Source organism: Microbacterium sp. 2216-1 (genome assembly GCF_046507855.1).
Classification (GTDB): domain Bacteria; phylum Actinomycetota; class Actinomycetes; order Actinomycetales; family Microbacteriaceae; genus Microbacterium; species Microbacterium esteraromaticum_C.
This window is the reverse complement of sequence record NZ_JBKFTM010000001.1, coordinates 860,237-916,154: the sequence shown is the minus strand read 5'-3', so window position 1 is coordinate 916,154 and position 55,918 is coordinate 860,237. Positions and strand designations below refer to the sequence as shown.

Sequence of the window (55,918 nt, the reverse complement as noted above, 5' to 3'; positions counted from 1 at the left end):
GGCACGCCGTCGCGACCGTCCGACCGCGGCCGTGTCTGTCATGTCACATCCGCTCGGGCGCCGAGACGCCGAGCAGCTCCAGTCCGTTGCGCAGCACCTGGCCGGTGGCATCGTTCAACCACAGCCGCGTGCGGTGCACCGTCTCGAGCGGGTCGTCGCCCTTCGGGATCACACGGCAGTTGTCGTACCAGCGGTGGTACAGACCGGCGAGTTCTTCGAGGTAGCGGGCCACACGGTGCGGTTCGCGCACCTCAGCGGCGAACGCCACGATGCGCGGGAACTCCTGGAGGGCGCCCAGCAGCGCGCTCTCGGTCTCATGCGTCAGCAGCTCGGGCGCGAAATCGGACCGGTCGACGCCGGAGTCGGCGGCGTTGCGGGCGACGTTGTGCGTGCGCGCGTGCGCGTACTGCACGTAGAAGACCGGGTTGTCATTGGTGCGCTTCTGCAGCAGCTCGGGGTCGAGGTCGAGCGGCGAGTCGGCCGGCGAGCGCTCCAGCGAGTAGCGCAGGGCATCCGCCCCGAGCCAATCGAGCAGGTCGTCCATCTCGATGATGTTGCCGGCACGCTTGCTGAGCCGCGCTCCCCCGATCGACACCATCTGACCGATGAGCACCTCGATGTTCTTGTCGGGGTCCTCGCCCGCAGCGCCCGCAACGGCCTTGAGCCGGTTGACGTAGCCGTGGTGGTCGGCGCCGAGCAGGTAGATCTTGTTCTCGAAGTCTCGGTCGCCCTTGTTCAGGTAGTAAGCGGCGTCGGCGGCGAAGTAGGTGTACTCGCCGTTCGAGCGCCGGATGACGCGATCCTTGTCATCCGTGAAGTCGGTGGTGCGCACCCACACCGCGCCGTCCTCGTCGAAGACGTGCCCCTGCTCGCGCAGGCGGTCGATCGCGCGCTCGATCAGGCTGGGGCCGCCGTCCTCGGCAGCCGCGTGCAGTGTGCGCTCCGAGAACCAGACGTCGAAGGGCACGTTGAAGCGCTCGAGCGAGTGCTGGATCTCGGCCAACTGGTAGGTGTACGCCTGGTCGCGCGCGACGACGAGCTGTTCGTCGGCGGGCAGCTCCAGCAACCCCGGATGCGCGTCGAGCACTCGACGGGCCAGGTCTGCGATGTACTCCCCCGGGTATCCGCCCTCGGGGGTCGGCTCGCCCTTGGCTGCGGCCAGCACCGACTGGCCGAAGCGCTCCATCTGGGCGCCGGCGTCGTTGATGTAGTACTCCCGCACGGCGCGCGCACCACTGGCGAGCAGCAGTCGCACGATCGAGTCACCCAGCGCGGCCCACCGTGTGTGCGCGATGTGCAGCGGCCCGGTCGGATTGGCCGAGACGAACTCGACGTTCACCGAGACGCCCGACTGGGAATCATTGGTTCCGTATGCCGCGCCCGCGTCGACGATGGTCTTGGCGAGTGCGCCGGCGGCACCGGCCTCGAGCCGGATGTTGATGAATCCCGGCCCCGCGACGTCGACCGAGGCGATGCCATCGGTCTCGACCAGCCGGTCGGCGATCTGCTGCGCGAGTTCGCGGGGGTTCGCGCCGAGTCCCTTCGCCAGCCGCATGGCGATGTTGGTCGCCCAGTCGCCGTGGTCGCGGTTGCGGGGGCGGTCAAGGACGATGTCGGATGCCGTGAGCTCCAGCTCTTCGTCGGGTCGTCGCGCGGCCGCGATCGGGACGAGGACGGCGAGGACTGCGGCGGAGAGGGATTCTGGACTCATATCCGCTCTATTCTATGGCTCGCCGCAGCCTGCGAGGATCAGCGGAATGCAGTGAGGGTGTCGGTCAGACGCGTGAGCATGTCCTCATCCGGCCGACCGCCACCGGCCCGCACCGCGAGCATGGCCGCGCCCACGGCGCCGTCGCTCACCGAGCGCATCTGCACCTGCTCAGCGCGGTCTCCCAGCCGCGCGAGGAATGCGTTTCGCAACGGTCCGGGCTGTGCCAGGACACTCCCGCCGATCACGAGGGGGCCGGGGTCGGTGAGCACGGCGGCGAGTGTGTCGGCGAGGCTCTCGCCCGCGGCGGTCAGGATGCCGAGCGCGACGTCGTCGGGGTCATCGAACGCGAGCGGTGCGAGGCCGGCGAGATCGATCGGCGGATGCGAGTACAGCACGCCGATGATCTGCTCCAGCTCCGGCGACCGGCCATTGTGGCGGGTGGTTGTGCGCGCAAGCCCGTGACGGGCGAGCAGGTGCTCGGTCAGGCGGGTGCGGGGCCCCGTGCCGTCCAGGTCCTGCACGACGGCCCTGGCGATGGCCTGGCCGATCCAGAAGCCGCTGCCCCGATCACCCAGCAGCCAGCCCAGACCGTCGGCTGCTCCGTCTATCCGCCCATCCTGCACGCGGATCACGCAGGCTCCTGTGCCCGAGACGAGGGCGTAGCCGAACGTCGATGCTGTTCCGCTGAAGTACGCCGCGAGCAGATCGGCTTCGAACGAGAGCACGCCGCTGAATCCCCGTTCGATGAGCCGGTCCTTCAGCCACGCGTCACCTCCGGCGGCACGCATACCCGCCATCGCCGCCACCACGACCGTCACGTCGGCGAGTGTGCGTGCCGTAGGCGCGAGCGCGGCATCGATGGCCGCCAGCACGCCGTCGGCGGCGAGCGCGGGTCCGGCTGAAATGGGGTTGCCGCGCCCGCCGACGCCGTATCCGAGGCAGTTGCCGGAGGCGTCTGTAAGCAGCGCACGGGTGGAAGTCCCCCCGGCGTCGAGGCCGATGAGGAGCGGTTCGTGATTCATTTGTGATCTTGTCCTGTTTGACGTTTTCGTCGCCTGAGAATAGTTTTCATTCCTACAGGGATCCGGATCGACGACGAGCCGGGCCACTTCGGAAGAAGTTGGAGGCAATGGTGCCACGGACCAACGGCGACGGCAACGGCCGCGGGATGACGATCGCCCGCCGCATCGCGGCACGGCGACGTACGATGCCCGCAGCGATGAGCAAGATCGCCGACGTCGTCACCGAGCATCCGACGGCGCCGGTCGAGCTGACGATCACCGAACTGGCCGAGCGCGCGGGTACCTCCGCTGCGACGGTGACCCGATTCTGCCGCGCGCTCGGGTTCGACGGCTACACGCAGTTCCGCGTCGGCGTGGCGAGCGAGATCGGCCGCGGCGGAGCCGATCAGAGCTGGCAGGCCGATATCGGCCGGGAGTTCGGTGCACACGACGAGGTCGGCAAGATGCTGCAGACACTGGTCGCGTTGCATGTGCAGAGCCTCGAGACCACCGCCGAGCACCTCGATCTCGATGCCGTCCTGCGCGTCGGCGATGCGATCGCCGCGAGCGACCATGTCGATATCTACGGCGTCGGCGGCAGCGGAGTGATCGCCCGGGAGTTCCAGGCGCGGCTGTACCGCATCGGCGTCAGGGCACACAGCTGGTCGGATGTGCACGAAGGGCTCACCAGTGCCGTCATGCAGAACCAGGACTCGGTCGCCATCGGTATCTCCAGCACGGGACGCACGGAAGAGACCGTGCAGATGCTGTCGCAGGCACGAGCGGCCGGCGCGTTCACCGTCGCCATCACGCACGACGCCGAATCGTGGCTGGCCGGCCTCGCCGATGTCTCGCTGTCCACCACCGCGCCGACCCCGTATCTGCGACCGGATGACCTGTCGGTCAAGCACTCGCAGCTGCTCGTGCTCGATCTGCTCTACCTGCTGGTCGCGCAGCAGACGTTCGGCGTCGCCACCACACACCTCGCGGCGAGCGCGATGGCCGTATCCGGCCACCGCCGCGCCACCCGTACCGCCAAGACACCCGTGTTCCAGGAGGAGACCCGATGACCGCTACCCCGACCGACCTGCTGCGTGAGGCGACGACCCGTCTGGAACGCCTCGCGGCGGATGCCGAAGCGGGCGCTCTCGACGACGCCATCGCCCTGATGGTCGGCGCGCTCGATGCCGGCGGCATCCTGCACGCGTTCGGCACGGGGCACTCCGAGGCGTTCGCGATGGAGATCGCCGGGCGCGCCGGTGGATTGATCCCCACGAACAAGTTCAGCCTGCGCGACATCGTCATGTTCGGCGACCGGGACGTCGCCGTACTCGACGGTGAACCACCGCTGGAGCGCGAGCCCTGGGTGGTCGACGAGTTGATGGCGACCGTGACGGTGCAGCCGCACGATGTGTTCCTCATCGCTTCGAACTCCGGCGTGAACGGCTCGATCGTCGGCACAGCCCTGTGGGCCAAGGAGCACGGCCACCCGGTGATCGCCGTGACCAGCCTCGAGCACACTGCGCGGGTCGAGCCCAAGCATCCGAGCGGCAAGCGACTCAGCGAGATCGCTGACGTCGTGATCGACAACCTTGCCCCCTTCGGCGACGCCACCCTCGACGTCTCCGACGGCGTCAGCGCCGGCGCTATCTCGTCGATCACCGCCGCGTTCATCGCGCAGTTGCTCACGCTGGGCGTGGCCCGCACGATCGCCGCGCGCGGTGAGACACCCCCGATGTACATCTCCGCCAACATTCCCGGCGGCGATGAGCACAACTCCGCCCTCGTGGATCGCTATCGCGACCGCATTCGGCGGGGAGCCTGATCGGGATCCCGGTCGGCCCGAAACCCACACACCGATCAACACATAAACGGAAGGTATTGAGATGGAACTCAACGAAGCATCCATCAGCCGTCGCAACCTGCTGCGCGGCGCGGCCGCCGCAGCGGTGCTGCTGCCGTTCGGCGCGACCCTCGCGTCCTGCGCAGCCCCCGGCGGTGGCGGCGGAGGCGGAGACGAACCGGCTGGCGAGGTCACCTCCGACAACCCGTTCGGCGTCGCCGCCAACTCGACCGTCGACGCCGTGATCTTCGACGGCGGCTACGGCATCGACTACGTCCAGAACGCCGCGAGCATCATGGAGGGCAACGCCGGTCTTGACGGTGTCACCGTCAAGGTCTCCGCCTCGACCAAGATCGCCCAGGAGCTGCAGCCTCGGTTCGTCGGCGGCAACCCGCCGGACCTCATCGACAACTCCGGTGCGAACTCGATCGGCTTCAACACCATCCTCGACCAGCTCGAGGACCTGTCCGAGGTGCTCGAATCGAACAACCTCGAAGGCGAGAAGATCGCCGACACACTGTTCGACGGTGTCAAGGCCCCGGGGACGTTCGGCGACAAGTTCGCCGCACTCAACTACGTCTTCACGACGTACGCGGTGTGGTACTCGGGCAGCCTGTTCGAGGAGAACGGCTGGGAGCCGCCGAAGACGTGGAAGGACCTCAAGGCTCTCGGTGCCGCCGCGAAGGAGAAGGACAAGTACCTCTTCTTGTGGGGCAAGGAGGCCGCGACCTACTACCAGACGTTCGTCGTCGACTCGGCGGTCATCCAGGCGGGCGACGATGTGCGTCTGCCGCTGGAGAACCTCGAAGAGGGCTGCTGGTCGCACCCGGCACTGCAGGGCATCCTCACCGAGCTGCACAGCCTCATCGAGGCGGGCTACGTCAAGCCCGGCGGTGCCGGCACGCAGTTCACGCAGGCTCAGGCGCAGTGGAGCCTCGACCAGGAGGCGCTGCTGTACCCGTCCGGCTCGTGGATCGAGAACGAGATGAAGGACACCACGGCAGATAACTTCCAGATGATGGGCGTGCGCGAGATGCCGCTCGACGACAGCGCGACGACCCCGGCGGGCTACATGCGTGCCGAAGCCGGTGAGCCGTTCATCGTGCCCACCAACGCGAAGAACCCTGCCGGTGGCAAGGAGCTGCTGCGCACGATGCTGTCGAAGCAGGCGGCATCCGACTTCTCGAAGAACAAGCTCGCTCCCACGGTCGTCAAGGGCACCGTGCCCGATGACGGTTTCGGGTCGACGGCGCTGGTGTCGCAGGTCGAGATGATCGACGCCGCCGGTTCGGGCATGTTCACCATCAAGTCGTTCAACCTGTACGGCATGAACTCCGACCAGCTGCCGATCTGGAACTCGTTCCTCGACGGCAAGATGAGCGTCGCCGAGATCACCAAGCAGCTGCAGGATCTGACCGACCGGATCCGCAACGACAGCTCCATCGAGAAGATCGAGATCAAGTGACCTCGCAGACCGCCTCTGGTGGTCCCCAGCTGCAGACCGCTGCGGCGACTGCAGCACGCACGGGGCGGCGCAAGCCGCCCCGTGCGGGGGTCCCGCGCAAACTCACGCTCGACTACGTGTCGTTCCTGATCGTGTTCCTGGGTCTCCCGGTCGCGATCTTCCTGATCTTCGTGATCTCGCCGTTCGTCCAGGCCGTCTACTACTCGATGACCAACTGGACCGGGTTCTCGGCGACCATGGACTTCATCGGCGTTCAGAACTTCGTGCGGCTGTTTCAGGATCCGACGTTCCTGCAGGCGATGGGCAACAACGCCCTGCTCGCGATTGTCGTGCCGCTGATCACGATCGCCATCGCCCTGATATTCGCGAGCATGATCACCGTCGGTGGTCCGAGCCACGGACAGGTGCGCGGGCTGAAGGCCTCGAGCTTCTACCGGGTTGTGTCGTTCTTCCCGTACGTCATCCCCGCGATCGTCATCGCGATCCTGTGGAACATGATCTACACCCCCAGCGGTCTGCTCAACGGCCTGATCGGGCTGCTCGGCATCGATATGAACGAGTACGCCTGGCTCGGCGACGAGCGCACGGCCATGGGCGCGACGATCTTCGTGATCGTGTGGAGCATGGTCGGGTTCTACATGGTGCTGTTCGTCGCCGCGATCAAGGGCATCCCCTCAGAGACGCTCGAGGCGGCTCGCATCGACGGCGCAGGTCGATTCCGTACAGTGATCTCGATCCTGCTGCCGCAGATCCGCGACAACGTGCAGACCGCGTACATCTACTTGGGCATCCTCGCCCTCGACGCCTTCGTCTACATGGCCGGTCTGAACGCGACCGGCGGACCTGGCAACAGCACGCTGGTGATGAGCCAGTACCTGTTCCGCACCGCGTTCGAGAAGGGCCAGTTCGGACTGGCCAGCGCGATGGGTGTCGTGCTCGCCGTGCTTACCCTGCTGTTCGCCGCGCTCGTGATCGGCGTGTTCCGCCTGATCGGCGGCAAGGATGAAGGAGGTCGCGCATGAGCACCGACACGCGCGCCGCGATCACGATCGACCCGAAATCAACCTCGCGCAAGGGCCTGCGCACACCGAAGGACACGACGAGCGACAAGGTGGTCGGCGGTCTCTCGCATGGCGTCCTAGCGGTCTGGTCGATCGTGGTCATCCTGCCGATGCTGTGGACCCTGGTCGGCTCGTTCAAGACGACCAAAGAGATCTTCGCCTCGCCGTTCGGACTACCCGCCGACTGGAACTTCGACAACTACGTCAACGCGTGGGTGAAGAACAACTTCGGCGGCATGTTCCTGAACACCGTCATCGTCGTGGGCGTCGCCCTCGTCCTGGTGATGGTGCTCGGCGCCATGTGCGCCTATGTGCTGGCGCGCTTCGCGCTCCCCGGCAGCCGAGTGATCTACTACCTCATGCTCGCGGGCCTGACCTTCCCGGTCTTCCTCGCGATCGTGCCGTTGTTCTTCATCCTGCAGGGTATGGGGCTGCTGAACACTCTGCCGGGTCTGATCATCACGTACGTGGCGTTCGCCCTGCCGTTCACCGTGTTCTTCCTGTTCTCGTTCTTCAAGTCGCTGCCGTACGAGATCCAGGAAGCTGCCTACGTCGATGGCGCCGGCGAGTGGCGGACGTTCTTCCAGGTGATGCTCCCGATGGCCAAGCCCGGAATGGCCGCCATCGCGATCATGAACTTCCTGGGCCTGTGGAACCAGTTCCTGCTGCCGATCTCGCTGAACACGAACCAGGACAACTACGTGCTCTCGCAGGGTATGGCCAACTTCGCCTCGGCCGCCGGCTACCAGGTCGACTTCGGCGCGATGTTCGCCGCGGTGATCATCACGATCGTCCCCGTGCTCGTGGTGTACGTGCTCTTCCAGCGTCAGCTGCAGGGGTCCGTCTCGCAGGGCACGTCGAAGTAGCATCCGTGTTCGCCCGGATCGCCCCTGCCCGCTTCAGCGGCGCGGGGGCGATCCGTGTCTCTTCGTCCACCGCGCCCGAGCTCGCTCGACGCGCCGACTCGCCTACACTCGCCCCATGACCCTGCACCCGCCGACCCGACGGCGCCGCATGGTCATCGCACTCGTCGGCGCGTTCGCCGTCGTCCTCGCGGTGGTCATCGGCATCACACGCCCCTGGAACACACCGGCGGAGACCACGCCGATCGCCGCGGGGCAGGACGGTGCCGTGCCCGCTCCGCTGCACCTTGCCGAACGGCCCCGGGTGCTCGTGTTCGGCGACTCATGGACGTATGGCTCGGCGGCGACCGAGCCGACGCTCGGCTATGCGTACCTGCTCGCCGACCTGATCGGCGGCGAGACCGTGGTTGCAGGGGTTCCGGGCAGCGGCTACCAGCGCCCCGGCCGCAACGGCCCGGCGTACGGTGAGCGCGTGGCGGCCCTGGATGCCACGATCGCGCCCGACCTCGTGATCATGCAGGGATCGATCAACGATCGCCGCGAGGATGCCGCCGGTTACCGCGCCGCTGTCACCGCCGTGTGGGACCAGCTGGCCGCCGTGTTCCCAGACGTACCGGTTGTCGTGCTCGGCCCCGCACCGCATGAGCTTCCCGTCGGCGCATCGACGGCGCGGATCGACCGGGACCTCGCGGATCTCGCCGCCGCGCGCAACTGGTGGTACATCTCGCCGGTGCAGCACGAGTGGATCACCGACCGGAACTACCTGGACGTGATCGATGTCGGCCCCGGACGCAAGCACCCCTCGAACGCCGGCCACGAGTACCTCGCCGAAAAGGTCGCCGAGGCTCTGGCAGAGTTCGCGGATGCGCCGGTGACGGCCGCGGACGGCCCCGAGGAATCGCCTGTCGAGTAGCGACCATCGGTCGAGGCCGGAGACGAAGAAGACCGCCCGGGAATCCGGACGGTCTCTTTGTGTGTGCCCCCGACAGGAGTCGAACCTGCGACCTACGGTACCGGAAACCGGCGCTCTATCCACTGAGCTACGGAGGCGAACTCAACGAGCTTATCAGTTGCCGGGGCCGCCTCTGCGCACCCTCGGCGCGCCCGGGTCGGCTCCGATCAACTGGCCTGGCTCGGTCAGCTGACCTGCAGAGTGGTGATGCACGTGGGCGCCTCGGCACCCCGTGTGGTGATCTCGACGCTACCGGCTTTGCCCTCGGTGGTAACCGCCACGGTCGCGTCGACGTCGCGGGGCAGCCAGTAGCCGATGAATCCGTTGTCGTAGGTCTCGGCCTGCTCGTCGACGTAGACCTCACCGGTGTCGGCGTCGGTGATGGTGATCTGAATATCGGTCTGCTGCATCTCGCCCACGCAGGAGTTGGGTGCGTGGAACGTGCAGTCGTGGGTTTGGGTGGCGAAAGGGGCGAAGGCGATGTAGACCTCGTCGTCGGGCATCGGCAGCAGCACGTCCTGGCCGGACTCGTCCACAAGAACCAGCTCGTCGGGGCGGATCGACGCCTGCAGTGTCTGCGGCCGATCGGTCAGCGCGGTGGTGTCGAGCTTCTCGATGACCTGCTTGGCGTCGAGTCCGTCGAGACCGTGCGCGCTCAACACATCGCTCTGCGAGGCGACGGAGCCGGCTGGTTCAGCAGCGGGCGAGCATCCGGTGATCAACAGGGTGAGGGCGAAGACGCCGGCGGCGAGCGCCGTGAGACGGGTACGCATGGCGCCACGGTAGTCACGACGTCTATGAACGCCCTGGTGCGCGGATCGGCTCAGACCAGAAACATCGGCAGCATGCCGGGGTTGTGCGCGTGCACCAGCACGGCGAAGACGACCGCGTCGAACAGCAGATGCACCGTGACCACGTACGCCAGGGAATGCGTGCGCAGGAAGATCCACCCCTGCAGAAGCGCGAACGGGATCGTCAGCAGCGGTCCCCACTCCCGGTACCCCAGTTCCCACAGGAACGACACGAACACGACGGCCTGCAGGATGTTCGCAGGCACAACGGGCATGTGCCGGCGCAGCAACGCGAAGACCGTGCAGATGAAGAACAGCTCATCCCAGATCCCTACCGCTCCGACGCCGACGAAGAGACGCGCGATGAGGTCGGGAGTGTCGACGACCGGCCAGTTCTGGTAGACCCCGCTGGTGATGAAGTAGAACGGCAGGATCAGCCAGCCCAGAGCCAGCACCCCGAAGAGCCAGATCCATTGCCAGCGCGCCCACCGCTGCCCCGTGCGCCACGGGAACGAGATCGCCCGGTCGCGGTACACGAACCGCGAGATCAGGTACGGCACCAGCACGGCACCGCCCAGCGCCAGCGTGAAGCGCAGCATCGCGAGGTCGTCGAGCTTCGCCTCGAGCGAGATGGCGTGCACGATCACCATGCCCACGGCGATGAGCGACAGGTCGCGTGTCAGCGAGGGGTCGGATGCCAGCATCCGACGTCTCTCGACGACCGCGGCCATCCCGATTCCGGCGACGAGCAGCAGCCATCCCTGCCACGTCCAGCCCAGCACGAAGAACGCCGGTGCCGCCGCGCACACCAGCGCGGCGGCGAGGACGCTGCGCCAGGCGGTGACCGTCACGCGCGCGGTACCCGACGGTACGTGAGGTCGCGGATGTCGCGCCCCTTCGCGATGCCCTTGCGTTCGAACGCGGTCATCACGCGACCGTCGAAGCGGTCGGCCCACTCCCCCTCGAACGCGCGCTCGAACTGCGGTGCCTCATCGAGCACCTCGCGCATCTGCAGGGCGTAGTCCTCCCAGTCGGTGGCCAGGCGCAGCAACCCGTCGTCAGCGATCGCCCGCGCGGCGATCTCGGGGAAGCCCGGCCGGATCATCCGCCGCTTGGTGTGGCGCTTCTTGTGCCAGGGGTCCGAGAAGAAGATCCAGACCTCGGATGCTGCCGCCTCGGGCAGGTACGTCGAGAGCACCTCAGGGGCGTTCGCCTCGGCCAGGCGCAGGTTGCGCGCACCGGCCTTGTCGGCATCGAGCATGGTGCGGGCGAGTCCGGCGCGGAAGACCTCGACGGCGAGGAAGTCGTCGTCGGGTCGTGAGGATGCCGCCGAGACGATCGCGTGGCCCTGCCCGGAACCGATCTCGACGATCAGCGGTGCGGTGCGTCCGTATGCGGATGCCACGTCCAGCCGCGCCTGCGGGTGCACGGATGTGAAGGCGACGTCGCGCGGCACATCGAGCAGGTAGAACGGGGCGAGCTCGGCGAATGCCCGCTCCTGCCCCTCCGACATCCGGCCGCTGCGGCGCACGAACGAGACCGGTTCGTCGCGGAAGGTGCGTGGTTCTGGCATCCCTCCAGGGTACCGGCGCGGGTGTTCAGCCACGGGCGTGCGGCTCGGTGACGAAGTCGATGAGCTCTTCGACCCGCCCCAACAGGGCGGGCTCCAGGTCTCGGAAGGTAGTCACCCGCGACAGGATGCGCTTCCAGGCGTGCGCGATGTCTGTCTGGTCGTCGGCGGGCCAGCCGAATGCCCGGCAGATGCCGGTCTTCCAGTCGGTTCCGCGCGGGATCTGCGGCCACGCACGGATACCCATCGCCGCCGGTGTCACGCACTGCCAGACGTCGATGAACGGATGACCGACGATCTTCAGGTGGGCCCCGTGCGGGCCCCGCATGATCTGATCGACGATCCGGGTCTCCTTCGAGCCGGCGACGAGATGGTCGACCAGCACCCCATACCGGCGCGTCGCCGTCGGCGGCGCCTCGGCCAGCAACTCATCGAGGCGATCGAGCCCCTGCAGGTACTCCACGACCACGCCCTCGACGCGCAGATCGGCACCCCAGACCTTCTCGACCAGTTCCGCATCGTGGCGACCCTCGACCAGGATGCGGCTCGGCAGCGCTGTGCGTGCCCGGTCGTCAGCGGGTGCGTACGACCCCGACGCGGTGCGCCGCGGGCCCGACGGGGCGCGTGCGGGCACGACCAGGCGCACCGGACGCCCCTCAATGAGAAAGCCGCCACCGAGCGGGAAGCTGCGCCGGCGCCCCTTCCAGTCCTCGAGTTCGACCAGCCCCGCCTCGACGCGGGTGATCGCCCCGCAGTATCCGTCGTCGGCGACCTCGACGACGAGATCCCTCTGCGCTGCGACGTCGGTCGTCGTGGGTACACCCCGCTTGCGCCATCCGTCGGCGAGGACGTCGGTGCCGTATCTGTCGTCCATGCCTTCCAGCGTATGCGTCTGCGCCGACAGCGAACGCCGCACGCGCGGATGCTGTCGCGCGTCGGTCGCAGTGCATAGACTCGACGCATGGGGGCTCGGCAGCCGAGTGGAGGGAACACTATGCGAACACGGTGGCTGCTCTCTGCCGCCCTGCTGCTCAGCGCGGCGCTGACTGCCATCACCGGCTCAGCGGCCTCGGCCACCGCTCCGGTGACGCTCGATGCGGGCTACGTCACCGATACCGCCGGGGTGCTCTCGCCCGCGCAGGAGGATGCCGCCGAACAACGCCTGCAGGAGCTGACTGAGAACTCCTCGGCCGATCTGTTCGTGGTGTTCGTCGACGAGTTCTCGTCGCCCGCCGATCGCATCGCCTGGGCCGACACGGTCGCCGAGCAGAACAACCTCGGCCCCGAGCAGTATCTGCTCGCCGTGGCCGTCGAGCAGCGGGCGTACTACATCTCGGCAGCTACCGGCGGCCCACTCAGCGACAGCAGATTGAGCGCCATCGAGGACAGCATCCAACCCCTTCTCGCTCAGAACGACTGGAGCGGCGCGATCGCCCTCGCCGCCGACGAGATCCAGGGCGACGGCGGTGCAGGACTGCTGCGCGTCATGCTGGTGCTGGTGGCGGTCGCCGCCGTCATCATCGTGATCTGGCTGATCGTGCGCGCGATCCGGCGCCGCAGACGCGCGGCCGCGATCCGCGCCCGCGGAGCCATGCCCGCCACCCCCGACCCGAACGATCCGTTCTCGACGCTCACCGATGAGCAGGTGCAGACTCAGGCGGGATCGGCGCTGGTGCAGGCGGACGACGCGATCACCTCGAGCCGCGAGGAACTGGGCTTCGCCATCGCGCAGTTCGGCGACCAGGCGACCGAGGGATTCGCACAGGTCGTCCAGACGGCACGCGAGAAGCTCTCCGAGGCCTTCGGCCTGCGCCAGAAGCTCGACGACGAGATCGAGGACTCCATCCACGACCGGCGCGCGTGGAACATCCGCATCATCGAACTGTGTGACGAGATCGACGACCTGCTCGAGGACAACACCGAGGCGTTCGAAGCGCTGCGCGCGCTGCAGCAGAACGCACCGGCCGAGCTCGAACGCGTACGTGCCGAGCGCGCCGCGCTCACGCCGTTGCTGGCACACGTCGGCCCGGCGCTGACGGCACTGCACGGCGAGTATGACGCGGATGCCCTCTCGACCGTCACGGACAACCCCGAACAAGCGCACGAGCGGGCGATGCTCGCCGACCACGCCATCGAATCCGCCGCAGCGTCGATCGCCGCCGGACAGACCGGCCCGGCAGCATTCGGCATCCGCACCGCCGAGCAGGCCGTCGCGCAGGCGACTCAGCTCGTCACGGCCGTCTCGACGCTCGGTGACGAGCTGCACGCTCTCGAGACGCAGGCCCAGGCGCTCGTCTCTGAGCTGCAGGCCGATGTGACCGCCGCACAGGCCCTGCCCGACCCGGACGGGCAGATCGCCGCCACCGTGAACTCCGTGCGCTCCCGGCTCGCCGAGGCCGCCGCGAATCTCAGCGGACAGTCGCGCAGCCCGCAGCGGATGCTGAGTGCGCTGACCGCCGCCAACACGCAGATCGACGCCGCGATCGCCCGGGGGCACGAGACACTCGCACAAGCCCAGCGCCAGAAGGCGCTGCTGTCGCAGACTCTGGCTCAGGCAAGCTCCGAGGTGCGCGCCGCGCGCACCTTCATCGACACCCGTCGCGGTGGCATCGGCTCCACGGCCCGCACGCGCCTGTCGCAGGCCGAGGCGGCGCTGGACCAGGCGATCGCGGTGCAGCCCTCCGACGAACGCACCGCGCTCTCCGAAGCTGAACGCGCCCTTTCGCTCGCCCGCCAGGCTTCACAGCACGCTCGCAGCGACGTCGACGCGTACGCCCGCCGCGGCGCTCAGGACGGCTGGGCGAGCTGGGGCGGTGACCCCTTCGGCGGCGGCTCCGGTCGCAGCTCGGGCTCCGGAATCGCGGGGGACATCGTCGGCGGCATCATCGGCGGGCTGATCGCCGGCGCAAGCTCCTCACGACGTTCCTCCGGTGGTTCGCGCTCCCGCGGCTTCCGCTCGGGCGGCGGCGGTTTCCGCAGCTCAGGCTTCGGCGGCGGGCGGTCAGGAGGCCGCAGTGGCCGCTCCGGAGGAGGCCGATTCTGACCCCCGCTCATTCCGACTCGACTTCATGATCCCGTCCCCTGAAAGGAACAACCCATGACCAAGCAGTCCATCTTCGGGCGCATCTCGACCCTCGTCCGCGCAAACATCAACTCGCTCCTCGACTCCGCCGAGGACCCGCAGAAGATGATCGACCAGCTCGTGCGCGACTACACGAACAACATCGCCGAGGCAGAGTCGGCCATCGCCGAGACCATCGGCAACCTGCGCCTGCTCGAGCGCGACCACCAGGAGGACGTGCAGTCCGCCAAGGACTGGGGCAACAAGGCCATCGCAGCCAGCCGCAAGGCCGATGAGCTGCGCGGCGGCGGCCACACCGCCGACGCCGACAAGTTCGACAACCTCGCCAAGATCGCCCTGCAGCGTCAGATCGGTGCCGAGCGTGAGGCCCGTGCCGCCGAGCCGCAGATCGCGACGCAGACCGAGATCGTCGACAAGCTCAAGGACGGTCTCAACGGCATGAAGACCAAGCTGGGCGAACTGAAGACCAAGCGCAGCGAGCTGCTCGCCCGCGCCAAGGTCGCCGAGGCGCAGACCAAGGTGCAGGACGCCATCGGCTCGATCAACGTGCTCGACCCCACCAGCGAACTGGGCCGTTTCGAAGACAAGATCCGCCGCCAGGAGGCCCTGGCACAGGGCAAGGCCGAGCTCGCGGCCTCGTCGCTGGATGCACAGTTCGAGAGCCTGGAAGACCTCGGTGAGCTGACCGAGGTCGAGGCGCGGCTCGCCGCGCTGAAGGTCGGCGGCAAGCCGCAGGGCGCCCTCGAATCCGAGTGATTCCCCGGGGCGGATGCCGGTGGCATCCGCCCCATCTCTCCCCCGGAGAACGTCATGACCCGTTTTCTCATCACCCCGCAGTGGCAGGGATCGCCGTCGGCCCGCGCCATGCTGCTGATCGACGGCGCAACAGCGATCTCGGGTGACCTGCCACGCAAGGACACCATCACCCTCGACGTGCCGATGGAGGCCGGTGAGGCGCTCGGTACCGGTGTTCATCGCCTCAGCTCACTGTTGCGCGTGCGCGAACTGCTGCGCGAGACGATGTCGCACTCCGACGAGACGACCATCGTCGTCGGCGGCGACTGCAGCGTCAGCGCCTTCGCGCTGTCAGCGATCGACACCTCCGATCTGGCGGTGCTCTGGTGCGACGCCCACCCGGACCTGCACGACCCCGGCTCCTCCCCCTCCGGGGCGTTCTCAGGCATGGCGCTGCGTGCCGTCCTCGGCGACGGAGAAGGTCAGCTGGCGCTATCGCCCGGCATTCCGCGCGAACGCGTCGTGATGCTCGGCACGCGCATCATCGACGCCGCGGAGCAGCCCGAACTCGATCGGCTGACGCGGTTCTCCCCCACCGACTTCGACGCAGATTCCGTCGCCGAAGCGGTGCGCTCGACGGGGGCGTCGCGCGTCTGGGTGCACATCGACGTCGACGTGCTCGACCCCTCGACGATCTCCGGCGTGTCGGATGCCGCTCCGTTCGGCACCACGACCGCCGCACTGGTCACGGCGATCCGCCAGGTACGCGAGCACGTGCCGCTGGCGGGTGCCACGATCGCCGGCTTCGCTCCGCGCGGCCCCGAGGACGCTGTGCAGGACATGGGGTCGATCCTGCGGCTGATCGGCGCCGTGGCGTGAGCGACGACTGGCGTTCGGAAGCCGAACGCGTTCTGCAGCGCGGGCGACGCCTCGATCGCCGCATCCCCTCGTTCCTGTTGCGTTCCCCGATCAGTCGCTTCGGCTATTGGTGGGGCACCGCCGTCGGCTGGACCTGGGGCACCCTGTGGAGCACCGGCCGTGTCGAGCGACGAGAGGGCCTCTGGGTGTTCCGCGGGATGCCGAAGTGGACATTCATGCGCGGTGGCGTCTGCGTCGGCGGATGCTTCCTGACCGGCGATGCCTCGCCGTCCGATGCGGTGTTGCGACACGAGGCCGTTCACAAGCAGCAGTGGCTGCGCTACGGCTTCCTCACCCCGGTGATGTACCTGTTCGCCGGGAGGGATCCGCTACGCAACCGCTTCGAGATCGAGGCCGGTCTGGAAGACGGCGGCTATGTGCGCCGCCGACGCAATCAGCGCACGCTCAGGCCGTAGCGCTCCGGAGCGGTGATCGCCGTAGCATCCACAGTGAGTGTCTCTGTCAGGTGTTCGATGATGTCGGCCGTGCTCAAGAACCCGCCGAGCAGGGTCACCTCGGTGCGCAGCGCCTCGGGGCCGGCATCGCAGAGCATCTCATCGGCCCACGCGATGGCTGCCCTGGTGAGCGCCTCGCCGGTGGCGCATCGGCGAGCGGAGCCGATCGCTCCAACGGGGCGTGCCCGCGGCAACCAGGTGACAGTCATGCGCGGCGGCGCCGTGACGATGCTGACGTCGCCCGCTTCAGGCACCTCGATGAACACGCGGCCGACCGCACACAGCGGAAGAGTGGCCAGGACCGCCTCGAGTTCGGCGAGCGCGTTCTCGTCGGCCGTGATGAGGTGCTGCACCTGCGGGCGACGGGACGCCCGGCGCGCAGCGCGGGTGCCGGCGGCGGTCTCGACAGTGCTCATGATGCACTCAGTCTACACCCGATGTAGGCATGCCTTACCTACATAGCGCGTCACTCGACGAGGAAGGCCCGCAGCGCGTCGAGCTCGGCGCCCGACATCCCCACCGCGCGCAGGTACTCCGCCGCTGATCCGTAGCGCTCATCGATATCGGCAAGCAGCGCCGCCATCACCGGCGCCGGAGACTCGGTGGCGAGTTGGATCGCATTCCGCGAATCGGGCAGGCGCGTGCGAAAGTACTCCACCACCGCACGTGTGCGCGCCTCGGGCAGTTGCGAGGCCGTGAGCGCATAGTCGGCAACTACGGCACCCCGATCCGCTCCCACGGCGCTCAAGGCCAGTGCCACGGTCACACCGGTGCGGTCTTTGCCCACCGTGCAGTGCACCAGCGTCGGCACACCCTGCGCGATCAGACGTATCGCCTGAGCGAGCCGATCAGCAGACTCATCGACCAGGTGGCGGTACATGCCGGACAAGTCGATGTCCTCGGTGAAGAAGGAAGCGGTCGATCCCAGAAAGAGCGGAATCCGGGTCGTCGGCACCGACGCCAGCGCCGAGGGTTCGGCCCGGACCTCGTCGTCGGCACGCAGATCGACGACGCGCTGCACGCGCCCGGCAAGCAAGGCGCTGCCCGCGGGGGTGAGGCCGGCCAGCTGCCCCGAGCGCAATAGGCGGCCGGCGCGCACCCGACCGGCACCGACGGGAATACCGCCGACGTCGCGGAGGTTGCTGACCCCGGGAACCCGGATGATCGTCATCGGCACGTTCCGGGGCGTCGCGACTGACTCATGGCCCCAGCCTAGGCCAACGGATCCGAGCAGTTCCCCACGGCGGAAATGCAGATAGCCAAGCAGGCAGAGTCAATTATCAGCATTACGATAGTTGTTTCGCGATGTGACGTTACGAATTGATCCCGCATTTCCTGCTGACCCCCGACGGATAGGACAATATCGTCGTGACAACACACGCCGACGAGTTCCGCTACCTGCCCGGCCAGGCCGAGATGCTCGGCGTCGGCCTGCCCGCAGCACGACGCATCGCGCACACGCTACCGGACGGACGCACCCTGAGCGCGCTCGCCTACGGCGACGGCCCCGCCGACGTAACCCTGTTGCACGGCGCCGGCCTGAACGCCCACACGTGGGACACCGTCAATCTTCTGCTCGGGCGCCCCGCCCTGGCGATCGACCTCGCCGGGCACGGCGACTCCTCGTGGCGCGAGGATCTGGATTACTCACCCGGCTCGCTCGCCGACGACGTCGCACATGCCTTGCGTGCCCGCACCACCGTCCCCCAGGTGCTCATCGGGCACTCGCTCGGCGGACTCGCGGCCGCGGTAGTCGCCGCCCGGCACCCCGAGTTGGTCCGTGAACTCATTCTCGTCGACGTGGTTCCCGGCCTCGACACCGATGCCGCTCCCGCTGTGCTGCGCGACTTCTACACCGTGACCGAGTTCGATTCCCGCGACGACGCGGTCGCCCGGGCCCGGTCGTTCGGTTTCGGCGGAACGATCCAGGACACCGAGCGCGGCGTCTTCTTCAACACCCGCGTGCGCGCCGATGGCCGCGTCGAGTGGAAGCACCACTTCGCACAGATCATCGGACACGCCTTCGACGCACTCAACGCCGAGCGACGGGCATCCGACGATCCCTGGCAAGATCTCGTCGCCGTCCCGGCACCGGTGTCGCTCGTTCGCGGTACCCGGGGATTCCTGCGCGACGCCGACGTCACCGAGTTCTCCCGCAGACTCCCTGCGGCAACCGTCGTCACCGTCGACGCCGGCCATAACGTTCAGGAGACGTCGCCGGCATCCCTCGCCGATCTCGCCTCCGCCGCCCTCACCCGAACGCACCGCTGACCCGAGCGACGCGACACAGCACCCCTCCGAGAGGACCTACCCTTGTTTTCCTTCACCCGCGCACGTCAATCCGGACGCGTCGCCGCGATCGCCCTGATCGCCACCGGCGCGCTCGTGCTCAGCGCCTGCAGCAGCAACGCCCCCGAAGCGACGCCGACGGCCACCGGCGCACCCGACCCGGATGCGACCCTCAGCGTCGGCCTCGTGCTCGAACCCACCAACCTCGACATCCGGCACACCAGCGGCGCCGCCCTCGAGCAGATCCTGGTCGACAACATCTACGAGGGCCTCGTGACCCGCACTCAGGACAACGAGATCGTCGAGCGCCTTGCCAGCGCATACGAGATCTCGCCCGATGGCCTCACCTACACCTTCACGCTGAACGACGACATCACGTTCCACGACGGCAGCGAGCTCACCTCAGCCGACGTGGTCGCCTCGTACAAGGCCGTCCAGTCCGACGCGGCAGTGCAGGGCAATGCGCAGTTCGCCGGTGTGGACTCGATCGATGCCCCGGACGCGACGACGGTGGTCATCACTCTCACCGAGCCCGACCAGAACTTCCTGTTCACTCTCACCGGCCCCGCAGGACTGGTGTTCGCGAAGGGCGACAAGACTGACCTGAAGACCGCTGAGAACGGCACGGGTCCCTTCGTGCTCGACCGCTGGACCAAGGGCAGCTCGATCAGCTTCGACCGCTTCGACGAGTACTGGGGAGAGCAGGCCACCGTCGCCGAGGTGGTCTTCCACTACATCCCTGACTTCACCGCCGGCGTGAACGCGGCGCTGGACGGCACGCTCGACGTGCTCACGGCAGTCGACCCGAATCTGGTGCCGCAGCTCGAAGAGACCGGTGAGTTCGTCGTCACCACCGGACGCACCACCGACAAGGCCACTCTCGCCTTCAACAACGCCCAAGCCCCGCTGGACGATGTGAAGGTGCGAGAAGCGCTCCGCCTGGCGATCGACCACGACGCGCTCGTTCAAGCCGTTGGGGCCGGGCAGACGATGTTCGGGCCGATCCCCGAACTCGATCCCGGCTACGAGGACCTGTCCGACGTCGCGCCGTACGATCCGTCGCGTGCACGAGAGCTGCTGGCTGAGGCCGGCCACGAAGAGCTCGACCTCACCCTGACGATCCCGTCGTTCTACGGCACGACCGCCGCTCAGGTGCTGATCTCGGACTTCGCGAAGGTCGGTGTATCGCTCGAGGTCAAGCGCGTCGAGTTCGCCACCTGGCTCGAGGACGTCTACACCAACCACGACTACGAGCTGAGCTTTGTGCTGCACGTCGAGCCGCGCGATTTCGGCAACTGGGCCAACCCCGACTACTACTTCGGCTACGACAACGCCGAGGTGCAAGACCTGTACACGCAGGCACTGACCGAGACCGACGCCGAGCGTTCCGCCGAGCTCCTGGCCGAGGCCGCTCGCCTCGTCTCCGAAGATCACGCCGCTGACTGGCTGTACAACGGCGCCACCCTGACGGCGCTGCTGCCCGGCGTCTCGGGCTTCCCCGAGGACTCGATCAACTCGCGTATCGACCTCGCCGGCGTCACGAAGACCGCAGACTGACCTGTGCTCCGTTACACGCTCACACGAGGAGCCCTGCTGGTCGCAGGGCTCCTCGTGTCGAGCGTGATCATCTTCCTGACGCTGCGTGTCCTCCCCGGCGACGTCGCCCAGCTCATCGCCGGCACACAGGCATCCGCAGAGACGGTCGAGGCGCTGCGGCAGTCGCTCGGTCTGGACCGGCCACTCATCGTGCAGTACCTGGAATGGATCGGCGGCGTTCTGCGCGGTGACCTCGGCACCTCGCAGCTCAGTGGCGCCTCGGTCTCGGCGGAACTGCTCGAGAAGGCACAGGTCACCGTGCCGCTCGGGCTGATGGCGCTGACGATCGCCCTGCTCATCGCTGTACCGTTCGGCATCGTCTCGGCCATGCTGCGCGGCCGCGCCGGTGGCACGGCGATGAGCGTCAGCGCGCAGGCCGTCGCGGCCGTCCCGGTGATCTGGGCCGGCATGATGCTCGTCGTCGTCTTCGCCCACTGGCTCGGGTGGCTGCCCGCGCAGGGCTTTCCCCGCACCGGCTGGGCGACGCCCGGCAAGGCCTTCGAGGCGCTGCTGCTGCCGGCGTTGACGATCGGCCTCGTCGAGGGCGCCATGCTGATGCGCTTCGTGCGCAGCGCCACCCTGCAGGCGGCGGGCCAGGACTTCGTGCGCACCGCAGCAGCCAAGGGACTCACCCGGCGCCGCGCCCTGGTGCAGCACGGCATCCCCGCTGTCGGCCTGTCGATCGTGACGGTGCTCGGCCTGCAGATCGCGGGGATCATCGTCGGCTCGGTCGTGATCGAGCAGCTGTTCACCCTGCCGGGCATCGGTCGGATGCTGGTTGCCGACGTCGGCACCCGTGATCTCGTCAAGGTGCAGAGCGAGTTGCTGGTACTCACCGGGTTCGTGCTGATCATCGGGTTCATCGTCGACCTGGTGCATCACGCCATCGACCCGCGACAGAGAGAGGCCGCTTGATGCCCCGCTGGATGCGCGTGCTGCTGTCGTCGGCGACCGGCTGGTTCGGCATGGTCGTGGTGCTGACCGTCGCGCTGACCGCCCTGGTGTCGCTGGTGTGGACGCCTTTCGACCCGATGCTCACGGATGTCAAGGGGCGCTGGGCGCCCCCGGGGTGGCCCCATCTGCTCGGCACCGATGCGACGGGCCGCGACATCCTCAGCCTGCTGATGGCAGGAGCACGCACCACCGTCTTCGTCGCCGTGGGCGCCGGCATCGTGGCCACCGCGGTCGGCATGCTGCTGGCGGCGCTGGGCGCACTCACGGCACGCTGGATGCGCGAGACCGTCGCGGTCCTGGTCGACATCTTGATCGCCTTCCCTGTGCTGATGATCGCCATGATGATCTCGGCGGTCTGGGGCGGTTCACTGTGGGTGGTCGTGATCTCGGTCGGCATCGGGTTCGGCGTGAGCATCGCGCGCGTCACCCGCCCCGAGCTGCGCCGTGTGCAGAAGAGCGACTTCGTGCTGGCCGGACGCGCCAGCGGATTGACGGCCGGGCAGAACCTCGTGCGTCACCTGCTGCCGAACGTGGCCCCCGTGTTCATCGTGCAGCTGTCGTGGTCGATGGCGGTGGCCGTTCTCGCCGAGGCCGGTCTGTCGTACCTCGGGTTCGGCGCCTCGCTGGCCGATGCCTCGTGGGGCACGCTGCTGGCCGAGCTGCAGCGCTACATCGGCGTGCATCCGCTTTCGGTGGTGTGGCCGGGCCTGGCGATCACGATCACCGTTCTCGGCCTGAACCTGCTCGGCGACGCGCTGCGCGAGGCCACCGATCCGACGCTGTCGCGCCGCGCGGCGCAGGTGCATGTGCCGGAGGTGGTGGCATGAGTCTGCAGGTGGAGGACCTGGTCGTCGAGATCGGCGGGCGGCGCGTGCTCGACGGTGTCTCGTTCGAGGTGAGCGACGGTCAGCGTCTTGGCCTGATCGGCGAGTCCGGTTCCGGCAAGTCGGTGACGGCGCTCGCTGTGCTCGGGTTGCTGCCGGAGGGCGCGGTCGCGCGCGGCAGCGTCCGCTGGAACGGCATCGAGTTGCTGGGCATGCGCGATCGCGAACTGGCTGAGCTACGCGGCGACGAGATCGGGATGGTCTTTCAGGAACCGCGCACCGCCCTCAACCCGATCCGCACCGTCGGCCGTCAGATCGCTGAGGCCATCCGCATCCACGAACGCGTGCCGCGGAGGCAAGCGCGCGAGAGGGCGATCGCCGAGGCCGCCCGCGTGCACCTTCCCGACCCCGAGACCGTCGTCGACCGCTACCCGCACCAACTGTCGGGTGGCCAGCGCCAGCGCGTCGCGATCGCCATGGCGCTGGCCTGCCGGCCACGTCTGCTCATCGCCGATGAACCGACCACCGCACTGGATGTCACGATCCAGGCCGAGATCCTTCGGCTGCTGCTCTCGCTGGTCTCGGAAGAGGGCATGTCGCTGGTCTTCATCACCCACGACCTTGCCGTCCTCTCGCAGGTGGCCACGCATGGCGTCGTTCTCGATGCGGGCACGGTTATCGAGTCCGCACCGATCGGCACTCTGCTGTCAGCACCGCAGGCACCGGTCACCCAAGCGTTGCTGCGCGATGCGACCGCCACCCTGTGGCGTCCCGAGGGAGGCGCATCGTGACGCTCATCCGCGCCGAGGGCCTGAGCAGGCGCTTCCCCGTGCCGAAGCGGCACGTGTTCGAGAAGCAGCGCGAGTCGACGGCGCTCGAGCCCACCGACCTCGAGATCGCCGAGGGCGAATCACTCGGCCTGATCGGAGAGTCGGGTTCGGGTAAGTCGACACTGATACGGCTGCTGCTGGGCCTTGACCGTCCGTCCGGCGGTCGCGTGATCGTCGACGGACGCGATGTGGATGCCACGGCGCGCGCCCGTTCGCTGCACTGGTTGCGGCGCCAGACCGGGCTCGTGTTCCAGGACCCGTATGCGTCGCTGGACCCGCGCATGACCGCGGGGCAGATCATCGCGGAGCCATTGTGGGCGCTCGATGTCCCCGGCGACCATCGTGCGCGCGTGCGCGATGTGCTCGTGCAGGTCGGCCTGGACGCCGACATGGCCGATCGTCATCCGCACGAGTTCTCGGGCGGCCAGCGACAGCGCATCGCCATCGCGAGGGCGATCGCCCACCGCCCGCGCATCCTCGTCGCTGATGAGCCGATGTCGGCGCTCGATGTGACCGTCCGCGCCCAGGTGCTCGCGCTCTTCCAGCAGTTGCGCGCCGAGCAGGGACTCACTCTGATTGTCGTGTCGCATGACATCGGTCTCGTGCAGAACCTCAGCGACACCGTCGCGGTGATGAAGGACGGCCGCATCGTCGAGCGGGGCACCACCGCCGCCGTGCTGCAGCATCCGCGCGAGGACTACACGCGCCAACTGCTCGCTGCGATCCCGTCCATCCGCCGTCCCTGAGGCGGCCGGTGCGTGCTCAGTGCTCGCCCGCCACCCGCCAGTCGATCTCGGCGGCGCCGTGCTGCTCGAGCAGGGCGTTGGTGCGCGAGAAGGGCCGCGACCCGAAGAACCCGCGCCGCGCCGACAGCGGTGAGGGGTGCGCGGACTCGATCGTCGGAACATCGCCGAGCTTCGGTTTCAGGCCTGAGGCGTCCTTTCCCCACAGGATCGCGACGAGTGGTTCACGGCGCGCGACGAGCGCACGGATCGCCAACTCGGTCACCTTCTCCCATCCCCACCCGCGGTGGGATGCGGGGGCGCCGGGCCGCACGGTGAGCACGCGGTTCAGCAGCAGCACGCCCTGGTCGCTCCACGCGGTGAGATCACCGTGGGGTGCAGGAGGGATGCCCAGATCGCTCTCGCGTTCGCGATAGATGTTCACCAGACTGCGCGGCAACGGCCGTACCTCGCGGTCGACGGCGAACGACAACCCGATGGCGTGTCCCGGTGTCGGATACGGGTCCTGGCCGGTGATCAACACGCGCACGTCGTCGAACGGGCGCTGGAACGCGCGCAGGACGTACTCGTCGGCGGGTAGGTGTCCGATCCCCACGGCCTGCTCGGAACGCAGCCGGTCGCCGAGTGCGTTCAGCAGGGGTTGCGCCGGCGCGAGCGCGCGCGCCCAGCCCGGGTCGATCAGGCCCGCATCGGCCAGCTCTCCGAGGGACCGCACCATCAGTCGACGTCGGTGCGCACGTGCAGCGGGCCACGGGCGAGCAGGTGCTGCGCGGACTGCGCCACCGGACGCATCGTGACCAGGTCGAGATTGACCCGGCGCGGTGCGCTGAGTGCGTACGCGATCACGTCGGCGACGTCCTCGGCCAGCAGCGGCTCCTCCACGCCCGCGTAGACGGCCTCGGCCGCGACGCTGTCGCCGCCGAGTCGGTTGAGCGTGAACTCCTCGGTGTGCACCATGCCCGGTGCCACCTCGACGACCCGGATCGGCTCCCCGTTGAGCTCCTGGCGCAGCACCTTCACAAGCATCGCCTCCGCGGCCTTCGCCGCGTTGTAACCCGCACCACCGGGGTACGCCGTCTGAGCGGCCGTCGATGTCACGAAGACCGTGTCGGCGTGGCCATCGTCGGCCGCCGCGCGTCGCAGCAGGGGCAGGATGCCCGAAACCAGCCGCTGCGTCGCAAGCACGTTGGCGTCATACATCCACTGCCAGTCGGCGACCGAGCCCGCCTCAACGCTGTCGGTGCCACGGGCGCCACCGGCCACCTGCACCAGCGCGTGCACGGGACCGGTCTTCGCCAGCTCGTCGATCAGGGCATCCACCGCGCGCTGATCGGTGAGATCGCAGGCGATTCCGGTCGCACCGGTCTCGGCGGCGAGCACCGCGAGCCGCTCCTCTCGCCGGGCTACCCCGACAACGTCCCAACCGCGGGCGCGCAACGCACGCACCGTCGCCTCTCCGATACCCGTGCTCGCTCCGGTCACCACGGCTCGTCTGTTCACCATGCCTCCACCGTACGTCCTTTGCCACGGGCATCCGACTCCGGCGTGTTACGTAACATTTCTGGGCGCTTGTTGACGCGTGCGCCGCATCCGTACTCTCACTACAAGGCATCCGCCGCTCGACCCCTACCCGCACCCTGACCTCGGGAGAACCTCATGTCCGCAACTGAGAACTGGCGCTTCGAGACCAAGCAGATCCACGCCGGCGCCGCACCCGACCCGGTCACCAAGGCGCGCGCCACGCCGATCTACCAGACCACCTCCTACGTGTTCGACAACGCCGACCACGCAGCGAACCTGTTCGCCCTGGCAGAGTTCGGCAACATCTACACCCGCATCCAGAACCCGACCCAGGACGTGCTCGAGCAGCGCCTCGCCGCACTCGAAGGGGGCACCGGCGCCCTCGTCCTCGCCAGCGGCCAGGCTGCAGCGACCTTCGCCGTGCTCAACGTCGCTCAGGCCGGCGACCACATCGTCTCGTCGTCGTCGATCTACGGCGGCACCTACAACCTGTTCAAGTACACGCTCGCCAAGCTGGGCGTCGAGGTCACGTTCGTCGAGAACCAGGACGACGCGGAAGAGTGGCGCGCGGCGGTGCGCCCGAACACCAAGCTGTTCTTCGCCGAGACGATCGGCAACCCGCAGATCAACGTGCTCGACATCCGTACCGTCGCCGACGTCGCCCACGAGAACGGTGTTCCGCTGATCGTCGACAACACGATCGCCACCCCCTACCTGATCCGTCCGTTCGAGCACGGTGCCGACATCGTCATCCACTCCGTCACGAAGTTCCTCGGCGGACACGGCACCACCATCGGCGGCGCGATCATCGACGGCGGCAGCTTCGAGTGGTCCAAGAACGTCGAGAAGTTCCCGGGCCTGACCGAGCCCGACCCCTCGTACCACGGCGCCAGCTACACGACCGCGGTCGGTGACGGCCTGGCGTACATCATCAAGGCGCGCGTGCAGCTGCTGCGCGACCTCGGCTCGGCGATCGCACCGCAGAGCGCGTGGAACCTGCTGCAGGGCGTCGAGACGCTGTCGCTGCGCATCGAGCGACACGTGCAGAACGCCCAGCTGATCGCCGAGTGGCTCGACGACCACGACGACGTCGCCTCGGTGAACTACTCGGGACTGCCCTCGTCGCCCTGGTACGCGAAGGCCAACCAGTACGCTCCGAAGGGTGTCGGCGCAGTGCTGTCGTTCGAGCTCAAGGGCGGCGTCGAGGCCGGACGCGAGTTCGTCAACAGCCTGTCGCTGTTCAGCCACCTCGCCAACATCGGCGACGTGCGTTCGCTGGTCATCCACCCGGCGTCCACCACCCACTCGCAGCTGTCGCCCGAGGCGCAGCTCGCCAGCGGAGTCACGCCCGGCCTGGTGCGTCTGTCGGTGGGTCTGGAGAACATCGACGACCTCAAGGCCGACCTGGACCACGCACTCGCCGCTGCGCGTCGCGTAACCGAGGCTGCTCGCGCCTGACATCGGCACCTCCTCCGGCGGGCCCCACCTCTCCTGGTGGGGCCCGCCGTCGTCTTTCACGGCCGCGCTGTGTAACCTGCCGGCACGACCCGCACGCGCAGGCGAGAATGGAAGCATGGACTGGCAGACGACCTCCGAGGACACGGTGCCGTCGGCTCCCGTGACCGAAGCCGACGTGCGTCTGCTGCGCGCACGCCCGCCCGCCACCGGCGCCTGGCGCGACGGCGATCCGGTTGGCGACCGCCGGTTCACCGTGTTGAGCGACCTGCGCACCGAGAACGGTGACCATCTGCCGGTCGCGCGCATCGCCTGGGAGTCCTGGGGGCAGCTGAACGCGGCCCGCGACAACGCGGTCCTGATCCTGCACGCCCTGACCGGCGACAGCCACGTGCGCGGTAACGCCGGCCCCGGGCATCCGACTGCGGGCTGGTGGCAGGACATCGTCGGCCCAGGAGCGGCGATCGACACCGACCGGTGGTTCGTGATCGCTCCGAACATGCTGGGCGGATGCCAGGGTTCGACGGGCCCGGCGAGCATCGCCCCCGACGGACGCGAGTGGGCGTCCCGCTTTCCGTACCTGACCATCCGCGATCAGGTCAGCGCGCAGATCCGCCTCGCAGACGAACTGGGCATCGACCGCTGGGCCGCCGTGATCGGTGGCTCGATGGGCGGCATGCACGCCCTGGAGTGGGCAGTCATGCAGCCCGAGCGCGTCGAACGCCTCGCCGTGCTGTCCTCTCCCCCGGTGACGACGGCCGATCAGTTGGCGCTGAACTTCGTGCAGCTGGAGACCGTGCGGATGGACCCGCGTTTCGCCGGCGGCGAGTACTACGACGCCGGTCTCGGAGACGGCCCGCACCGCGGGCTCGCACTTGCCCGCCGCATGGCGCTGCTGAACTACCGCAGCCCGATCGAGCTGAACCAGCGCTTCCAGCGCTCATGGCAGTCGGGGGTGTCGCCGTTGGGTCGCGGCGGCCGGTTCGCGGTCGAGTCGTACCTCGATTTCCACGGCAACAAGTTCACACGGCGCTTCGACGCGAACAGCTACATCACAGTCGTCGAGGCGATGAACTCGCACGACATCGGACGCGACCGGGGCGGCGTCGAGCAGGCGTTGCACACCATCACCGCCCGTTCCCTGGTGCTCGGTGTCGATACCGACCGGTTGTTCCCCGTGGACGGGCAACAGCGCATCGCGCGCAGCATCCCGAACCTGATCGACGACGAGGCGGTCGTACTCACCAGCGACTTCGGGCACGACGGCTTCCTGATCGAGACCGACCTCGTCGGCGCGCACCTCGAGCGGCTCCTCGCGTCATAGCGGTGTGCGCGGCACGGATGCCGTCAGCTGCGCTCGTACACCCAGGGCAGCGCGTCCATCGTGAGCCGGTGCCGCGCTCCGACTGCGCCCGGGGCGTCCGGATAGTCCTCGTCGCCCGCCCACATCGCGCGTCGTCCGGTGGCGGTGCTGAGCATGCGTGTCTCGTACCGGGCGAGCTCACCGGCCGCGGCGAAGGCCGCATCGACGCTGGCGTGCGCAAGCAGCCCGCGCAGCGTCACCCAGGTCGGTGGGAACAGGGCGAGGCTGCCCGCGGCGTGGGCGTCAAAGGCACGTTGCGGGGTCATCCAGGCCGCATCGACGATCTCGCCGGGGTTGACGCGCACCTCGTCCCCGTGTTCGCGCGCCAGGAAGAACCAGGTGCGATAGCGCACCGGGGTCTCGGCCGGCGGCACCCACCGCGAGAGCGGCCGCAGCGAGTGCACCCGGATCGCCGCTTCCTCCTGCGTCTCACGCGTGGCTGCATGACGGGCGGCATCCGCTTCATCGCGTGCGCGATCGCGGTCGGCGGAGTCGACGCGCCCTCCGGGGAACACCCAGGCGTCGGCGAACGACCCCGAAGATGGACGGCGCAGCAGCAGCGTCTCCAGTCCGTCGACACCGTCGCGCAGCACGACTGCGGTGCCGGCGATGCGAATGCCGGCGGCAATACCGCCCTGCTCGGCGAAGTCCACCGGGCTACTCTACGTCGTCGCGACGCTGCGCGTCCGATCTTCTGGCGTGCGGCTCACCGTCGGAACCCGGTTCTCAACTGTGTTTCGTGCACTCATTTCCGAATTCCGGTAGCAGATAACAACATTTTCTGCCAGCTCCCGATGACTAATTCTCCACACGAACCGAGCACCGAGAACGCCGCGCAGGAAAGTCGATTCCTCGGGCCGCGAGTCGCGATTCACCTGTTCCATTCGGTAGAATACTGGTTGGCGTATCAGGTGCACACGGAAATCAATCCGTCATCTCCGCGCTGCAAGTCGAAGGAGATGCGCATGAGCGCGAGAATAGGTATGGTCGACGACCATCCCGCCGTGGTTCTCGGCGCGGCAGCCATAATCAATGCGCACCCACGCCTCAGGATGGTAAAAGCGGCTCGAACAGCCCAAGAACTCGTGGACAGCAGGAGTCCGTTCGATCTGATCCTGCTCGACCTCCAGCTCGCTGACGGTTCGACACCTGCTGAGAATGTGCTAAGACTCGGCGCACTCGGAGCGCCGATCCTTGCTTTCACCGGCGGAGAACGACCAGAACTCGTTCGAGCAGCCGCACGGGCCGGCGTCGCGGGCATGATCCGAAAGTCCGAGCATCCCGACGCTCTTGTCGCGACGCTACTCGCAGTTCTACAGGGCCGGCCCGTCGCCACCCCCGACTGGGCAGCCGCACTTGACGAGGACCGAGACTTCGTCCGCGCACAGCTCAGTCCGCGAGAGGCCGAGGTGCTGGCGCTCTATGCATCCGGCGAGACCGCGGAGCGCGTTGGCTCGGAACTGCACATCTCCCGGGAGACCGTGTTGGATCATATCCGCCGTATCCGCGCCAAGTACGCCTCCATCGATCGCCCGGCCCCCACCAAGGTTGATCTGTTCAGACGCGCCGTGGAGGACGGACTGGTCGGACAGCGGGAGTGATGGGGGTCGACAACGAAGCCACCGCACGTGCAGATCGGCAGACAGGGTGGCTGATCGCGCTGTGTGCGGTCGTGTTCCTCGCCACGCGAGCTTCGCTCGCCTGGTCCCAGGTCGACGAGTTCTCGCTCTGGTGGCTCGTTGCATCCGGCGTCGCCGCGGGCTCGTTCCTGACCATGGCGGTGTTCGGCCGCCAATTGCCGATGCCCATCCTGCGCGTGCTGTGGTTGTGGACGCCGCTGTTGCTGCTGGCGCTGCAGCTGCTCTCATATGCGGCCTACCAACACCCTGGGGGCGATGCCCTGCCCTGGGTATGGTCGCTCGAAGCGGCGGCCGGGAGCATGCTCGTGCTGGTGCTCAGAGCTCGCTACGCATTCGCCCTAGCCGTGTTCTCAGGTGTCAGCGTTGCCCTCTCCGCGTGGCTGTTCGCCGGTGCGGTTCCCTCAACGATCCTGGAGGTGACGCCTCCTCACGTCAGCAACATCGCGTTCGTCGCGATCTTCCTGGGCATCCGACAGCGCATCACCGCGCTCAACGAGAGCGAAACCCTCGCCCGCGAGGCGTCGGAGAGAAGCGCGCGTGCCGTTGCAGAGACTGCTCAGCGAGCCCGACTCGGACGGGTCGTACACGACGAAGTGCTCTCCGTGCTTCTCGCTGCCCGAATGTTCCACGGCGCGACGCCGGCCGCGCTTCGAATCGAAGCGACGCAGGCGCTGGCCGTTCTCGACAGCGCAGATCCCGCCCCGGGAAGCGCGGAGGTCCCGGCGGACGCCGCACTGGCACAGCTGCAGAGCCGTCTGCAGAGGATCGCCCCTCAGACCGGCTTCATCCTGCGGCATGACGACGGGCAGGTGTCCGTGCATGCGGTAACGCATATGGTCGCCGCCGTCGCAGAAGCGTTGAGGAACGCGGTGCGGCACGCCCGCGCGACGACCATCACAGTCCAGGCAACGGTCACTGGCGGGGGTATCCACGTCATCGTGACGGATGACGGAGTGGGTTTCGATGAGACAGTTCTGAACGATGCCGCCACGCGGGGGCGCTTGGGTGTGGCTGAGAGCATCCGCGGGCGGATGAGAGACATCGGCGCAGAGGCCAGCGTCCGCTCCACGCCCGGACGAGGAACGGAGATTCAGCTGAGGTGGGAACCATGACGAACCACTCACCCCGAACACGTCGGCCGCGTTCTCGCTACTACGCATCCGAAACGGCAAGGGAGACCGCGCGCGGAACCGGAGCCTCGGGACTCGCGAGCTCAGCGGCCCGGTGGACGATTGTCGTCGCGTGGTTCTGCATCGTGGCATCCGGAGTACTCGATGGCGCATTCACCCCTCTCAACGTCTGGGTACCGGTCGCCTACCTTGCCGCCTTCGCCGGCATCTTCGCCCTCACGGATGCCCGCGACAGTCCCCTCCTCGGCGCTCGCGCCCTAGCGGTGCCAGCGCTCTCTATCGTCTCGACACTCCTGATCCTGCTCGGAACCCAAGGCACCGAGGCCTATTGGCTGGTCAACTTCGCCAGCTATCTCACAGCGCTCCAGATTGCGCGCGGGAACACGGCCGCGGGACTGTCGGGGGCCGTGCTGCAGGCGGCCTGCGTGGGCGCCTGGGCCGTCGTGACGGAACAGTCGAGCACTGTCGTCGTATCGATGCTCACCATTCCCGCAACAGCGCTCATCCTCAGCGCGGTCTGGAGAACCGTCTTGCGCGGGATCGTGCAGCGCGAACGCTCTCACCGATCGGATAGCGCGGAAGCAGAGCGCGTTGCCACAGCGGCAGCTACCGCAGCGGAGAAGTACAGGCAGGAGTTCGAGTCGATCGGAACGCTGGTGAGACCGACGCTGCAACGGATCAGCGCCGGCGAGCCGATGACCGATGACCTTCGCACGGAAGTCGTGCTGCTCGAGGCGCGCGTTCGCGATCGGATCCGTGCGACTCGACTGCAGCACCCGCTCTTGGTCGCTGCAGCTTCCCGCGCGAGGAGTCGTGGCATCACTGTGACGATGCTCTCCGATGCCGCAGAACTGCGGATGATCGGCGATGAGGCAGCGAGGACACTCGCTGGGGAACTCGACGCCGCAGGGGCGGTGACAAGGGCGACGATCTCAACGACTCTGCGCGATCCCTCGCGAATCACCCTGGTCCTCGACGGGCCACTGAGCCACAGGCGGCTTCACGTGCGGGATATCTCAGGCGATGAACCTCGAAACGGGGGGCCAGCACTGTTCCCGCTACGACCGGGTCTTTAGCGTCTCTTCCGTGATCGCGGCGCGGTGGGACGTCGCAACGCCCACATCAGATAGACAGAGGTGAGCAGAACGCAAGCCGCAAGCGTTGGCGCCCACCACGGAAATCCGGGCACATCGGGGCTGGAGCCCGCCGCTGCGATGTCGCCGGCCGGCGTTGGCGTCACACGCTCTCCCGTGACCAGAATGCGTTGAGTGTTGATCCCGAGAGGTGTGCACGTAACGAGCGTGACAAGGTCCGCATCGGGAACGAGCCGGAGCGTCTCTGTGTCGGTCGGCTCCACGACCTGGGTCTCGCGAACTCGGTAGGTCAGTACATCGCCGTACACCTCGATCGTGAACGTGTCCCCCACAGCGACTCGATCGAGATTGGTGAACATCTCAGCATTCGCGAGACCACGATGCCCGGTGAGCACCGAATGGGTCGATGCGCCACCGACCGGCAGGCTGGTTCCCTGAAGATGCCCGATCCCTTTCAAAAGGGTTTCATCGCTGGTGCCATGGTAAATGGGTAGATCCGCCGAGATCTTCGGAATCTTTATTCTGGACATCAGTCCGCTGCTATTCGCAGAAAGTAACTGCTCGTAGTCAATCTTCGCGCTCGACTGGCCCTCCCCCGAAGGCACATTCGAGTTCGCTTCAAGAACTGCTTGCCCCGTGAGCCCCGCATTGTACAATCGCGCGAGACCAAGCTCCTCATCAATGCCCTCCGCGGGGAGCAACGTCACCTCATCGGACATTTGCGAAATCAACTGAGACTGCTGATACTGCGTGATCCACGCGGATGCTGTGGGATAGAGAACGGTCAGCACCCCGGCGAGGAACACGATCGCGACAACAACGGGAACGAAGACATCGACACGAGCGCGACGGCTCGGACTCGCGGTCACGGCCGGCGCGCCGGTGCCGGGAACAGTTGCTCCCGACACCGGCGCGCCTGCCAGGTCACTCTGCTGCGTCAAGACGTCAGTTGGTCTCGACGGCTGCCTGACGCCGACGGCTCATCGAGTACATCGCCAGCCCCGTCGCGATCAGCAGCAGCGCGCCGCCACCGATCATCAGCGAAGTGGTGCCCTCAGCACCGGTGAGCGGCAGCGTGAGCTGCGACTCCTGCGCGTTCGGCACCGACACCGACACCGGCTGGGTGAGCGAACCGGCGTTCACGACGACCTCGATAGGAGTGCTGTCGAGGATGTAGCCGGCCGGGGCGACGGTCTCAACAAGCCAGTACGTCTGGCTGCTGGTCGCCGTCTCGCCGGCCCAGAGGCCGGGGATCGAGACGGTGCCGTCAGCACCGGTCGTGAACTCGGTCGCGCCGTTGGCGACAATCGGGTTGGTGCCGGCGAGGGCGTCGGCTTCGGTCGCGTAGACGCTGAACGATGCTCCCGCGAGAGTCGCGTTCACATCGCCTGTGGCGTGCTTCAGGATCGCCACATCGCCCCAGTAGGTGTTGACCTCGTTGGTTTCGGTGCCCGACCCCGTGGTCGGCTCGTTGATGAACACGGTGGCCGTGTTGGGGATGTCTCCCAGCCCGTGGACGGTCGTGTCGAACTCGAGCGTGACGATGCCGCCGGGGGCAGCGGCCAGCGACGTCAGGGCAGCTGCATCAAGGCTGACGGCCAGAGTGCCGCCCCGGCCGTCAGCGTCGGCGCCGGTGAAGGACTCGGTGAAACCGATCGGGGTGCCGTCCAGGCTGACCTGGGCGGATGACGCAACGTAGGCCAGACGCGGGTCGAGCGTGTCGGTGATGTGGAACTCGGTGAAGGTCTCGCCCTCGGGGAGCGAAGGAACCTTGACGTCGACCGACCAGGTCACGATCGACCCCAGACCATACTCGTCCGGGTTCTGGACGCTCTTGGTTGCCTGAGTGAGCGAGTTCTTCGGGTAGACGTGCACGTCCGAGTTCCAGGTGCCCTCGCCCAGCGGGATCGGAACGGTCACCACGAAGGGTGCGGCTTCGAGCACGACGTTGGCCGGGTCGCCGTTCGGCAGCGTCGCACCGCTGGAATCGGTCTCGACCACGAGGTACGCACCGACGGGGAGCGTCTGGGTCGAGGTGGACCCGTCGACACCGGTGGTGAGCACGATGGGAGTTCCGAGCGTCGTCGCGAGGCTGGTGTCGGCGGCGTAATCCCGGGCGAGATCCCAACCGGCCTCGGTTGTGAGGTCGACATCGGTGATCGGGTACACCGTGAACTCAACGTTCCCCAGAGCGGTGAGTCCGGTGGTGTCGATCGTGCCACCATCGTTGTTCGCCGAGCCGACCGGCGAAGGCTGCTCGAACTTGTGAATCGTGAGCGATCCGTCGTCCGTGGGCATGTCGAACGGCTCTGCCGCCGATGCCGAGGAGGCGATCGACACCGCTCCGAGCAACGCCAGGGCCGAAGCCCCCAACGCCGCTGTCAGTCGCGAGAGGCGACCGCGCCGATGAGTAGTCAACATAGAGGATTCCCCATTTCTTTCTGTGTGATTTGTGTTCGGGTAGGAACGGAAGAAGTAACGATGAGAGGCGCTGCGGACGACATCCCGGTTCATGGCTGCACTCGTCTGCGCAGCACGAACCAGGCACCGCTCGCCGCGGCGATGAGCACGGCGGCTCCTCCGGCGATCAGGAACATGTCGCTGGCCGCACCGCCCGTGAGCGGGAGAACCACGCCGGTCTGCTGCTCGTTGACGATGTCATCGAGTGTGGTGACGCGCGTGCTGGAGAGCACCTGCACAGTGCGGGGGGTGTTGTCGAGCAGGTAGCCGAAAGGCGCCTTCGTCTCGATCAGCTGGTAGCTGCCCGGAGTCAGCCCGACGAGCAAGAAGGTTCCCCCCTCGGAGCTCTGATCTGCTCCTGTGCACGGCGCCTCAACGCAGTCGGAGATCGTGATGACCTCACCCGTGGGAAGTCCAGCGTCGTCGAGGGGCTGCAGGGTCCACTCCGACCCGGACAGCAATCCGCCGCTGTCGTTCGTCTTCGACCACTGCAACGCGCCGAGGATGTTCGTCGTGGCGCAGGACTCGTCCGCGTCGTTGGGCTCGGGGCACGGGTTCAGCGGTGTGACCGGAGTTGGGCCGTCCACCCCCCAGCGGTTGACCAGTTCCACGCCGTTCTCGTCTTCCGGTACCGTGTTTCCCTCAGCGATAGCGACGGTCACGGTGAAGTTGAACACCTGGCCGAGCGGCATCGTGGCGAGCTGCCACGTGACGACACCGCCGTCGTGTGTTCCCCCACCGGATGCGCTCACGAAGACCACGCCTTCGGGGAGCGTGTCGCGAAGGGTGATGTCAGAGATGTCTCGGCCACCATCGTTGACCGCGGTCACCGTGTAAGTGAGCTCGTCACCGACTCTCGCTTGTTCCTTGTCGACGATCTTGTCGATCGTTATGTGGGAGTAGTCCTTGTGTGCGACGCCCACTCGAGCTGCCTCTACCGCCGGGAGAACCTGACCGTTGTCTGCATTTGTCTGCGACGCCGCGAAGGTGTTCCAGGCAATATCAGAGTCGATGATCCCGCTCGGCGTGGTCATGTTGATCTCGATGCGGAACCCCGTGTTGAACGCGTAGGTCTGGATCGAGACGAACTTCAGCGCCGTGATCTGCTCCAAGAGGGCTGCCGAGGGGCTCGCCGGCATCAGCGTCCAGTCGTCCACGCATCCCGGATTCTGCGCATCTGGCAGCGCCTCAGGTCGGCATGGGTTGTCCGAGACGGAGTAGTAGGCGGTGACTCCAACGGGAAGCGGACCAAGACTCGCCAGCGTCGGCGTGAACGTGCTGCCACGCTGTTGGTCGATCGTCGTGGGGATCGTTCCGGCATCGCCGGGGGTTGGCAGCAGGTCGTACAGCACCACATCCGTCATCGCCGCGAGGCTCTTATTGGTCCAGTCGAGACGGAAGGTCGCCGTCCCCCCGGTGCCCTCGACGTATCCGATCGCCGGGAACGTCTTGAACGTGGTGTCGTTGCTCCCCCGCACCGACTTCACGACCTGCACCGCTTCTGACGTCGGTTCGGGGTTCACGACAAATGTGGTCGTTGAACGGCAGGTGAAGTCGGCACCGGTCGATCCGGACACTGCGGCCCCCTGCAGGCAGGTGCTCTGCGTTGCAGGGTCAGCCAGGTTCACCGAGACTGTGTTGCTGTAGCTCCCGGGAGACGGCGAGATCGACGGCACGGCGACGTCGAATCGCAGCCGATCCCCGAGACCGGAAGCCAGAAGTTCGTTGATCGTCTCCGCGGTCACCGTGACTGTCACGACGGTGCGGCCCGTACTGGGATCCACGGCGATCGTCGTCGTCGTTGCGATGTCCTCGACGTAACCAGCCGTGGCGTAGCGGTACACATCGGCGACGATCGGGCCATCGACGGTCCATCCCGCGGGCAGTGTGTCGGTAAACGTCAGATCGCCGGTCGTTTCCCCGGACAGGAAGACCTCAGAGGTGAACTTGAACGCCTTGTCTGTCGTTGAGTAGATCTTCTTCGCACCGATCTGCGGCCCTTCCTTGACATAGATCGTGCCGATGGACGTCAGCGACGCAGCATAGGGCGAAGACTCCTCAGGGACGAACGATTCGACAGTCCCCTGATTGCGGATCAGATCACCGGCGTTGCGGTCCTCGTCGACATACCCACCGATCAAGACCTGCGTTCTCGTGTTCGTCATGCCCTCGGCGCGCGGGATAGATATCTCGGCGACCTGTCCCACCACGTCGTCGGGCACACGGTACGTGCGAGAGATCGCGCCGTTCGCGGCCGTGCCGGAGGAGGCCTGGAGCGTCAACGCGACCACCGTGCCATCGACGAGACGGGCGTTGACCACCAGGCTGTCGGGAACGCCCACGCGGCTCACATCGGCCGGCGCGAGTACCGTAACGAGCGTCGGGTGAAACGCGGGATCCGTGCACAGTGTTCCGCCTGCGGGGTAGCTCATGTATGCGGCGCCTGAGACGTTGGTATTGCACGGCATGGGGTCCGTTAAGGTGAACTCGACGTCGGGCTGGCTCTGCTGAATCTCGAGCTGGTACATCGCTTCGATGCGGAACCTGAGGGCGTCGTTGTTCGAGTTCGGCAGGGGCGTGAGCTGATAGCTGCTCGACGGCTGTGCTGCCACGCCGAGACCCAGCCAGGGGCCGGGGTAGGTCGCAGATCGGTATCCGTTGAGGACGTAGTCCTTCTGATAGTCACCCACCGAGTTGAGCAGCGGCCCGATGCCGAACTTCGAGGTGGTCGCACCCGGGATGATGTCCACGACCGTGATCTCATCGCTGCCTGACGCAGTCACGGTGGCCCCGCTCAGAGAGGTACCTGTCGCCGTCGCCGTGTTTGCGATCACCGTCGCGTCTGGAACGTCGGCGCCGACTTCGGCGCTGATCGTGACCGGGACGGCGGTTCCGGTTCCTTTCGAGCACCGGTCGCCGAGCTGCGCTGCAGTGAGCGTGAACGTCACAGTCTGACCGGACACGACCGCGCCGCTCGGCGAGCTCGACACGTAGGTGAGCCCTGCGGGAAGCGTGTCCGACAGAACAAGCTGCGTGAGATCCTCAGCACCATGGCCCGAACCAGCACTGGGGCAGTCCCAGGCCAGGGAGTACACGACCACGTCTCCGGGACGGAAGTACCCGACATTCGCGGTCTTCGTGAGCTTGATCGACGTGGCGGCAGTGACGGTGGAAGCGACACCCGGCGCGCTCACCGTCGGAGTATCGTCGCTGAACGACATGGTGGGCGCGAGCGTCCAACTGGTGCCATCCAGAGTGGTCCGGTTCGGCGGCGTGATCGTGAATCCGATGACTCCGGACGTGCCCTGCACAAGGTCGTCGAGTCGAATGACCAGGTGTCCGCTGCTGTCCACCTCCCAATCCACGATCATCGGGTTCTCCCCGACCTGGATCGGTAGACCAGCCGCGTCCCCCAGAGGAATCGTGATCACCGGATCGGTGGCGCAGGGGTCGGCGTTGACGTTGCTGCACCCATACGTGATGCCGTAGTTGAACGCGATGCCGGACGCCTGCGGCGATGGCGAGAGCGCAGCGATGCTCAGGGTCGGCTGCGAGTTCGCATCGGCCACGGCACCGGTTGGCGCGAACAGTCCGATCCCGATGGCCACAATCGCGAGCATCGCCAGGAAAACGCGACGCGCACGCATCGCCGCGCGATGACGTATCGCCGCCATGACTCCCGATGGTGCTGGTGTCGATGCCAAGGGGTCCCCCAAACTTCTCGCGCAGAGCTGTGGTGACTCGGTGCGCGTATCACGCCGTCGCAACGGGCAGCAGCCCGAAACCCCCCACAGGAAATTAGACGGGAGGTTCGGGCGTTTCTGACGCTCAGGCGCGAAGAACCCCTACTTGTGGGGGATCGGAATGATCTCAATGACGTCGCGTACGGCCATCAGCGCGAACAGCGCACCCCTCGGAGTCGCGAACCTGAGCCCCCTCCTCACGTCGCGACCACACGACCGGGAGGGGCATGCCCCCGTCGCTCTACGACGCGACGGCGAGCACGGCCTCGGCGCGGGCGCGCTCGATGCGGTATGACAGCAACGCGATCAGCAGGCCTGCGGCAGCGAGCGCGGCGCCGACCCAGGATGGCGCGGTGAACCCCCAGCCGGCGGCGATGACAGCCCCGCCGAGGAAAGCGCCGAGGCTGTTGCCGACGTTCAGCGCCGAGTGGTTCAGAGCGGCGGCGATGGACTGGTTGTCACCCGCGACATCCATCAGGCGGGTCTGGATGGTCGGACTGAGCACCGACGAGACGACGCCGACCACCAGCACGAGCGCGCTCAGAGTGACGATCCAGGCCGAGACCAACGCGAGCACGACGAAGACGACCGTCATCGCGGCGAGTCCCCACAGCAGAGTGCGGCGCAGATCGATGTCGGCCAGGTGCCCGCCGATGAGGTTGCCGACGGTCATACCCACACCCATCAGCACGAGCACGATCGGCACGGTCCACTCGGCAGCGCCCGCGACCTCGGTGACGACGGGTGCGATGTAGCTGTACACGGCGAAGAACCCGCCGAAGCCGATGGCGCCGACCGCGAGCGCGAACCACACCTGCGTGCTGCGGAACACGCCGAGTTCCTCGCGCATCGTGCGCCCCGGTGAGCCGGGGTGCGCGGGGACGAATCGAGCAACGCACAGGGCTCCGACGGCGAAGACCAGCGTCACCACGGCGAAAGCGGTGCGCCAGCCCCACTGCTGGCCGAGGAAGGTGCCCAGCGGCACACCGATCACATTGGCGAGCGTGAGCCCGGTGAGGATGAACGCGACCCCCTTGGCGCGGTTGCCCGGGCCCATCACATCGGCCGCGACGAGCGCGCCGATGCCGAAGTACGCGCCGTGCGGCAGGCCGGCCAGCAGACGCGAGAGCGCGACCAGTTCGAAGGTGGGCAGCACCACGGTCAGGGCGTTGAACACGGTCAGTGCGATCGCGAGCACGATCATGACCCGGTGGCGCGGGAAGCGCGCGGCGAAGCCGGCGATGGTCGGGGCGCCGATGACGACACCCAGCGCGTACAGCGAGATCAGCCAGCCGGCGCGCCCGAGCGCCTCTTCGGGACTCTGCACCCACAGCGCGGGCAACAGGTCGGCGGCGATATCGGGTAGCAGCCCCATGACGACGAACTCGGTCATGCCGATGCCGAAACTGCCGATGGCGAGAGAGAGGAGCGCCATCTTCGCCGCACCCCTCGAAGTCTTCGAGGGATTCACTCGTCCATGCTAGCGATCTTCCGAGGAGTCGATCGCCGCCTCGAGCCGCTCGACCTTGGCATCGAGCTCACCCGAGTACCCCGGCCGGATGTCGGCCTTGAGCACGAGCGAGACGCGTGAACCGAACGGCGCGACCGCCTCGGTGGCGCGCTTGACGACATCCATCACCGTGTCCCAGTCCGGTCCCTCGATCTCGGTGAACATGCTGGTGGTGCGGTGCGGCAGGCCCGAGTCGCGCACGACCCGGACCGCCGCGGCGACGGCATCGTGCACCGAGGCGTCCTCTCGTCCGGTACCGGAGGGGGCGACGGAGAATGCGACGAGCATGGTTCCTCTTTCAGTCGAGTTGATCGCCCGTCAGACACGACGGTGCGGTCGGCGCGCTGGCACACGCATGATCGATCGTACGGCGAACACGAGCAGCACGATCAGGGCCGCGTTGCGCACCGTGATCAGCACGATCGGCAGCAGATGGGCGCGCAGCAGTCCGTCGTAGGTGAGCGGGTACACGGCGAAGGTCAGTGCGCACAGCATGAGCACGATGGCCGCCGGCGTCTGGGAGCGGGATCGGTCGAACACGATCCACAGAATCACCGGCACGAACAACCAGGTCTGGAACTGCGGCGACCCGACCTTGTTCGTCACGATCAGCGCGGCAACGAGAGCCAGCGACAGAGGCGGTAGCAGACGCCGCCAGTCAGCCCCGCGCTGTGCTCGCCATGCGCCGAGCACGACGATGGCTGCTACCACGACGATCATCACCGGGGTGAGCAGTGCGGCGATGGCATCCGCTCCCGGAGCCCCGATCTGGAACGTCAGGATCTCGATGCTGTAGTCGATAGAGGCCTTACCGAACAGGGCCAGCCACAGGAACGGTGTCGCGGCGACCGCCTCGATCTGCAGTCCGCGCCCGTTCTGCGTCGTCAGGAACCCGAACACGTCGGCGCCGATGAGCAGCAGGCCCGCGACCAGTACCGCGCACACGGTCGCAGCCGTCACCGCCACACGCAGGCTGCGCCGACCCGCGGCGATCGCGGCGAGCACCACGGCGCCGGGCCAGATCTTGATCCACGCGGCGAGCGTGAGCAGCGCGGTCCCGACGACCGGCCGCCGTGCGAGCCACAGCCCGCCGACCACAGCCAGCGGAACGGTGATGGCGTCCAGTCGGTAGAGTGCGATCGGTCCGAGCATGAGAAGCGCTCCGGTCCAGAACCACCCCGCGGCACGGCGCCCGCGATGCCGGCCCCGGCCGACGAGAACGGCGAAGGCGAGCAGGTCGCAGACGGTCACCAGCACCGCCCACGCGATCAGATACGCCGCTGTGACACCGAGCAACGGCAGCAGCGGTACGGCAAGCAGCTGGGTGAACAGCAGGGGCACGAGAGCGAGCTGCGGATACACCCAGGGCTCGGTGATGCCCATCACGTGCTCGCCCGAGAGCGCCGCACGAGCCCAGGGCTCGTACACCAGCACCACGTCACCCATAGGCTGATTCGGCAGCATCCACCCCAACCAAGCCACCACGGCGTGCGTGGCCACGAAAACGCTCCACAGCGCCAGGGCCGGCCACCTCATGCGCGGTGCCGGGCGGTCACGACAGCAGCTCCCCGACCGCGCGCGGCAGCGCCTCAGCGACGTCGAGCGCGACGATCGGATGCCCGGCGGCTCCCCCGGCGCTGCCCGACGCCAGAGCGGCCGCGTGCCCATGCAGCCAGACCCCGGCCGCGGCAGTCTCGTGCGGCGGCGCGGTGCCGCACGCAGCGAGGAGCGCGGCCAGGATGCCGGCGAGCACATCTCCGGTACCCGCCGTCGCCAACCAGTGCGGCGCATTGTCTACGACGATCGGTATCTGCCCCGGGGTGGCGATCAGGGTTCGAGCGCCCTTCAACAGCACCGTCGCACCGACCCGGTCAGCAGTCTCGATCACGGCCGCCACACGATCGTGCTCGGTCGTCAGGTCGGTCGCGGGCAAGCCCAATTGATCGCGCAGTCGCCTCAGCTCACCGGCGTGTGGCGTCAGCACCAGCGGTGCCGCTGCACCGTCCGCGAGATCGAGAGCACCCGCATCGACCACGACCGGTGTGGAACCGTCGAGGATCCGCTGCAGAGCTCGCTGCTCGTGCTCGCTGCGATGCGCAGCATCCGTTCCCGAACCGATCACCCAGGCACCCACCCGGGTGCTGCCGAGATCCTCACCGGCGACGGTCTCGGGCCGCCGGGCAAGAACCGCCTGAACCGCGTCGCCGACGTAGCGCACGTAACCGGCGCCGGTGCGCCAGGCCGCCTCGACCCCGAGCACGGCCGCGCCCGGGTACGTCGCCGACCCCGTACGCAGCGCCACGACACCCCGCGAGTACTTGTCGTCGTGCGCGGTGGGTACCGGCAGCACGGCGATGGTGTCGGCCCGCGTCCACTCCCGCAACATGTTTCCACGCTAGCGCCCACAGCCATCCGTGCGGCGATACGGTCGTACCGTGAGTCTGCTCTTCTCCCCGTTGACGATCCGCGCCCGCACCTTCCGCAACCGGCTGTGGGTCTCGCCGATGTGCATGTACAGCGCTATCGATGGCATCCCGCAGCCCTGGCACCGCGTGCACCTGCCGCAGTTCGCCTCCGGTGGTGCGGGGCTCATCCTCGCCGAGGCGACCTCCGTCACCCCTGACGGACGCATCTCGCCGCGTGATGTGGGGTTGTGGAACGACGCGCAGCGCGACGCATGGGCGCCGATCGTCGATGACGTGCACCAGCGCGGGGCCCTGATCGGCGTGCAGCTCGCGCACGCCGGACGCAAGGCTTCCACCTGGTGGCCATGGGCGCCACAGCGTGGATCTGTACCGCACGAGCACGGCGGCTGGACCACGGAGGCGCCCTCCGCCGTCGCCTTCGAGGGCCTCGCAACACCAACGGCCCTTGAAGCCGACGACATCGATCGGATCGTCGCAGCGTTCGCCGCAGCGGCGCAGCGCGCTCTCGACGCCGGGTTCGATGTACTCGAGGTGCATGGTGCGCACGGATATCTGCTGCACGAGTTCCTCTCGCCGCTGTCGAACCTGCGCACCGACGAGTACGGCGGCGCGCTGGCGGACCGGGCTCGACTGCTGCTCCGTGTGCTCAGGACCGTCCGCGAAGCGGCCGGAGACGACATTCCGGTGTTCCTGCGCATCTCGGCCACCGACCACGCCGAGGGCGGGTTCACTCCCGATGAGGCCGCACAGGTCGGCCTGTGGGCGATCGAGGCCGGGGCCGACCTCGTCGATGTCTCCAGCGGCGGCCTCGTCGCGCACCAGCACATCGACGTACACCCCGGCTACCAGGTGCCCCTCGCCGCTGCCGTGCGCGCCGGAGGCCGCGTGCGCACTGGCGCCGTCGGCCTGATCACGTCAGGCGCACAGGCAGAGGAGGTGCTCACCTCGGGAGCTGCGGATGCCGTCTTCGCGGGACGCGAATGGCTGCGCGACCCGCACTTCGGCCTGCGCGCCGCACACGAGCTCGGCGCAGCAGTGGAATGGGCCCCGCAGTACGAACGCGCGCGCTGGCGCTGAGCCACCGGCACTCGCCAACTTCGCGTGACGGCCGGGTCCCGGCATCCGATGTTCTGCGCACCGGATGCCGGGACGCGATCAGCGTCCGTGATGTCCGCGCCGCGTGGCGTCCTGCACCTCGCCGATGAGCTCCTCGAGGATGTCCTCGAGGAACAGCACCGCCGTGGTGGCGCCACTGAGGTCGCGCACATTGGCCAGGTGACGCCCCGCGCGGCGCATCGCCGCGAGCACGTCCTCGAGATCGGTCTCCTCGTGCACCGGCACCATGTGGTGGATCCGCTTGGCGGGCAGCGGTTCATCGACGTGCGCGTCGGGCCCCTCGGATGCCCTCAGGATGTCCTTCAGATGCACATAGCCCACCGGCTTGCCCGCACCGTCCACGATCACGTAGCGGGAGAATCCGTAGCGGGCCACGGCCCGCTCGACGTCGGCAGGCGTCGCCGTCTCGGGCAGGGTGATCAGCTCGGCGAACGGCACCGCGATGTCGCGCGCCTTCTTGTCGGTGAACTCCACCGCCGCTGCGACGGCCCCCGAGGTGTCCGAGAGCACACCCTCGCGTCGCGAGCGGTCGACGATCGTCGCGACCTCCTCGAGCGTGAACGTCGATGCCGCCTCGTTCTTCGGCTCGACCCGGAACAGGCGCAGTACGGCGTTCGCGATGCCGTTCAGTGCCCAGATGACGGGACCGAACACCCGCGACACCCACACCAGCGGCGGTGCCAGCAGCAGCACCGCACGATCCGGCAGCGAGAACGCGAGGTTCTTCGGCACCATCTCACCGAACACGACATGCAGGAACGACACCAGGGCGAGGGTGATGACGAATGATGTCACCGAGACGATCGACTCGTCCCAGCCCAGGGCGTGCAGCGGGATCTCGAGCAGGTGGTGGATCGCCGGCTCCGAGACGTTCAGGATCAGCAGCGAGCAGATCGTGATCCCCAGCTGCGACGTCGCCAGCATCAGCGTGGCGTGCTCCATCGCGTACAGCGCCGTCTTCGCTGCTCGCGAGCCCTTGTCGGCGAGCGGCTCGATCTGCGATCGTCTCGCCGAGATGACGGCGAACTCGCCACCGACGAAGAAGGCGTTGCCGATCAGCAGCACGACCAGCCAGACCAGACCCATCCAGTCGCTCATCGCTCGACCTCCGTCGTGTCCTCGACCGGGTCGGCGGTGTACCGCACCCGATCGACGCGGCGTCCGTCCATGCGTGCCACCGTCAGCGTCCCGTGCTCGACCCGAACCTCATCGCCGAGCACAGGAACCCGTTCGAGCACACTCATCATGTACCCGCCGACGGTGTCGTAGATCTCCCCCTCCGGCACGGCGATACCGGTGCGCGCGAGGAGTTCGTCGGGGCGAAGCTCACCCGGGAACGTGATCGAGTCGACACGCCGCACAATGCCGGCGCGGGAGCGATCGTGCTCATCGGAGACCTCGCCGACGATCTCCTCGACGAGGTCCTCCAGCGTGACGATGCCCGCGGTACCGCCGTACTCATCGACGACGACGGCCATCTGGTAGCCCTTGGAGCGCAGTTCGGCCACGAGCACGTCCAGGTGCACCGTCTCGGGCACACGCAGGGGTTCGGTGCTCAGGGCGCCGACCGGCACATCGGCGCGCTTCTCGCGCGGCACCGACACGGCGGCCTTGACGTGCACCACACCGGTGATGTCGTCGAGGTCATCGTCGTACACCGGAAAACGGCTGTGACCGGTGCGGCGGGCGAGTTGAATGACATCATCTGCGGAGTCGCCGACGCTGATCGCATGCATGCTCGGGCGCGGCGTCATGATGTCGTCGGCCGTCAACCGCGCGAAGGTGAGGCTGCGGTCGAGCAACGTCGCAGTGTCGCTCTCGAGCACACCCTGGCTGGCCGAACGGCGCACAAGCGATGAGAGTTCTTCGGCGCTGCGCGAGCCCGACAGCTCTTCTTTCGGCTCGACACCCATCGACCGCAGTACGGCGTTGGCGCTGCCGTTGAGCAGCAGCACAGCGGGTTTGAACACGGCGGTGAACGCCGTCTGGAACGGCACGACGGCCTTGGCTGTTGCCAACGGCAGCGCGAGTGCGAAGTTCTTCGGCACCAGTTCGCCGATGATCATCGACAGCACCGTGGCGATGAACATGGCCACCGTCACCGACAGCGGCACGGCGACGGCATCCGGCACGCCCCACGCCTCCATGACGGGCTCAAGGAGCGTCGAGATCGCCGGTTCCATGGTGTAGCCGGTCAGCAGCGTGGTGAGCGTGATGCCCAGCTGCGCCGAGGACAAATGCGTCGACGTGATCTTCAACGCCCGGATCGTCATCCCCAGACGGGATTCGCCGCGGGCCTGACGGGCTTCGAGTTCGGCACGGTCCAGATTGACGAGCGCGAACTCGCTGGCGACGAAGAGTCCCGTCCCGACGATGAGCAGGAGCCCCACACCCAGCATCAGCAGTTCCATCAGCTGAAGTCCTCGATTTCGACGAGGAGCGGGGAATGGGGCGTGGTACTACAAGAAGGAGGGTCGTCCATAGTGCGCTCGATCTTACCGAATGCACATGTGACGCGACGCGCGGATGCCGGTTCTTCCTGTTCGACGCGGTGCCGGTCGCACACGTCGGGCGACCCCGATTGGCATTAGGCTTGAGGACTGTTACTACACATGTGCGGTCGATGCTCAGTCGTCGTCGTGCCGCACGCAGGGCTTCAGCGACGAAAGAGGGCGATAAAGCGTGTCGAACCAGGTGACCGGCGTCGGTGGCGACGGGGGGTTCGGAGCCAACTCGTGGCTCGTGGACGAGTTGTACGAGCAGTTCAAACGGGACCGCAACTCCGTCGACAAGGAGTGGTGGCCGATCCTCGAGAACTACTCCCCCGATGCAGCTGCACCGCCCGCGCCGGCGCAGAACGCGCACCCCGTCACCGCGCCCATTCCCGTGATCGGCGCCCAGCCGGTCGCGCGCACGACGGCCAAGCCCGCCAAGCAGGCGCCCATTCCCGCACAGGCCCCCAAGCCGCAGGCGAAGGATGAGACTCCCGCCGATGAGGAGAAGGTGACTCCGCTGCGCGGGATGCCGAAGACCCTCGCGGCGAACATGGACCAGTCGCTGCGTGTTCCCACCGCGACCAGCGTCCGCACGATCCCGGCCAAGCTGATGATCGACAACCGCATCGTCATCAACAACCACATGTCGCGCACCCGCGGCGGCAAGGTGAGCTTCACGCACCTCATCGGTTGGGCCCTGGTCCAGACGCTCAAGGAGTTCCCGAGCCAGAACGTGTTCTACGCCGAGATCGACGGCAAGCCGTCGGTCGTGGCGCCGGCGCACGTGAACCTCGGCATCGCCGTCGACGTCCCCAAGCCCGATGGCACCCGCGCGCTACTGGTCCCGAGCATCAAGCGCGCCGACACGATGACGTTCAGCGAGTACCTCGCCGCGTACGAGGACCTCATCGCCCGGGCTCGCACCAACAAGCTCACGGCCGCCGACTTCGCCGGCACCACGGTCTCGCTGACCAACCCCGGCGGCATCGGCACCGTGCACTCGGTGCCGCGTCTGATGCAGGGCCAGGGGTGCATCATCGGCGCCGGTGCGCTGAACTACCCGGCCGAGTTCCAGGGCTCCAGCGAGCGCACGCTCGCCGAGCTCGGCATCGGCAAGACGATCACGCTCACCAGCACCTACGATCACCGCGTCATCCAGGGCGCCGGCTCGGGCGAATTCCTGAAGAAGGTGCACGAGCTGCTGATCGGGGAGCGCGGCTTCTACGACGATGTGTTCGCGGCCCTGCGCATCCCCTACCAGCCGATCCGCTGGCATTCCGACATCGCCGTCGACCTCGCCGAACGCGTCGACAAGCAGTCCCGCGTGCAGGAGCTGATCAACTCCTACCGCGTCCGCGGTCACCTGATGGCCGACATCGACCCGCTGGAGTACGTGCAGCGGTCGCACCCTGACCTGGAGATCGAGAGCCACGGCCTGACCTTCTGGGACCTGGACCGCGAGTTCGTCACCGGCGGCTTCGGCGGCAAGCGCGTCATGAAGCTGCGCGATGTGCTCGGCGTGCTGCGCGACTCGTACTGCCGCACACTCGGTATCGAGTACATGCACATCCAGGACCCCGAGCAGCGCCAGTGGTTCCAGGACAAGGTCGAGGTCAAGTACGTCAAGCCCGGCCACGACGAGCAGCTGCGCGTCCTGCGCAAGCTCAACGAGGCCGAGGCGTTCGAGACCTTCCTGCAGACCAAGTTCGTCGGCCAGAAGCGTTTCTCGCTTGAAGGCGGCGAGTCGCTGATCCCGCTGCTCGACGAGATCCTCCAGGGCGCGGCCACCGCCGGCCTCGAGGGTGCCGCGATCGGTATGGCCCACCGCGGTCGACTCAACGTGCTCACCAACATCGCCGGCAAGACCTACGGTCAGGTCTTCCGCGAGTTCGAGGGCTCGCTCACGCCCGGCAACCAGCGCGGTTCGGGAGACGTGAAGTACCACCTCGGCACCGAGGGCACCTTCGTCGCCGAGGACGGCAGCGAACTGCCCGTCTACCTGGCAGCGAACCCCTCGCACCTCGAGACCGTCGACGGCGTGCTCGAGGGCATCGTTCGCGCCAAGCAGGACCGCAAGCCCATCGGCACGTTCGCCTGGGTGCCGATCCTGGTGCACGGCGACGCAGCGTTCGCCGGCCAGGGCGTGGTCGTCGAGACGCTGCAGATGTCGCAGCTGCGGGGGTACCGCACCGGCGGCACCGTGCACGTGGTGGTCAACAACCAGGTCGGTTTCACGACCCTGCCGACCGACTCTCGCACGTCGGTATACGCCACCGACGTCGCCAAGACGATCCAGGCGCCGATCTTCCACGTCAACGGTGATGACCCCGAGGCCGTCATCCATGTGGCCCGCCTCGCGTTCGAGTACCGCGAGCGTTTCCACCGCGACGTCGTGATCGATCTGATCTGCTACCGCCGCCGTGGGCACAACGAGGGCGACGACCCCTCGATGACGCAGCCGCTGATGACCGACCTGATCCAGGCGAAGCGCTCGGTGCGCAAGCTCTACACCGACGGCCTGGTCGGTCGTGGCGATATCACCGCGGAAGAGTACGAGCAGGCCAACGCCGACTTCCAGAGCCGTCTGGAAGTCGCGTTCGCCGAGACGCACGCCGCCGAGACGGGCGCGACGCCCATCGCTCCCGAGCTCAGCCAGGTCGAGGATCAGGTCGGTGCACCCGATGTCACCGGTGTGCCCCTCGAGGTGGTGCATCTGATCGGCGACGCTCACGCGAACAAGCCCAATGGCTTCACCGTGCACTCCAAGCTGCAGCAGCAGCTCGACAAGCGCGTCACGATGAGCCGTGAGGGCAACATCGACTGGGGCTTCGGCGAGCTGCTGGCCTTCGGGTCGTTGCTGGTCGAGGGCACGCCGGTACGTCTGGCCGGCCAGGACTCGCGCCGCGGAACCTTCGTGCAACGGCACGCGGTGCTACACGACCGCGCGAACGGTCAGGAATGGCTGCCGCTGTCGAACCTCTCCGACAACCAGGGCCGCTTCTTCGTGTACGACTCGCTGCTCAGCGAGTACGCCGCGCTCGGATTCGAGTACGGCTACTCGGTCGAGAACGCCGAGGCGCTGGTGCTGTGGGAAGCGCAGTTCGGTGACTTCGCCAACGGCGCGCAGTCGGTCATCGACGAGTACATCTCGTCGGCCGAGCAGAAGTGGAGCCAGCACTCCGGCGTCGTCATGCTGCTGCCGCACGGCTACGAGGGCCAGGGCCCGGACCACTCCTCGGCCCGCATGGAGCGGTTCCTGCAGCTGTGCGCGCAGGACAACATGACCGTCGCGCGTCCGTCGACGCCCGCGTCGTACTTCCACCTGCTGCGTCGCCAGGCCTACGCCCGCCCGCGCCGGCCGCTGATCGTATTCACGCCGAAGGCGATGCTTCGTCTGCGCGGCGCTACCAGCCCGGTCGAGGACTTCACGCAGGGGCGCTTCGAGCCGGTCATCGACGATGTCCGCGAGCTTGACCGCAACGCCGTCAAGCGCGTGCTGGTGCACTCGGGCAAGATCCACTGGGATCTGCGCAGCGAGCTCGACAAGAACCCCAACCCCGAGATCGCCCTGGTCCGCCTCGAGCAGCTGTACCCGACGCCGATCGACGAGCTCAAGGCCATCACCGACTCGTACCCGAACGCCGAGCTGGTGTGGGTGCAGGACGAGCCCGAGAACCAGGGCGCCTGGCCGTTCCTGGCGCTGGAGTTCGCCGAGGTGCCCGGCCCGCGGCAGTTCCGCGCGGTGACGCGTCCCGCTGCGGCATCGCCCGCGACCGGTTCGTCCAAGGTGCACGCCGTCGAGCAGGTCGCCCTGCTCAAGGAGGCGCTGACGCTCGACTGACGTCGAATGTCGTAAAAGACGGATGCCGCCCGTCCCCTTCCGGGGATGGGCGGCATCCGTCTTTTGGCTTTGCCCGCGCTGGTCAGTACCAGATGCCGAGCAGCGGCGCGTGGGCAGTGCGGAAAGCGTCATCGAGCGCGGCGATCAGCGTGGGGTCCCCCTGGATGCGCCCGGCAGCGGCCAGACGAGTGGCGTGGACTCCCCCGGCGTAGAGAGCCGAGAGTTCGGCGACGCCCAGACGTACGTCGGCGGGCGCGTCGGTGGGCTGCACGTCGGCACGGCCGTCCTCGTCGATCCGCAGCCGCCATGTGCCTTCGGCGAAGCCCAGAACGTCTTCCACCTGCATCACTACATCGAGCGCAGCACGGTACGTGCGCGCCTGCAGCGCGGCGGGGACGTCGAGTACTCGTAGCCAGCCATGGTCGTGCACTTCGGTGGTGACGGCGCGCTGGTCGGCGACGAGCCACGGCAGTGGGTCGTCCGTGGGTCGCAGACCGGCACTCACCCGGTCGACAAGATCGTGCGTCACGACGAACTGCCAGAGAGCACGCAGCGCCTCATCGGTGGTCGCCTGCATATGGCGGATGCGCAGCTCGAAGCGGAACGTACCTGCCAGCTCCGCAAGGGTGTAGGCCACCGCGCCGCGTACGACGCCGTCGGCGTCGAGATAGCGGATGCCCCGGACTGCCGCCGCGTCCTTATCCCCTTCAGCGAGTCCGGCCATGCGCTGCCAACGCCCGCGCCACCCGGCGACCTGGCCTGCGCGTGTCAGTCGGTCCTGTTCGTGGAGGGACTCGAGGTCTTCTGCCAGCGTCTGCTTGTCGGCGTAGACGATGCGGCCGGGTGCTGCGGTGCCCACCCAACCAGCGCGCCGGGTGTCGACGGTCATGCGCGCGACCGGGATCGCCGACGCGAAGCCGTACCGGCCGTAGATCGTCGCCTCCGAGACCGTCAGGCCCGCGATGGCGGTACCCGCGGCGGCCGCAGCACGCAGCTCACCCTCCAGCAGAGCCCGGGCGATACCGCGGCGACGGTGGGTGCCCGACACCGTGACCGAGCTGATCGCCCACATGTCGATCTCGCCGCCCGGCACGGTCAGCGGTGTGACCCAGGAATTGACGGTCGCGACCGGGAGCTCACCGGCTGCGGAGTCGTACACACCGATGTTCCGGCGCAGGCACATCGTCTCGCGCATCTGCGCGATGACGGCGTCGGTCGGCTCCTCATCGAGAAATCCGCGCGCATCGGCACGAAGAAATCCTTCAGCATCCGCATCCACCGACATATCGGCGATGCGGTAGTCGAGGCCGCCTGCGCTGAGACGGCGGTACGATTCGGGGTCGACGGGGATGAGGTTCTCTTGCGGTGCGCTCATCGTCTCAGCCTAAGGGGATCCCGTTCGCGCCGAAGCTCCGTCCCGACCGGGGAGTGCGCGCGGCGTGCATGGGTAGATCTCCCCATCTCGCGTCTCCGGCCCGTGCTTCTAGGATTGAGCCGGAAGGGTGTGTGAGCATGGGCGACGATATTGCGATTCCGCTGGATTCGATGGCCGAGCTGAGCTCTGTTCTGGGCAGCATCATCAGTGAGTACGAGAGCGCGGGCGACAAGACAGCCGCACTGGAGGCCGCGATCGGCTCGCCGCATCAGGACCGACGGCTCGCGACAGCGGCCGGGGAGTTCGAGGCAGCCTGGAATGACAAGCGTGAGACCCAGCGTCGCCACCTCGAGGAGATGAAGAAGCGCATCGATGAGACGAAGGCTGCTTGGGAAGAGCTCGACGTCGAACTGGCTTCCGCCGCGAAGGAGAGCTGATGGGGCACGATGGTCACTACTACCAAGCCGATGACATGCCCCGGACGAACTCGGGGTTCCACATCCGCGAGATAGACGGCGATCCCACCACGATCCGTGCACGCGGTCAGGACATCGAGCAGCTCGGTGAGATGATGCGCTCCGCGGCGAGGACGCTCCAGCTCTTCGCCGACGGCACTGTCGGCAAGGGCGCCTCCTTCCAGGCGATCCGCGATCAGGCGAGCGAAGTCCATTCCGACCTCGCGATCGCGGGGGATCGGTACGCACCCAGCGGCAGTGCTCTGATCGCCTATGCCAACGCGCTGCGCACCGCGCAGAGCTCCACGAACGGTGTCGCGGTGGCGGCGAGATCCGCCTGGGATGAGGTGAACGCCGCCTCGCGCCGGCTCAGCTCCGCGGAGTACGAGCAGGACCAGTACGACATCGAGACGCGGTACGAAGATGATCCGACGCGCACCCGGCCGGACACCTCGGCCGAGCAGGCGTCGTTCGACAGCGCGCTCGGCGCGTTCGAGACCTATCGAACGCAGTACGACGCTCCGGCCGTGACCTGGGAGAGGGCTTATGACACTGCGCTCACCGAGCTGGAGGACACCAACGAGAACGGGGTGTCGGACGGGTTCTGGGACGACGCGATGCCGTTCATCGAAGGCGCACTCACGGTGCTGATGTGGGTGGGCATCGCGTTGGTCATCGTCGCTTTCGTCTTCACCGGGCCCATCGCCCTGATCGCCGGAGCACTCGCCGCCGTGGCCGGAGTCCTCTCGTTGCTGGGCGAGGTAGCCCGGCTGATGAACGGGCGCGGCAGCGTGCAGGAAGTAGTCCTTGCCGGCGTCGGGATCATCCCATTCGGCAAGTTCGCGAAACTGGGCAGACTCGCCGACTTCGCCGCTGATGGAGCGCGTTTCCCCCGCCTCACCGGTGGTGTGCGTCTCGCGTTCTCCGAGTACACCGACGGGATCAAAGGGATCAAGGCGATCGACGGCGCCCTGGCGCGCCGGTTCCCGGACGTCTGGGATATCACCCGGCACGGCACGAACACCCGCAATCTGCTGTTCCGCCCCTGGTTCACGCCACGGGCGATCGTTGAGACCACCGACCTCGTCGGCAGTTGGCGAGGCGGGTGGCAGGCTCTGGCCGGCTTCGCCCCTGGCACCGCGCCGCAGACACTGACCGAGAGTCTGCTCGGCACCGCAGAGGCCTACAAGCAGACCGTGCTCCCCGGCATCAGCGCCGCGCAGTCGTTCGGCGTCGGTCGTGGCTGAGGCCCGCACTCCGGGTACGCTGAAGGTGATGTCAATCGAAGGACAGGTGATGCGCCGTGTCGCTGCGCGCTGAGCTGATCGGCACGAACGGCGCACTTCCGGCATTCGCATTGCTGCTCCCTGACGGATGGACCTCCGGCACGGGGGACCTCGGCGAGATGCACGATGCGGTCGAGGCCTCGCTCGTCGCTCTGCCTGCGACTTCGAGAGCGGCGGTTCGGAGCAGCCTGCGCATCCTGTTGGAGGATGCCGCTGAGCGCGCCACGCGAGCGGAGATCATCCGGGTCTTCACGCAGAGCGATGTCTCGGCGGACAGTTATGTGCCGATGTCGATCGTCGCCTCATGGCTCCGCTCCCCCAGCAGCCGATCGATCCAGGATCTAGGCGCCCAGCTGATCAGGACCCGCAAAGCGGGTCTGCTCGATCCGGATGGAACGATCCTGCGCTGGACGGAGGACGGCAAGGTCCCCGTCGACGACGGTACGGTCGAGGTGCATGGCATCAACTACATGCTGGCCGTACCAGGACACCCCGCAGTCGGCCTGGTTCTGCGCACGAGCATTCTCAGAGGTGCTGACGGTGTGGCCGTCGATGACGAGCCGATGGCGGCCATGACGATGCTGAGCGATTCGATCGTCTCGACTGTGCGCTGGAGGAGGGATGCCTGAGCTGTCCGCGGCTCCGAATCCTTCATTCTGGTCGCTCGTCCCCGACCGCGACCACGCTGATGAGTGGGTGCTCGCTCTGTTGGGTGCGCGGCCGCAGACCCAGCAGGAGCATCTGCTCCTCGCCGCGGAGCTGTCGCTTCAGGCGCGTGAGGCCAGCGACGGCGGCCTCGTATTGCTGCACGCCGACCCCGTGGCCGAGCTCTACGCGGCACTGACCCTCGTCGCGACCGAGGCCGAGCCCATCGTGCAGGCCGGGCGGGCTCTCGCGCTGGCAGCTGCGCTGACACCCGGTGCATGGGAGCCGAGCGTCGTCGAGTTCCACCTGCACGGCGCCCCCGCCTGGCGCGTCAGCACGCTGGTCGCCGACAACGGCCCCGCCGATGATGGCGAGGTGCACCTGCTGACGTCCGTCACAACGGCGTACATCATGACGATCGCAGGTCGTCTCGTCGTCGCAAAGCTCTCGCCGCTCAGTCCCGCCGGGGCAATCATCGCCCAGGCACGCGCGGAACAGGTCCTCTGCACATTGGAGCTCCATGACTGACCAGCCGTCCGTCTCGGATGTCCGTGCTGCGCTGCAGCGCAGCACGCCGGCGACAGCATCCGCCACCGATATCGAGGCTGCCGTCTTCGCCGCCGCCGGCCAGCGCGATCTCGCCAACGATCTCATCCGCGAGAGCTATCAGCTCTGCCACCGCGCGCGAGGCCGCGTCAAGGAGGTGCTGCGCGAGCATTACGGTCCTCGTGCGCCGCGCAGTGGAGCGATCACCATCCTGATCCTGATCCTGCTCTTCGCGGCCACGGCGCCGCTGGGCCTGCTCAACGCCTATCGCCTCGACACGGTTGCGTCGACACTGCCTGCGGCGGTGGCCGCCGCGGTCGTCGGAGCGGCCCTGCTCGTCGCCGTGCTCGCCACCGGTCTGCGACCGGTCGCTCAGAACGTCGTGCTTCAGATGTCGCTGGCGTTCGGGCTGCTGGCCGTGGCGACCGGCATCGGCGTCGCCACCTCCACGGGCACGGCGCTGCTACTGTTCCTGCTGGGCGGGGGGCTCGCCCTGATCTCCCTGATTCTGATGCTCATCGGTCGGGCCAGGGACCGCGAGGCGACCATTCGCATGGACACCGCATATCGTTCGGCGTACCTCGAGGTCGCACCTGAGGTGGCCGCCGAACGCGAACGGCTGATCACCGGGCTTCCGGCCCGGCTCACATCCCGTGGTGCGGACATCGCTGCGCTGCGGGCGCTGCGCTCCTCAGCGATCGAGTCGTTCGCGGCCGAGGGCAACCCCACCTCGGACTCGGCCCCGGAATCAGTGCCGGGTGCCTACCTGGTCGACCTCGAGACGCAGCGCTGGATCCCGGCACCGCAGCGGGCGGACTCCGCCGCTCAGTGAGCCGTGCTCTGCACGATCCGCAGACGGGCGAAGACCTGCTCACGCAGTTCCTCGGGTGCGGTCTCCTTGCACGCGCGGGCCACGACCTCGGTCAGGGTCTTGGCGACCAGAGCTTCATCCTGGCAGGAATGGCAGTTGTCCAGGTGCTCTCGAATGTCGGAGTGCTGGGTCGCACAGATCTCGTTGCGGAGGAACTCCTCCAGATCCTGGCGTGCCTTCTCACAGCCGCAATCGCTCATTTCCTGCTCCTCGGTTCAGCCGCCGCGATACCTCGCTCGGCGGCGTAGTCGGCCAACAGCTCCCGTAGCATCCGCCTGCCACGGTGCAGACGGCTCATCACGGTGCCGATGGGGGTCTTCATGATGTCGGCGATCTCCTGGTAGGCGAAGCCCTCGACATCGGCCAGGTACACGGCCAGGCGGAAGTCCTCAGGAACCTCCTGCAGCGCGTCCTTGACTGCGGAGGCCGGCATCCGATCGATCGCCTCGGCCTCGGCCGAGCGGCTGCGAGTGGCGGTGGTCGATTCCGCGCCGCCGAGTTGCCAGTCCTCGAGGTCGTCGATCGTTCCCTGGAACGGCTCACGCTGCTTCTTGCGATAGATGTTGATGTAGGTGTTTGTGAGGATGCGGTACAGCCAGGCCTTGAGGTTCGTGCCCTGCGAGAACGACGACCATGCGCCGTACGCCTTCACGAACGTCTCCTGCACCAGGTCGGCGGCGTCGGCCGGATTGCGCGTCATGCGCATCGCGGCCGCATAGAGCTGATCCATGTAGGGGATCGCCTGCTCCTGGAAGTCGCGCCGAGCGTCATCGGATGCTGTGTCGTCCATCACGGGCAAGTCTAGGCGCGCGGAGTGCGCGCTGTCCGGACCATCGGCGCTCAGATCTGTGCCGACGTGCTCATCTGTGCCGACGTGCTCACGCGCGAGAATCGCCGTCATTCGTCACCCTCCGCTCCCGATGTCACAGGCTTCACTAGGCTAAGAACCGATGAGCACTCAACGGTATTCCCCCGCACCGGCGCGCGGCGCGTACCTCGCGCCGGACGTCGCCCTGCCCGTGCACGCGTCCGTCACCATCCCGGGCTCGAAGTCCCTCACCAATCGCGAACTGATGATCGCTGCGATCGCAGATGGCCCCGGCCGTCTGCTGCGGCCGTTGCACTCCGACGACTCGCGCCGCATGGTCGACGCATTGCGCTCGCTGGGTGTAGGCGTCGAAGAGGTGCCCTCGGACGGCGAGTTCGGCCCTGACCTGCTGGTCACGCCGGCGCCACTGACCGGCGGGATCACCATCGATTGCG

53 protein-coding genes and 1 tRNA gene (2 of these 54 cut by a window edge) are annotated in these 55,918 nt (G+C 67.5%); 29 read left to right on the top strand and 25 right to left on the bottom strand.

The features are described 5' to 3' along the window. The 3 genes in view from ACLD0U_RS04140 to ACLD0U_RS04130 are tightly spaced (at most 38 nt apart) and all read right to left on the bottom strand, a layout consistent with a single transcriptional unit that may run on beyond the window. On the bottom strand, window positions 1-42 hold the beginning of the coding sequence (locus ACLD0U_RS04140) for an LmeA family phospholipid-binding protein (protein ID WP_410339916.1). It extends 729 nt beyond the left edge of the window; only the first 42 of its 771 coding nucleotides appear in the window; its start codon is at window positions 40-42; the stop codon falls past the left edge of the window. Window position 43: 1 nt separating this feature from the next. After that, window positions 44-1,711: an arginine--tRNA ligase gene (gene argS / locus ACLD0U_RS04135; protein ID WP_410339915.1), complete on the bottom strand. Its 1,668-nt coding sequence runs from the start codon at window positions 1,709-1,711 to the stop codon at window positions 44-46. 38 nt (window positions 1,712-1,749) lie between these two features. Next, a complete protein-coding gene (locus ACLD0U_RS04130; RefSeq protein WP_410339914.1) occupies window positions 1,750-2,733 on the bottom strand; it encodes an N-acetylglucosamine kinase in 984 nt (327 codons plus the stop codon). A 110-nt stretch (window positions 2,734-2,843) separates the two neighbouring features. On the opposite strand from ACLD0U_RS04130, the gene ACLD0U_RS04125 reads away from it, so the two are divergent. The 6 genes from ACLD0U_RS04125 (at window position 2,844) to ACLD0U_RS04100 (ending at window position 8,857) form a co-directional block, all read left to right on the top strand. Further along, entirely contained in the window at window positions 2,844-3,782 is a 939-nt protein-coding gene (locus ACLD0U_RS04125) for a MurR/RpiR family transcriptional regulator (RefSeq protein ID WP_224817617.1), read from the top strand. Continuing rightward, window positions 3,779-4,537, top strand: coding sequence for a sugar isomerase domain-containing protein (locus ACLD0U_RS04120; RefSeq protein WP_206550096.1), 759 nt, complete (start codon window positions 3,779-3,781; stop codon window positions 4,535-4,537). The genes ACLD0U_RS04125 and ACLD0U_RS04120 overlap by 4 nt, the downstream gene beginning before the upstream one ends. A 61-nt stretch (window positions 4,538-4,598) precedes the next feature. Beyond that, on the top strand, window positions 4,599-6,020 hold the full coding sequence (ngcE, locus tag ACLD0U_RS04115) for an N-acetylglucosamine/diacetylchitobiose ABC transporter substrate-binding protein (RefSeq protein ID WP_179411186.1): 1,422 nt from the start codon (window positions 4,599-4,601) through the stop codon (window positions 6,018-6,020). Then, window positions 6,017-7,042 (top strand): sugar ABC transporter permease, encoded by a 1,026-nt coding sequence (locus ACLD0U_RS04110; RefSeq protein ID WP_318247839.1) that lies wholly within the window; start codon window positions 6,017-6,019, stop codon window positions 7,040-7,042. The genes ngcE and ACLD0U_RS04110 overlap by 4 nt, the downstream gene beginning before the upstream one ends. Then, window positions 7,039-7,947 carry a carbohydrate ABC transporter permease gene (locus ACLD0U_RS04105; RefSeq protein WP_274368749.1) on the top strand — a complete coding sequence of 303 codons (909 nt, stop codon included), beginning with the start codon at window positions 7,039-7,041 and terminating at the stop codon, window positions 7,945-7,947. Before ACLD0U_RS04110 ends, ACLD0U_RS04105 begins: the two co-directional genes overlap by 4 nt. 115 nt (window positions 7,948-8,062) lie before the next feature. Further along, a complete protein-coding gene (locus ACLD0U_RS04100) occupies window positions 8,063-8,857 on the top strand; it encodes an SGNH/GDSL hydrolase family protein (RefSeq protein ID WP_410339913.1) in 795 nt (264 codons plus the stop codon). Between the two features lie 64 nt (window positions 8,858-8,921). Here the strand turns inward: ACLD0U_RS04100 and ACLD0U_RS04095 are convergent. The 5 genes from ACLD0U_RS04095 to ACLD0U_RS04075 form a co-directional block, all read right to left on the bottom strand. Continuing rightward, window positions 8,922-8,994 (bottom strand) — tRNA-Arg (locus tag ACLD0U_RS04095). 87 nt (window positions 8,995-9,081) lie between these two features. Continuing rightward, window positions 9,082-9,669: a CueP family metal-binding protein gene (locus ACLD0U_RS04090; RefSeq protein ID WP_179411221.1), complete on the bottom strand. Its 588-nt coding sequence runs from the start codon at window positions 9,667-9,669 to the stop codon at window positions 9,082-9,084. A gap of 50 nt (window positions 9,670-9,719) precedes the next feature. Next, the gene (locus ACLD0U_RS04085; protein WP_410339912.1) at window positions 9,720-10,538 is read right to left on the bottom strand and encodes a CPBP family intramembrane glutamic endopeptidase; all 819 of its coding nucleotides are present in this window, start codon (window positions 10,536-10,538) and stop codon (window positions 9,720-9,722) included. Then, window positions 10,535-11,260: a tRNA (guanosine(46)-N7)-methyltransferase TrmB gene (gene trmB / locus ACLD0U_RS04080; RefSeq protein WP_179411223.1), complete on the bottom strand. Its 726-nt coding sequence runs from the start codon at window positions 11,258-11,260 to the stop codon at window positions 10,535-10,537. The genes ACLD0U_RS04085 and trmB overlap by 4 nt, the downstream gene beginning before the upstream one ends. A gap of 25 nt (window positions 11,261-11,285) precedes the next feature. Then, the gene (locus tag ACLD0U_RS04075) at window positions 11,286-12,131 is read right to left on the bottom strand and encodes a DUF3097 domain-containing protein (protein WP_206550101.1); all 846 of its coding nucleotides are present in this window, start codon (window positions 12,129-12,131) and stop codon (window positions 11,286-11,288) included. 120 nt (window positions 12,132-12,251) lie between these two features. On the opposite strand from ACLD0U_RS04075, the gene ACLD0U_RS04070 reads away from it, so the two are divergent. The 4 genes from ACLD0U_RS04070 to ACLD0U_RS04055 are packed head-to-tail and all read left to right on the top strand — an operon-like array spanning window position 12,252 to window position 16,408. Beyond that, window positions 12,252-14,300 (top strand): TPM domain-containing protein, encoded by a 2,049-nt coding sequence (locus tag ACLD0U_RS04070; protein ID WP_410339911.1) that lies wholly within the window; start codon window positions 12,252-12,254, stop codon window positions 14,298-14,300. Between the two features lie 54 nt (window positions 14,301-14,354). Next, on the top strand, window positions 14,355-15,095 hold the full coding sequence (locus tag ACLD0U_RS04065; RefSeq protein ID WP_410339910.1) for a PspA/IM30 family protein: 741 nt from the start codon (window positions 14,355-14,357) through the stop codon (window positions 15,093-15,095). Between the two features lie 54 nt (window positions 15,096-15,149). Next, a complete protein-coding gene (locus ACLD0U_RS04060) occupies window positions 15,150-15,953 on the top strand; it encodes an arginase family protein (protein WP_410339909.1) in 804 nt (267 codons plus the stop codon). Beyond that, a complete protein-coding gene (locus tag ACLD0U_RS04055) occupies window positions 15,950-16,408 on the top strand; it encodes a Fe-S oxidoreductase (protein WP_410339908.1) in 459 nt (152 codons plus the stop codon). The genes ACLD0U_RS04060 and ACLD0U_RS04055 overlap by 4 nt, the downstream gene beginning before the upstream one ends. Here ACLD0U_RS04055 and ACLD0U_RS04050 read toward each other — a convergent pair. Continuing rightward, the gene (locus ACLD0U_RS04050; protein ID WP_206550104.1) at window positions 16,387-16,863 is read right to left on the bottom strand and encodes an SIP domain-containing protein; all 477 of its coding nucleotides are present in this window, start codon (window positions 16,861-16,863) and stop codon (window positions 16,387-16,389) included. The genes ACLD0U_RS04055 and ACLD0U_RS04050 overlap by 22 nt on opposite strands. A 50-nt stretch (window positions 16,864-16,913) precedes the next feature. Next, window positions 16,914-17,618 carry a tyrosine-protein phosphatase gene (locus ACLD0U_RS04045; protein ID WP_410339907.1) on the bottom strand — a complete coding sequence of 235 codons (705 nt, stop codon included), beginning with the start codon at window positions 17,616-17,618 and terminating at the stop codon, window positions 16,914-16,916. A 197-nt stretch (window positions 17,619-17,815) separates the two neighbouring features. On the opposite strand from ACLD0U_RS04045, the gene ACLD0U_RS04040 reads away from it, so the two are divergent. Genes ACLD0U_RS04040 through ACLD0U_RS04015 form a run of 6 tightly spaced genes read left to right on the top strand, consistent with a single transcriptional unit; the run spans window position 17,816 to window position 23,686 of the window. Further along, the gene (locus tag ACLD0U_RS04040; RefSeq protein WP_410339906.1) at window positions 17,816-18,718 is read left to right on the top strand and encodes an alpha/beta fold hydrolase; all 903 of its coding nucleotides are present in this window, start codon (window positions 17,816-17,818) and stop codon (window positions 18,716-18,718) included. Between the two features lie 42 nt (window positions 18,719-18,760). Continuing rightward, on the top strand, window positions 18,761-20,293 hold the full coding sequence (locus ACLD0U_RS04035; RefSeq protein WP_410339905.1) for an ABC transporter substrate-binding protein: 1,533 nt from the start codon (window positions 18,761-18,763) through the stop codon (window positions 20,291-20,293). A 3-nt stretch (window positions 20,294-20,296) separates the two neighbouring features. Beyond that, window positions 20,297-21,247, top strand: a complete 951-nt coding sequence (locus tag ACLD0U_RS04030) for an ABC transporter permease (protein WP_206820711.1) — start codon at window positions 20,297-20,299, stop codon at window positions 21,245-21,247. Next, complete coding sequence (locus ACLD0U_RS04025; protein ID WP_410339904.1) at window positions 21,247-22,113, top strand: ABC transporter permease; 867 nt, start codon at window positions 21,247-21,249, stop codon at window positions 22,111-22,113. The genes ACLD0U_RS04030 and ACLD0U_RS04025 overlap by 1 nt, the downstream gene beginning before the upstream one ends. Then, a complete protein-coding gene (locus tag ACLD0U_RS04020) occupies window positions 22,110-22,901 on the top strand; it encodes an ABC transporter ATP-binding protein (protein ID WP_179411232.1) in 792 nt (263 codons plus the stop codon). Before ACLD0U_RS04025 ends, ACLD0U_RS04020 begins: the two co-directional genes overlap by 4 nt. Continuing rightward, window positions 22,898-23,686 (top strand): ABC transporter ATP-binding protein, encoded by a 789-nt coding sequence (locus ACLD0U_RS04015; protein ID WP_410339903.1) that lies wholly within the window; start codon window positions 22,898-22,900, stop codon window positions 23,684-23,686. Before ACLD0U_RS04020 ends, ACLD0U_RS04015 begins: the two co-directional genes overlap by 4 nt. 16 nt (window positions 23,687-23,702) lie before the next feature. On the opposite strand, the gene ACLD0U_RS04010 is transcribed toward ACLD0U_RS04015, so the two are convergent. Beyond that, window positions 23,703-24,401: a uracil-DNA glycosylase gene (locus ACLD0U_RS04010; RefSeq protein WP_410339902.1), complete on the bottom strand. Its 699-nt coding sequence runs from the start codon at window positions 24,399-24,401 to the stop codon at window positions 23,703-23,705. Beyond that, on the bottom strand, window positions 24,401-25,186 hold the full coding sequence (locus ACLD0U_RS04005) for an SDR family oxidoreductase (RefSeq protein WP_179411235.1): 786 nt from the start codon (window positions 25,184-25,186) through the stop codon (window positions 24,401-24,403). Before ACLD0U_RS04005 ends, ACLD0U_RS04010 begins: the two co-directional genes overlap by 1 nt. A 153-nt stretch (window positions 25,187-25,339) precedes the next feature. Between ACLD0U_RS04005 and ACLD0U_RS04000 the strand changes: the two genes are divergently transcribed. Together ACLD0U_RS04000 and ACLD0U_RS03995 are read left to right on the top strand one after the other, a co-directional pair. Continuing rightward, entirely contained in the window at window positions 25,340-26,662 is a 1,323-nt protein-coding gene (locus tag ACLD0U_RS04000) for a bifunctional o-acetylhomoserine/o-acetylserine sulfhydrylase (protein ID WP_410339901.1), read from the top strand. A 115-nt stretch (window positions 26,663-26,777) separates the two neighbouring features. Beyond that, complete coding sequence (locus ACLD0U_RS03995; protein WP_206550112.1) at window positions 26,778-27,983, top strand: homoserine O-acetyltransferase MetX; 1,206 nt, start codon at window positions 26,778-26,780, stop codon at window positions 27,981-27,983. 23 nt (window positions 27,984-28,006) lie between these two features. Here the strand turns inward: ACLD0U_RS03995 and ACLD0U_RS03990 are convergent, their stop codons facing one another. Then, entirely contained in the window at window positions 28,007-28,675 is a 669-nt protein-coding gene (locus ACLD0U_RS03990; RefSeq protein WP_410339900.1) for an NUDIX hydrolase, read from the bottom strand. Between the two features lie 312 nt (window positions 28,676-28,987). On the opposite strand from ACLD0U_RS03990, the gene ACLD0U_RS03985 reads away from it, so the two are divergent. Genes ACLD0U_RS03985 through ACLD0U_RS03975 form a run of 3 tightly spaced genes read left to right on the top strand, consistent with a single transcriptional unit; the run spans window position 28,988 to window position 31,868 of the window. Beyond that, complete coding sequence (locus tag ACLD0U_RS03985; protein ID WP_410339899.1) at window positions 28,988-29,623, top strand: LuxR C-terminal-related transcriptional regulator; 636 nt, start codon at window positions 28,988-28,990, stop codon at window positions 29,621-29,623. Further along, window positions 29,623-30,774 (top strand): sensor histidine kinase, encoded by a 1,152-nt coding sequence (locus tag ACLD0U_RS03980; RefSeq protein WP_410339898.1) that lies wholly within the window; start codon window positions 29,623-29,625, stop codon window positions 30,772-30,774. The genes ACLD0U_RS03985 and ACLD0U_RS03980 overlap by 1 nt, the downstream gene beginning before the upstream one ends. Beyond that, window positions 30,771-31,868, top strand: a complete 1,098-nt coding sequence (locus ACLD0U_RS03975; protein ID WP_410339897.1) for a hypothetical protein — start codon at window positions 30,771-30,773, stop codon at window positions 31,866-31,868. The genes ACLD0U_RS03980 and ACLD0U_RS03975 overlap by 4 nt, the downstream gene beginning before the upstream one ends. Here the strand turns inward: ACLD0U_RS03975 and ACLD0U_RS03970 are convergent. The 7 genes from ACLD0U_RS03970 to ACLD0U_RS03940 all read right to left on the bottom strand — a co-directional run bounded on the left by ACLD0U_RS03970 (window position 31,865) and on the right by ACLD0U_RS03940 (window position 41,985). Beyond that, the gene (locus ACLD0U_RS03970) at window positions 31,865-32,827 is read right to left on the bottom strand and encodes a class C sortase (protein WP_410339896.1); all 963 of its coding nucleotides are present in this window, start codon (window positions 32,825-32,827) and stop codon (window positions 31,865-31,867) included. The genes ACLD0U_RS03975 and ACLD0U_RS03970 overlap by 4 nt on opposite strands. A gap of 4 nt (window positions 32,828-32,831) precedes the next feature. Beyond that, window positions 32,832-34,307 (bottom strand): SpaH/EbpB family LPXTG-anchored major pilin, encoded by a 1,476-nt coding sequence (locus ACLD0U_RS03965; RefSeq protein WP_179411240.1) that lies wholly within the window; start codon window positions 34,305-34,307, stop codon window positions 32,832-32,834. Between the two features lie 89 nt (window positions 34,308-34,396). Beyond that, complete coding sequence (locus ACLD0U_RS03960) at window positions 34,397-38,020, bottom strand: SpaA isopeptide-forming pilin-related protein (RefSeq protein ID WP_410339895.1); 3,624 nt, start codon at window positions 38,018-38,020, stop codon at window positions 34,397-34,399. 310 nt (window positions 38,021-38,330) lie between these two features. Then, window positions 38,331-39,524 (bottom strand): MFS transporter, encoded by a 1,194-nt coding sequence (locus tag ACLD0U_RS03955; RefSeq protein ID WP_410339894.1) that lies wholly within the window; start codon window positions 39,522-39,524, stop codon window positions 38,331-38,333. Between the two features lie 45 nt (window positions 39,525-39,569). Then, window positions 39,570-39,887: an MTH1187 family thiamine-binding protein gene (locus tag ACLD0U_RS03950; RefSeq protein ID WP_179411243.1), complete on the bottom strand. Its 318-nt coding sequence runs from the start codon at window positions 39,885-39,887 to the stop codon at window positions 39,570-39,572. Window positions 39,888-39,917: 30 nt separating this feature from the next. Further along, window positions 39,918-41,135, bottom strand: coding sequence for a hypothetical protein (locus ACLD0U_RS03945; protein WP_410339893.1), 1,218 nt, complete (start codon window positions 41,133-41,135; stop codon window positions 39,918-39,920). Window positions 41,136-41,151: 16 nt separating this feature from the next. Further along, complete coding sequence (locus ACLD0U_RS03940) at window positions 41,152-41,985, bottom strand: NAD(P)H-hydrate dehydratase (protein ID WP_410339892.1); 834 nt, start codon at window positions 41,983-41,985, stop codon at window positions 41,152-41,154. 49 nt (window positions 41,986-42,034) lie between these two features. Here ACLD0U_RS03940 and ACLD0U_RS03935 point away from each other — a divergent pair, with 49 nt between their 5' ends. Beyond that, a complete protein-coding gene (locus tag ACLD0U_RS03935) occupies window positions 42,035-43,102 on the top strand; it encodes an NADH:flavin oxidoreductase/NADH oxidase (protein ID WP_206820722.1) in 1,068 nt (355 codons plus the stop codon). 78 nt (window positions 43,103-43,180) lie between these two features. Here the strand turns inward: ACLD0U_RS03935 and ACLD0U_RS03930 are convergent, their stop codons facing one another. Next, a complete protein-coding gene (locus ACLD0U_RS03930; protein WP_179411247.1) occupies window positions 43,181-44,239 on the bottom strand; it encodes a hemolysin family protein in 1,059 nt (352 codons plus the stop codon). Beyond that, a complete protein-coding gene (locus ACLD0U_RS03925; RefSeq protein ID WP_179411248.1) occupies window positions 44,236-45,552 on the bottom strand; it encodes a hemolysin family protein in 1,317 nt (438 codons plus the stop codon). The genes ACLD0U_RS03930 and ACLD0U_RS03925 overlap by 4 nt, the downstream gene beginning before the upstream one ends. Before the next feature lie 271 nt (window positions 45,553-45,823). Here ACLD0U_RS03925 and ACLD0U_RS03920 point away from each other — a divergent pair, with 271 nt between their 5' ends. Beyond that, the gene (locus tag ACLD0U_RS03920) at window positions 45,824-49,477 is read left to right on the top strand and encodes a multifunctional oxoglutarate decarboxylase/oxoglutarate dehydrogenase thiamine pyrophosphate-binding subunit/dihydrolipoyllysine-residue succinyltransferase subunit (RefSeq protein ID WP_410339891.1); all 3,654 of its coding nucleotides are present in this window, start codon (window positions 45,824-45,826) and stop codon (window positions 49,475-49,477) included. A gap of 82 nt (window positions 49,478-49,559) precedes the next feature. Here ACLD0U_RS03920 and ACLD0U_RS03915 read toward each other — a convergent pair whose 3' ends face one another. Next, complete coding sequence (locus tag ACLD0U_RS03915) at window positions 49,560-50,852, bottom strand: GNAT family N-acetyltransferase (protein WP_410339890.1); 1,293 nt, start codon at window positions 50,850-50,852, stop codon at window positions 49,560-49,562. 137 nt (window positions 50,853-50,989) lie between these two features. Here ACLD0U_RS03915 and ACLD0U_RS03910 point away from each other — a divergent pair, with 137 nt between their 5' ends. The 5 genes from ACLD0U_RS03910 to ACLD0U_RS03890 are packed head-to-tail and all read left to right on the top strand — an operon-like array spanning window position 50,990 to window position 54,616. Next, the gene (locus ACLD0U_RS03910) at window positions 50,990-51,289 is read left to right on the top strand and encodes a hypothetical protein (protein WP_206550119.1); all 300 of its coding nucleotides are present in this window, start codon (window positions 50,990-50,992) and stop codon (window positions 51,287-51,289) included. Next, the gene (locus ACLD0U_RS03905; protein WP_206550120.1) at window positions 51,289-52,554 is read left to right on the top strand and encodes a hypothetical protein; all 1,266 of its coding nucleotides are present in this window, start codon (window positions 51,289-51,291) and stop codon (window positions 52,552-52,554) included. The genes ACLD0U_RS03910 and ACLD0U_RS03905 overlap by 1 nt, the downstream gene beginning before the upstream one ends. Window positions 52,555-52,610: 56 nt before the next feature. Beyond that, window positions 52,611-53,222 (top strand): hypothetical protein, encoded by a 612-nt coding sequence (locus ACLD0U_RS03900; protein ID WP_179411253.1) that lies wholly within the window; start codon window positions 52,611-52,613, stop codon window positions 53,220-53,222. Then, the gene (locus ACLD0U_RS03895; protein WP_179411254.1) at window positions 53,215-53,766 is read left to right on the top strand and encodes a hypothetical protein; all 552 of its coding nucleotides are present in this window, start codon (window positions 53,215-53,217) and stop codon (window positions 53,764-53,766) included. The genes ACLD0U_RS03900 and ACLD0U_RS03895 overlap by 8 nt, the downstream gene beginning before the upstream one ends. Then, window positions 53,759-54,616 carry a hypothetical protein gene (locus ACLD0U_RS03890; protein ID WP_206550122.1) on the top strand — a complete coding sequence of 286 codons (858 nt, stop codon included), beginning with the start codon at window positions 53,759-53,761 and terminating at the stop codon, window positions 54,614-54,616. Before ACLD0U_RS03895 ends, ACLD0U_RS03890 begins: the two co-directional genes overlap by 8 nt. On the opposite strand, the gene ACLD0U_RS03885 is transcribed toward ACLD0U_RS03890, so the two are convergent. Next, on the bottom strand, window positions 54,610-54,855 hold the full coding sequence (locus tag ACLD0U_RS03885; RefSeq protein ID WP_179411256.1) for a zf-HC2 domain-containing protein: 246 nt from the start codon (window positions 54,853-54,855) through the stop codon (window positions 54,610-54,612). The two genes, ACLD0U_RS03890 and ACLD0U_RS03885, sit on opposite strands and share 7 nt — an antisense overlap. Beyond that, window positions 54,852-55,445, bottom strand: a complete 594-nt coding sequence (locus ACLD0U_RS03880) for a sigma-70 family RNA polymerase sigma factor (protein ID WP_222445873.1) — start codon at window positions 55,443-55,445, stop codon at window positions 54,852-54,854. The genes ACLD0U_RS03885 and ACLD0U_RS03880 overlap by 4 nt, the downstream gene beginning before the upstream one ends. 160 nt (window positions 55,446-55,605) lie before the next feature. Here ACLD0U_RS03880 and aroA point away from each other — a divergent pair, with 160 nt between their 5' ends. Then, window positions 55,606-55,918, top strand: the 5' end (the start) of a protein-coding gene (gene aroA / locus ACLD0U_RS03875; protein ID WP_410339889.1) for a 3-phosphoshikimate 1-carboxyvinyltransferase. The gene runs 1,013 nt beyond the window's last position; only the first 313 of its 1,326 coding nucleotides appear in the window; it begins with the start codon at window positions 55,606-55,608; its stop codon lies beyond the right edge, outside the window.

What these genes read in the sequence shown, in the direction of transcription:
- argS (WP_410339915.1), bottom strand. Translation starts at nt 1,711, where the DNA reads ATGAGTCCAGAATCCCTCTCCGCCGCAGTCCTCGCCGTCCTCGTCCCG.
- ACLD0U_RS04130 (WP_410339914.1), bottom strand. Translation starts at nt 2,733, where the DNA reads ATGAATCACGAACCGCTCCTCATCGGCCTCGACGCCGGGGGGACTTCC.
- ACLD0U_RS04120 (WP_206550096.1), top strand. Translation starts at nt 3,779, where the DNA reads ATGACCGCTACCCCGACCGACCTGCTGCGTGAGGCGACGACCCGTCTG.
- ngcE (WP_179411186.1), top strand. Translation starts at nt 4,599, where the DNA reads ATGGAACTCAACGAAGCATCCATCAGCCGTCGCAACCTGCTGCGCGGC.
- ACLD0U_RS04105 (WP_274368749.1), top strand. Translation starts at nt 7,039, where the DNA reads ATGAGCACCGACACGCGCGCCGCGATCACGATCGACCCGAAATCAACC.
- ACLD0U_RS04100 (WP_410339913.1), top strand. Translation starts at nt 8,063, where the DNA reads ATGACCCTGCACCCGCCGACCCGACGGCGCCGCATGGTCATCGCACTC.
- ACLD0U_RS04090 (WP_179411221.1), bottom strand. Translation starts at nt 9,669, where the DNA reads ATGCGTACCCGTCTCACGGCGCTCGCCGCCGGCGTCTTCGCCCTCACC.
- trmB (WP_179411223.1), bottom strand. Translation starts at nt 11,260, where the DNA reads ATGCCAGAACCACGCACCTTCCGCGACGAACCGGTCTCGTTCGTGCGC.
- ACLD0U_RS04075 (WP_206550101.1), bottom strand. Translation starts at nt 12,131, where the DNA reads ATGGACGACAGATACGGCACCGACGTCCTCGCCGACGGATGGCGCAAG.
- ACLD0U_RS04070 (WP_410339911.1), top strand. Translation starts at nt 12,252, where the DNA reads ATGCGAACACGGTGGCTGCTCTCTGCCGCCCTGCTGCTCAGCGCGGCG.
- ACLD0U_RS04065 (WP_410339910.1), top strand. Translation starts at nt 14,355, where the DNA reads ATGACCAAGCAGTCCATCTTCGGGCGCATCTCGACCCTCGTCCGCGCA.
- ACLD0U_RS04060 (WP_410339909.1), top strand. Translation starts at nt 15,150, where the DNA reads ATGACCCGTTTTCTCATCACCCCGCAGTGGCAGGGATCGCCGTCGGCC.
- ACLD0U_RS04050 (WP_206550104.1), bottom strand. Translation starts at nt 16,863, where the DNA reads ATGAGCACTGTCGAGACCGCCGCCGGCACCCGCGCTGCGCGCCGGGCG.
- ACLD0U_RS04045 (WP_410339907.1), bottom strand. Translation starts at nt 17,618, where the DNA reads ATGACGATCATCCGGGTTCCCGGGGTCAGCAACCTCCGCGACGTCGGC.
- ACLD0U_RS04025 (WP_410339904.1), top strand. Translation starts at nt 21,247, where the DNA reads ATGCCCCGCTGGATGCGCGTGCTGCTGTCGTCGGCGACCGGCTGGTTC.
- ACLD0U_RS04020 (WP_179411232.1), top strand. Translation starts at nt 22,110, where the DNA reads ATGAGTCTGCAGGTGGAGGACCTGGTCGTCGAGATCGGCGGGCGGCGC.
- ACLD0U_RS04010 (WP_410339902.1), bottom strand. Translation starts at nt 24,401, where the DNA reads ATGGTGCGGTCCCTCGGAGAGCTGGCCGATGCGGGCCTGATCGACCCG.
- ACLD0U_RS04005 (WP_179411235.1), bottom strand. Translation starts at nt 25,186, where the DNA reads ATGGTGAACAGACGAGCCGTGGTGACCGGAGCGAGCACGGGTATCGGA.
- ACLD0U_RS04000 (WP_410339901.1), top strand. Translation starts at nt 25,340, where the DNA reads ATGTCCGCAACTGAGAACTGGCGCTTCGAGACCAAGCAGATCCACGCC.
- ACLD0U_RS03995 (WP_206550112.1), top strand. Translation starts at nt 26,778, where the DNA reads ATGGACTGGCAGACGACCTCCGAGGACACGGTGCCGTCGGCTCCCGTG.
- ACLD0U_RS03985 (WP_410339899.1), top strand. Translation starts at nt 28,988, where the DNA reads ATGAGCGCGAGAATAGGTATGGTCGACGACCATCCCGCCGTGGTTCTC.
- ACLD0U_RS03980 (WP_410339898.1), top strand. Translation starts at nt 29,623, where the DNA reads ATGGGGGTCGACAACGAAGCCACCGCACGTGCAGATCGGCAGACAGGG.
- ACLD0U_RS03975 (WP_410339897.1), top strand. Translation starts at nt 30,771, where the DNA reads ATGACGAACCACTCACCCCGAACACGTCGGCCGCGTTCTCGCTACTAC.
- ACLD0U_RS03965 (WP_179411240.1), bottom strand. Translation starts at nt 34,307, where the DNA reads ATGTTGACTACTCATCGGCGCGGTCGCCTCTCGCGACTGACAGCGGCG.
- ACLD0U_RS03960 (WP_410339895.1), bottom strand. Translation starts at nt 38,020, where the DNA reads ATGGCGGCGATACGTCATCGCGCGGCGATGCGTGCGCGTCGCGTTTTC.
- ACLD0U_RS03955 (WP_410339894.1), bottom strand. Translation starts at nt 39,524, where the DNA reads ATGGCGCTCCTCTCTCTCGCCATCGGCAGTTTCGGCATCGGCATGACC.
- ACLD0U_RS03950 (WP_179411243.1), bottom strand. Translation starts at nt 39,887, where the DNA reads ATGCTCGTCGCATTCTCCGTCGCCCCCTCCGGTACCGGACGAGAGGAC.
- ACLD0U_RS03945 (WP_410339893.1), bottom strand. Translation starts at nt 41,135, where the DNA reads ATGAGGTGGCCGGCCCTGGCGCTGTGGAGCGTTTTCGTGGCCACGCAC.
- ACLD0U_RS03940 (WP_410339892.1), bottom strand. Translation starts at nt 41,985, where the DNA reads ATGTTGCGGGAGTGGACGCGGGCCGACACCATCGCCGTGCTGCCGGTA.
- ACLD0U_RS03930 (WP_179411247.1), bottom strand. Translation starts at nt 44,239, where the DNA reads ATGAGCGACTGGATGGGTCTGGTCTGGCTGGTCGTGCTGCTGATCGGC.
- ACLD0U_RS03925 (WP_179411248.1), bottom strand. Translation starts at nt 45,552, where the DNA reads ATGGAACTGCTGATGCTGGGTGTGGGGCTCCTGCTCATCGTCGGGACG.
- ACLD0U_RS03915 (WP_410339890.1), bottom strand. Translation starts at nt 50,852, where the DNA reads ATGAGCGCACCGCAAGAGAACCTCATCCCCGTCGACCCCGAATCGTAC.
- ACLD0U_RS03910 (WP_206550119.1), top strand. Translation starts at nt 50,990, where the DNA reads ATGGGCGACGATATTGCGATTCCGCTGGATTCGATGGCCGAGCTGAGC.
- ACLD0U_RS03905 (WP_206550120.1), top strand. Translation starts at nt 51,289, where the DNA reads ATGGGGCACGATGGTCACTACTACCAAGCCGATGACATGCCCCGGACG.
- ACLD0U_RS03895 (WP_179411254.1), top strand. Translation starts at nt 53,215, where the DNA reads ATGCCTGAGCTGTCCGCGGCTCCGAATCCTTCATTCTGGTCGCTCGTC.
- ACLD0U_RS03890 (WP_206550122.1), top strand. Translation starts at nt 53,759, where the DNA reads ATGACTGACCAGCCGTCCGTCTCGGATGTCCGTGCTGCGCTGCAGCGC.
- ACLD0U_RS03885 (WP_179411256.1), bottom strand. Translation starts at nt 54,855, where the DNA reads ATGAGCGATTGCGGCTGTGAGAAGGCACGCCAGGATCTGGAGGAGTTC.
- ACLD0U_RS03880 (WP_222445873.1), bottom strand. Translation starts at nt 55,445, where the DNA reads ATGGACGACACAGCATCCGATGACGCTCGGCGCGACTTCCAGGAGCAG.